Genomic DNA, 47097 nt, shown 5'->3' with positions numbered 1-47097 from the left:
AAGAACTTCACCCCCGTCGGGACCGCGATCAGGAAGGTCATGAAGGAGAAGAACGGGAGGAGGACACCACCGGTCACGTACATGTGGTGCGCCCACACCGTCACCGAGAGGCCGGCGATCGAGATCGTCGCCGCGATCAGACCCCAGTAGCCGAACATCGGCTTGCGGGAGAAGACCGGGATGACCTCGGAGACGATGCCGAAGAACGGCAGCGCCAGCACGTACACCTCGGGGTGGCCGAAGAACCAGAAGAGGTGCTGCCACAGCAGGGCCCCGCCGTTGGCCGCGTCGAAGATGTGCGAGCCGAACTTGCGGTCCATCTCCAGCGCGAACAGCGCGGCCGCCAGCACCGGGAACACCAGCAGGATGAGCAGGGCGGTCAGCAGGACGTTCCAGGTGAAGATCGGCATCCGGAACATCGTCATGCCGGGCGCGCGCATGCAGATGATGGTGGTGATGAAGTTGACGGCACCCAGGATGCTGCCGAAGCCGGACAGCGCCACGCCCATGATCCACAGGTCCGCGCCGACGCCGGGGGAGTGCTGCGAGTCGGACAGCGGCGTGTAGGCGAACCAGCCGAAGTCGGCGGCGCCCTGCGGGGTGAGGAAGCCGGCGGCGGCGATCAGCGAGCCGAAGAGGAACAGCCAGAACGACAGCATGTTCAGCCGGGGGAACGCCACGTCCGGAGCGCCGATCTGCAACGGCATGATCCAGTTCGCGAAGCCGGTGAACAGCGGCATCGCGAAGAGCAGCAGCATGATCGAGCCGTGCATCGTGAACGCCTGGTTGAACTGCTCGTTCGACATGATCTGCGAGCCGGGGCGGGCCAGTTCGGCGCGCATCAGCAGCGCCAGCACCCCGCCGATGATGAAGAAGACGAAGGCGGAGACCAGGTAGAGGGTCCCGATCCGCTTGTGGTCGGTGGTCGTCAGCCACTCGACGGGCGAACTCCTCGGCCGGTACCCCGCGGTCGCCTCCGCCGGAGGGTGCTCCGTCAGGGGTTCCGCTCCCAGGGGTTTCTCGCCGCTCCGCATCCCGACGCCGTCCACTGGCACACCTGCTCCGCATCTGCCGAATTCTTCGCGGACCGGAAGGGGTGCGCCGTGAGGGTCACGGGCCCGTCCGGCCTCGTTCATGATCGGCGGCGGCCGGGGGCCGGGGCTGGGGCCGGGCGGGGCCCGGAGGGAGGGCCGAACGGCCCCTTCGCCCCCCGCTCACCAGGGCGCCCAGAACCGCCCCACCACGAGCAGCGCGATCACCCCGTACCAGGCGGCGGGAACCACCCAGTGGAACTCCAGCGCCCCCAGCACCAGCGGACGCGGCGCGGGCAGGAACCGGTGCCGGAGGTTGTGCACGGTCGTGTACCAGAACAGGGCGATCGTCACGGCCCACGCCAGACAGCACCACAGGCACAGCGCCCCGATCGCGTAGAGCGCCTGGGACATCAGCCACATGCAGAACACCGCCCCGGCCAGCGTCCCCAGGTTCAGCCCCAGCCAGCACCAGCGCGGCAGGCGGGCGCCGGTCAGCAGGACGACGCCGAGCGCGACGACGACCGCGTAGGCGACCAGGCCGATCAGGGGGTTGGGGAAGCCGAACACCGACGCCTGGTCGCTCAGCATCACGTTGGTGCACGAGACCACGGCGTTGAGGCTGCACGCGGGCCGGAAGCCCGGATTCTCCGTCAGCCGGATCTTGTCGACGGTGATCTGGAAGGAAGCCAGCAGGCCCAGCGCGCCGGCCACGACCAGCAGCCAGGCCAGGGCCCGGCCCGCCCCGGCGGTCTGCCGAGCGGCCGGTGGACCCGCCGCCGCGGGGCCGGGGCCCCGGACGCTCCCGTCGGCGGACCGGTCGAGCGCGGTGTCGGTCATGGCAGTCCTCCTGCTCCCTGGGCGCGAGGCCCCGCGCCGGGGACCCGCCCTCCCGGCGGGACGACGGGCCGCCGGGCAGGGCGGAGCGGTCCCGCCGCCGCGCCACTCGGCGGCGGGACCGTCGCCTCATTCAACCGCCCCACCCATGTGCGGTACAGGGGCCGGTCGGCCCCACCGCGGGGCACGGCGATACGGTGTGCGGGGGCTTGATCAGGCGGGGCGCGGGGCCCGGGAGAGGCGAGGAGAGGCGTGGAGAACACCGGGGCGGCGGCCGTACGGCTGCCGCAGCTCAGACTGGACGAACTGCTGGACGAGGTCCAGGCCCGGCTCGACGCCGCCCGCGGCACCCGCGACCGCGTGCACAAGCTGCTGGAGGCCGTGCTGTCGGTCGGCCGCGGCCTGGACCTGGAGCAGGTGCTGCGCGGCATCATCGAGGCGGCCGTCGTGCTCGTCGACGCGCGGTACGGCGCCCTCGGCGTCATCGGCCCGGACGGCCGGCGGCTGTCCCAGTTCCTCACCGTCGGGCTCACCGACGAGGAGATCGCGGCCATCGGCCCGTACCCCTGCGGCCACGGCATCCTGGGCGAGCTGATCCGCCGTCCGGAACCGCTGCGGCTGCCGGAGATCTGCGACCACCCCGCCTCGTACGGCTTCCCGTCCGGCCACCCGCCGATGAGCACCTTCCTCGGAGTGCCCATCCGCGTCCGCGACCACGTCTTCGGCAACCTGTACCTGACGGAGAAGCGCGGGGGCGCGAGCTTCGAGGACGAGGACGAGGAGGTGCTGGCCACCCTCGCCGTCGCCGCCGGCATCGCCATCGAGAACGCCCGTCTGTACGAGGAGTCCACCCGGCGCGAACGGTGGCTGCGGGCCGGCGCGGAGGTGACGACGGCCCTGATGACCGACCGGCCGCGCGACGAGGTCACCGCCCGCATCACCGAACTCGCCCGCGAGATCACCGGTTCCGCCCTCGCCGCGTTCTCCCTGCCGGAGGCCGGGGACGGCGCGCTGACCGTCGAGGCGGCCACCGGGGTGGGGGCCGACACGCTCCGGCACCTGGTCCTGCCCCTCGAAGGCACCCTGAGCGGCGCCGCGTTCACCGGCGCCCGCCCCGTCCGTGGCCGCGCCGACGAGGTACCGGCGGGCCCGGCCGGCCCGGGTTCCGCCCTGGCCGTGCCCGTCACCTCCGGCGACGACGCCGTCCACGGCGTCCTGCTGCTCGTCCGGGCCGCGGGCGCCGGGGACTTCCCCGAGTGGGAGGCCGAACCGCTGCTGGCCTTCGCCGGTCAGACCGGCCTGGCCATGGAACTCGCCGAACGCCGCGCCGACACCGCCCAGTTGGCCCTCCTGGAGGACCGCGACCGGATCGCCCGCGACCTCCACGACCTCGCCATCCAGCGGCTGTTCGCCACCGGCATGACCCTGCAGAGCGCCGACCGGTTCATCGACCACCCCGAGGCCGCCGAACGCGTCCGCCGCGCCGTCGGCGACCTGGACGAGACCATAAAGATCATCCGGTCCACCATCTTCGGCCTCCGCTCCCGCGAGACCGCCCCCCAGCACGGCCTGCGCACCCGCGTCGTCCGGGCCGTCGCCGAGGCCGGCACCGCGCTCGGCTTCGCCCCCAGCCTGCGCATGGAGGGCCTGCTCGACACCCAGGTGCCCCGCGAGGCCGCCGACGACGCCGTCGCCGTCCTCGCCGAGGCCCTGGCCAACGTCGCCCGGCACGCGGAGGCCGGCGCGGTCGACGTCGCCGTCGTCAACGAGGGCGGGGCCCTCGTCCTGACGGTCGCCGACGACGGCGTCGGCATGCCCGCCACCGACACCCGCCGCAGCGGCCTCCGCAACCTCGCCGAACGCGCCGAGCGCCACGGCGGCACCCTCACCCTGGCCGCCCCGACGGGCGGCGGGACCCTCCTGGAGTGGCGCATCCCGCTGGCGAACGGCGGGGGAGGCGGCGGCTGCCCGGTGGCCCACGGCGCGGCGGGCGGGGCCCGGGCCGGCGGCCGATAACCACTTCCCTCCCAGTCGACCCACCAGCATCATGCAGCCATGATCACCATTCACCTGAAATACGAGATCGACGCCGACAAACTCGCGGACTTCGAGGAGTACGGCCGCCGCTGGGTCCGGCTGGTCAACCGCTTCGGCGGCACGCACCACGGCTACTTCCTGCCCAGCGAGGGCGACAGCGACATCGCCTACGCCCTCTTCTCCTTCCCCAGCCTCGCCGCGTACGAGCGGTACCGCACGGACAGCACGACCGACCCCGAATGCCAGGAAGCCTTCGAACTGGCCCGCACCACCCGCTGCATCAAGCGCTACGAACGCCGCTTCCTCCGCCCGCTGGACGGCGGGACCGAGGGTGCCGCGGCGGTGGCGTCCGCGTAGCGGTTCGCGCCGGGGCCGGCGGACCACCGGCGCTCTCTCCCGCCGCGTCCGGCCGGAATCCGGAAGACAGCGCTCCGTCGCGCCGGGAACATGACCGACAGGGCACTTGGCAGTCGCTCGGGGGTTCGACTCTGATGGAGGGGCGTCGCATCGCCGCCCGCACGCTTCCGTCGAGGAACGGTGGAGGACCATGACCGCCTGCTGCGCAGTCGTCCGAGGCCCGACGGGTGACCACGGCGCCCCCACACGCCCCGGCGCGGAGCCGGGGAGAGCGCGGTGAGCCGTGCCGGCGGACCCGCCGGGCACCGCCTGCCGTGGCAGGGGAGACGGGAACGCCGGACTCCCAGGGACGGCTGAGGTGGCCGAGGGGCCGCCTCCCGGCCCGGCGACCCCGGTGGGGCGGCTCTTGCGCGAGGCCGCCGCCCGGACCGGTACGGCGCTGCGCCGGGCCGTCGACCGGCTGCCCGCGGACGTCCGGCACCTGGCCGGGCTGCACTTCGGCTGGTGGGACGAGGAAGGCGCGCCACCGGCGGCCGGGCCCCTGCCCATGGGCAAGGCGGTGCGGGCGGCGTTGGTGCTGCTGTCCTGCGAGGCCCTCGGCGGGGAGCGGGCCGCGGCCGTCCCGGCCGCGGTGTCCGTGGAACTGGTCCACAACGCCTCGCTGCTGCACGACGACGTCATCGACGGCGACCGGATCCGCCGCGGCCGCCCGGCGCTGTGGGCGCGCTGCGGCCTCCCGGCGGCCGTCCTCACCGGGGACGCGCTGTTCTTCCTGGCCGTCCAGGTGCTGGTGGAGGCGGCGGCGCCACTGAGTGGGGCGGGGGTGACGCAGCTGACCACCGGGGTACAGGAGCTGATCGACGGCGAGTACGCCGACTCGGGCGCGGGCGGGCGTTCCCCGGCGTCGGCGGCCGAGTGCGTGGCGACGGCGGCGGCCAAGACCGGAGCCCTGTTCGCCGTCGCCTGCGGGCTCGGTGCCCTCGCCGCGGACGCGAGCCCGGCGCGCGTGGAGCGGCTGAGGGCGTTCGGCTCGCACGCCGGCGTGGCGTTCCAGCTGGTGGACGACCTGCTGGGCATCTGGGGCGACCCACGGCGCACCGGCAAGCCGGCCCGGTCCGATCTGGCCGCCCGGCGGCGGACGCTGCCGATCGCGGCGGCCCTGGCCGACGGCGGACCGCCCGCGCGGGAGCTGGCCCGGATCTACGACCGGCGCGATCCCCTGTCCCCGGCGGAACTGGACCGGGCGGCCCGCCTGGTGGGGGAGGCCGGCGGCCGGGCCCGCACCCTCGACGAGATCCGGCGGTCCCTCGACCGCGCCCTGCATCACCTGGCGGCGGCCGGTCCCGCGCCACGACCGGCCGCGGAGCTCACGGCGCTGGCCCACATGATCACCCGGCGCGACCGGTAGACCGGTCCCCCGACCCCGGAAGGAGAGGCAGGCGTGACGTCCACGACGCACGACCCCCGACTGCCCGACGGATTCTGGACCTTCTTCTGCCCCTTCCCCAGCGAGACCAGCCCGGAGGCCGACCGCCTCCTGGCCGGCACGCTGGCGTTCGCCCGCGCGTACGACCTGGGCGGGGGCGACGACGCGGCCGCGACCGTGCTCGCCCACGCCGGCGCGGGCGTCCTGGTCCACCTCTTGCCGCATGCCACCGGCGAACTCGCCCAGGCGCTGGCCGACTACAACTCCTGGGCGTTCCGCGCCGACGACCTCGCCGTCCCCGCCCCGGGTACGGCACGGACCTGCGACGTCGTCACCCGGCTCGCCCGCTGGACGTACCTCATGCGCACGCCCGGCGCCTTCCCCCACGGCACGCCGCTCGACAACGCGGTCAGCGACGCGTTCAGGCGCCTGCGCCGCCTTATGACACCGGTGCAGTTCGACCGGTTCGTCACCGGGCAGATGCTGTGGGTGTGGTCGATGCTGTGGGAGACGGGCCAGCGGGAGCGGGGCGACCGGCTGTCGGTGAACGACTACCTGGCCATGCGCCGCGGATCCGTCGGCATCGACGCGACGCCCGCGTTCCTCGACGCCGTGGAAGGCATCGAGGTCCCCGCGCGCGAAGCCGCGGCACCGGCCGTGAAGGCCGCCGTCGAGGCCGCCATGTTCGTCCCGGCGCTCGACGACGACCGGTGGTCCTACCACCGGGAGCTCCGCCCCGGCATGGAGAAGTGCAACATCTTCCACGCCCTCCGGCACGACGACCCCGGTCTCTCCCTCCACGACGCCATGCGTGAGGCGATCACCCTCCGCAACCGTGTGCTGGATCTCTATCTCCGGCTCCGCGGGCAGATCCTCCCGCAGGCCAGCCCTCAGCTGCGACGGTACTTCGGCGCGATGGAACGCGTCATCAGCGGCGCCATCGTCCTCGGCATCACCAACCCCCGCTACGTCCTCCCCGGCACCACCCGCGACGCCCGCATCACCGACGAGGCCCCCACGGACCTGCCCACCGGCCCGCTGCCGTACCCCGCGGTCGCCTGGTGGTGGGACCACCTCGACCCGGGAAGGTGACGGCGCCGCGCCCCGCGCCGCATGGCCGCGTACGAGCGGTACCGCGCGGACGGCACGGCCTGCCCGGAGTACCGGGCGGCCAGGCGGACCGGCCCGCACCACCCGCCGCGTCAAGCGGTACGAGTGCCGCTTCCCACGCCCGCTCGACGGTGGGGACGGAGGATTCTCCCGCGGGGGGACGCCCGACGGCCCCGCGGTCGCCGCTCGTCCCGCGGCCGCCGGGACCGGGGGGGGCTCCGGGCCGGGGCCGACGGACCACCGGCGCCCCGGAATCACCCCCACACGCGCGCGAGGAAGCCGTCGATCAGCGGGGCGATCTCGGGCACGCACTCCTCCAGCGCGAAGTGGCCGGTGTCGAAGAGGTGGAGCTCGGCGTCGGGCAGGTCGCGCAGGTAGGCGCGGGCGCCGGGGGCCGGGAAGAACGGGTCGCGGCCGCCCCAGACGATCAGGGCCGGCGGCCGGTGCTCGCGCAGCCACGCCTGCCAGCGCGGATAGGCGGCGATGTTGCTCTTGTAGTCGTAGGCGAGGGCCCGCTGCGCCTCCTTGCGGCCCGGCAGGTCGAGGAAGTGCTGGTCGAGCACCCAGCCTTCGGGGGCGACCAGTTCGGGCCGCTCGGTGCCGCCCTCGTACTGGGCGCGCGTGGCCTCCAGGGTGAACAGACCGAGGACGGCCTCGTCGGCGCCGGGGGTGTCCGGGGTGAGGGCGGTGAACTCGCGGGCCGCGTCCGAGAGTCCCTCGGCGTACGCGTTGCCGTTCTGCACGATGAGCCCGGCGATCCGCTCGGGCCGGCGGAGCGCCAGGCGGAAGTCGACGGGCGCGCCGAAGTCGAAGAGGTACATCGCGAACCGGGTGAGCCCGAGGGCTTCGACGAAGCCTTCGAGAGTGTCGGCGAGCCGCTCGAAGGAGTAGCCGTACCCGTCCGGGGTCCGCGTGTGCCCGAAGCCCGGGTAGTCGGGGGCGATGAGCCGGTGGGTCCGGCCGAGGGCGTCCATGAGGCGCCGGAACTGGTGCGACGCGGAGGGGAAGCCGTGCAGGAGCAGCACCACCGGGGCGTCGGGGTGGTCGGGCAGGGACTCCCGGTAGAAGACCTCCACCCCGTCGACCTCGACGAACCGATGGACGGTACGGGCCGGAACGGCGATGCGGGGTGCGGTTGCCGACGTCATGACACATGCCTCCTAGGCGTAAAGACACATTAGTCTGATCAGGGACGCACTAATGCGTCAAGCGCCTGACGTACCATTACCGCTATGCCCGACCAAGCCCTGCTGACCGGTGAGGCCCTGCCGCTGGACCTCGTCAACACCCGCCCGGCGGACGCCGAGGGCCGCGCGGACCTGCTCGCCACCCCGCGGCAACTGGCCGACTGGCTGGCCCTGCAGGCGGACCGCCTGGGCGGGGAAGTCCGGGGTGCCGCACCGACCGGGGCCGACCTCGCCCCCGTCCACGCCGTCCGCGCCCACGCCGAGGCGGCCCTCCGGGCGCTCCTGGAGGGCACCCCGCCCCCGAAACCCGCCCTTCGCGCCCTCACCGAGGCCCAGCGCGCGGCACCCTCCGTACGCGAACTCCACTGGAACGGCACCGAGGTCACGGCCGTCCCCCGCCGCACCGGCCCCCTCGGTGTCCGCCTCGCCGCTCTCCTGGCCGAGGCCACGGCCGAGCTGCTCGCCGCCCCCGGGGCCGGCAGGCTGAAGCAGTGCGAGGACGCCGACTGCGTCCTCCTCTTCCTACCGGCCCACCCCCGCCGCCGTTGGTGCTCCCCGTCCCGCTGCGGCAACCGCAACCGCGTCGCCCGCTACTACCGGCGCCACCACCGGCCCGATGCGACAGAGTCCTGACGACCGGCCGGGCCCGCGCTACGGGGCGTCGGCGCCACCGGACGTCGGTGCTACCGGACGTCGGCCAGATGCCCGGCCTCACGGAGGTACGGGCACCGTCCGCCGAGCAGCACCTCCGTCGCGACGGCCAGGACCCGGGCCTGCCTCGGCGCGACCAACGGCGCCCACTCCTCCGCGGTGAGCATGCGCCAGGCGTCGTGCTCGTCGGACAGCCGCACCTCGACGCTCCCCGCGTCGACGAGCGGCCCCTTGAACAGCGCGAACACCTCGGGAATGCCTTCCGGGTGCACTCCCCAGTCCACGGCCAGCAACTCGGGCACCTCCGGCATCGCCAGCCCCGTCTCCTCGAACGTCTCCCGCACGGCGGTCTGCCACAGATCCTCGCCGTCGTCATGCCCACCCCCGGGCAACTGCCACGCGCCACTCCAGGACGTGCGCAGCATAAGAATCCGCTGCTCACTGTCGTGCACGAGCGCCGCGGCGCAGCCCAGAATCCGGGCCCGCCGAGCCAGCCACTCGGCTCGGGGAAACTGCGGGTGTCCGGTCAAGTCCTCATCCCTACCACGCCGTTGGCTGATCGGTGGCTCGCCAGCGTACTGCCCCCACCCACACCGGCGGCGCTCCTTCAGCCCCTCGAGTGAATGTCCGGGCCGCCGGTCGTGAACACGAGAAGCGAACATCCGGCCGCAGGAGCATGTGAGGCTCGACACGTCAGAGAATGCCGTGAGTTGCATGATGCGGACTGAAATGTCGCAGCGTCTCAGGTGTAGACCAACGCTTCCTGTGCCCCTATCGTCACTTCGCGTCGCTTTACGTGTACAAGCTTTGGGGAGGGCTTGGGGGAATGTTGTGGCATGCACGGGCACGTGCCTCAGGTGCAGCGGTCGCCTGCGGACTCGGCCTGGCCTTGGTTGCCGGGGGTTTGTCCGGTGTCGTGGCCGCGTCCGCGGCAGGCGCGGCTCCGGCGAGGAACTTCGCGCCACAGGACGGGAATTCGGGTGACCCCAAGGTCGCTTCGACGGAAGCCGACGCGCTCGCGGAGGCAAAGCGTTCCGGCAGGAACGTGGAGGTGGCTTCCCAGCGAGGTGAGAGCTGGGACGTGGTCGCCAAACCGGACGGCACACTGGAAACGCGAGAGTACCTGAGGCCGGTCAGGGCCCGTGTGAACGGTGAATGGCGCCCCACGGACGTCGCGTTGGAGAGAAGACCCGAGGGGTCGATCTCGCCGCATGTCGCCACCCTCGGAGTCTCGTTCTCCGGAGGTGGCGACACTTCTTTGGCCAGGCTTGACAAAGCAGGCCGTAAGTTGGCTCTCGAGTGGCCCGACAAGCTTCCAACACCGCGGTTGGAGGGGGATACAGCCACGTACCCCGATGTCCTGCCGGACGTCGATCTCCGGCTCACCGCCCAGGTGGACGGGTTCGCTCAATTGCTGGTGGTGAAGTCGGCGAAGGCTGCCGCCAATCCGGAGCTCGCCCACCTTCGCCTGAGGATCGCAGGGGAAGGCGTTGCGGTTCAGGAGACGGCGCAGGGAGGTCTCAGTGCGGTCGACCAGGGCGCAGGGGGCACGGTCTTCGAGGCGCCCACTCCGATGATGTGGGACTCCAGCCCCGGTTCTCTCGCGTCGAACCGACCCGGAGCGCCATTTCGCAGACCTGACACCCGAAAGGCAGCGCCCGCGGTCGGAGGCCGGCAGCAGGTACCCGGCCCCGGGGAGTCGGGACAACTGGCCAGAGTGGGGGTGGACGTACCCGACGGCGGGCGGGAGCTGGTGCTGACGCCGGACAAGAAAGTGTTGACCGGACCCGACACCGTGTACCCGGTGTACATCGATCCCCAGTGGTATTCACCTCGTTCGTCGGCGTGGACCATGGCCTCCAAGTACTGGGCCAATGAGCCGCAGTGGAAGTTCAACGGCAACAAGGACGCCGGCATGGGCTACTGCGACTGGAACCACTGCAAACCGGGTGACACCAAACGGCTCTTCTACGAGATTCCGACATCCAGGTTCGCGGGCAAGACCATCCTCTCGGCCGAGTTCGTCGTTCCCGAGACCTGGGCGGCCTCGTGCGAGAAGAAGGGAGTCCAACTGTGGCGGACCAAGGGCATCGACTCGTCGACCACGTGGAACTCCCAGGATTCTTCCGACTTCTGGATCAAGAAGCTGGGTGAGTACGACTTCGCGTACGGCTTCGAGGGATGCGCCAGTGCGGACGCGGAGTTCAAGGTGCTCGACACGGTCAAGGAGGCCGCGGGCAAGTCGTGGTCGTCGGTGACGTTCGGCCTGCGGGCGTCGGACGAGAACGACACGTACGCCTGGAAGCGGTTCGCCGACCGGGCATACCTCCGCGTCCAGTACAACCAGACGCCGCCCCAGATCACCATGTCGCAGTTGTCCATGGAATACGGTGGCAAATGCAGGATCCCGGAGAAGGCGGTCCGCGTACGGAGCCTCGGCAAGATCTACGCCAACCACGTCACAGATCCGGACGGCGACGACGTCGCCGTCGAGTTCCAGGCGGAGTGGGACGCGGGTGACGGCAAGGGCAGCATCGCCCGCTGGAAGCCGGGACTGACCTCGTTCAAGAAGTCCGGATCCGACTTCGCGGTCACCCTGCCGTCCAACATCACCGTCAACACCCCGGTGAACTGGTACGTGCGCTCCTACGACCGGCGCGGCTACTCCCCCTGGTCGTACGCCGGGTCACCCAGCGGCTGCTATTTCGTCCGCGACCCCAAGGTCCTGCCCGCGCCCAAGATGGCGTCCGCCGACTACCCCGAGTCGAAGCCGGGCTCGTCCGGCGATGACGACGACCCCTGGTACGACGGCGTGGGCCGCTACGGGTCCTTCACCGTCGGTCCTGCCGGCAAGGACATCACCAAGTACATCTACGGCATCAACGGGGACGCCACTCCGAAGAACACGCTCGGCACCTCCGAGGGAGCCGCGAGGGTCATCAAGGCCCTTCCCGGCGACGCGGGCTTGAACTTCGTCACCGTTCAGGCGCTCGACGCCGTCGGCAACATGAGCGAGCCGTACACCTACCGGTACAAGGTGCGTGCCGGCCAGCCGGAGCGGGCCACGTGGGCGATGGACGAGGGGCCGGACGCCAAGCAGGCCGAGGGCAGCACTCCGGCGCGACCGGCAGAGCTGCACGGGGGATCTGTCACGGGGGCCGATGGCGCCATGGGCAAGTCGCTGTCGCTCAACGGCACGGACGCCTACGCGGAAACAGACGTTCCTATCGTGGACACATCCGGTGGCTTCACGGTATCCGCCTGGGCCAAGCTGTCGAAAATGCCGTCGGAACCCGCGGCCATCGCCACTCAGCCAGGCAACCACTCGCCCGGATTCTCGATGTACTACTCCAAGGACTACGACCGGTGGGCCTTCAGTCAGTTCGCCTCGGACACGGACGGTGCACTGCCCGTCCGGGTCATGCAGCAGAAGCCCGGCGGTGTGAAGCCGGAGGAATGGACGCACCTCGTCGGTGTCTACGACAGTGGTGAGGATGAGCTGCGGCTGTTCGTCAACGGCCGACAAGAGGCCGCCGTTTCGTACAAGACGCCCTGGGACGCCCGCCGTGGTCTGCTGATCGGCGCGTCGTCGGCCAACGGCAAGCCGAACGCGTTCTTCCCCGGACAGATCGACGAGCTGGAGATCTTCAACAAGCCGGCTTCCGCGAACGAAGTCTCCCGGCTCTACGCCAAGGAGCACATCCGCGGTCCGGGGCGTCCGGCTCGTGCGATCTTCCCGCTGGACGAGGCCCCCGGCGCCAAGGAAGTGACGGGACGCGCGGACGTCATGCCGGCGGTCTTCCACGGCAGCCCCCAGCCGGGCTCCGACGGTGTGGACGGCAAGGCACTCTCCCTTGACGGCGTGCGCGACTACGCCACTGTGGACGCACCGCATTTCAACACCATGGGTGCCTTCGCCCTCTCTGCCTGGGTCCGTCTGCCGAAGGAGAAACCGACACACACGGCTGTGGTCGTCACCCAGGCTGGAGTCCATGCGAGCGGTGTCGAGCTGTACTACTCGCCCTCCTATGACAGGTGGGTTCTGAACCAGCACACGCAGGACACCGCCGATGCCCCGTCGAACAAGGTCGTCCAGAGTGCGGGAACCCCTCCGCAAGGCGGAGAGTGGACGCATCTCGCCGGTGTCCGGGACATCGTCGCGGGTACTCTCACTCTGTATGTCAACGGGGTGGAGGCCGGGACGGGCCCACTCGCTGCCCCCTGGTACGCCGACAGGCAACTGCAGATCGGTGCCGGCGCTTATTCGGGCAAGCAGGAGAACTTCTTCCCCGGTGAGATCGACGAAGTCCGGATCTACGACCGACCCGTCTCGATCCACGAAGTACGCCAGCTCGTGAAGCAGCGCCCTCTGGTCAGGGGCCGTTGGAAGTTCGAGACCGCGGCGGGCAATCCGGCCATCTCGCCGGATGCCCTCCCGGACAAGCGGGCGGCACGGCACGACATGACGTTCACCGGTGGCGCCGCCATCGGCGAGGGGCATGTGGACAAGGGCGGTCTGAAACTCAACGGTGTAAACGCGGCGGCCTTCACCGGAGGCGTCCCGGTCGACACCGGCGGCAGCTTCACCATGACCACCTGGGCACAGCGCGTGGCGGACAAACCCGGTCGTGGCATGACCGTGATGAGCGCGGAGGGCAAGTCGCAGAACGCCTTCTCGGTCCGCTACGTCCCGGGTGACGGCGGCGCCGGTGACGGGCACGGGCGCTGGCAGGTGGTCCTCCACGGGAAAGACGCGGAAAAGGACGTCACGCTCTCGACGGTGGACAACAGGGCCTTCCAGGATGCCGGGGAATGGAACCACCTGGCCGTGGTGTACGACGGTTTCTCGGACGAGCTCCGTCTCTACGTCAACGGTGCGTTGGAGGAGTTCTCGTGCCCCGCGGATCCGGACGCCGCGAAGGCCGCCGGGTGCGCCGACCGCTCCTCTCGGGCGGGGAATGCCATTTCCTTTGGCGCCTCCAAGTCCCTGCACATCGGACGGGCGATGGTGAAGGGGTCCGCCGCGGAGTACTGGTCGGGGCAGGTCGACGATGTGTGGGCGTTCCAGGGTGCATTGAGCGACGCCCAGATCAAACAGCTCGCGACCGGCATGCGGGACGCACCCACTCAGGTACCCAACGACTGACCCGCACGTGAGTGGGGAGTTCCGCGACGGCCGGGCTCCCCACTCGGTTCACACCGGGCCGTCCCCGGAACCAACGCCGAAGCACTCGCAGCCCGAACTGCGCGTTCGTGCTGCCTCAGCGAGGGATGACGAGAGATGAAAGGCAAGTCCGGAGTACGTATCGCCCCCTGGCACAGACGCGTGGCACTCGGTGTGTCCGCGGTCTTGGTGGGGTCACTGCTGCAGGGTGTGGCCGCATCCGTCGCCGAAGCGGCGGACCATCTGCCTGGGGCACCATCACCGGGCACACCCGTAGCCGGCAAGGAGTTCCCGAGCAAGCCGCGCAAGACCGATCCAGCACCCAGAGTCCCCCGACAGTCGCCCCGGGCGATGTGGAGCCCGAGCGGGAAGGCTTCGGTCGAACTCACGGGAACAGCGACTCCGGGCGGCAGCCAAGCGAAGACCGGCCGCGCACCGGTGACCCTCTTCGCGCCCTCGCGGGAAGCAGGCAACCCGAGTAAACCGCCGGGCAAGGCCGAGGTCCGGGCGTTGGACCCAGAGGCGAGCCGTCGGGCTCAGGTGGACGGGCCCCTGTTCGTCATCACCCCGGTATCAGGGGGAAACACCGCCACAGCCGCTGAGCCCACGAGCGCAGGCGTGCGCATCGACTACTCCGGCTACGCGCAGACCTTCGGTGGCGGATACGCGTCGCGGTTGGGGCTCGTCGAGCTTCCTTCCTGCGCGATCACTTCTCCCGACAAGGCCGCGTGCCGGACGGCGAAGCCCCTCGTCACGAAGAACGACACCGAAAAGCAGGTGTTGACCGCCGACCGGATCGGTCTCCGGGCCGGCAGCGCGACCGTGCTCGCCGCCGCCCCGGCCGCTTCGGGCGAGAAGGGTGATTACAAGGCCACGCCACTGTCCCCTTCGGCGACGTGGAAGACCGATCTGAACAGTGGTGCCTTCGGCTGGTCCTACGACATTCCGGTGCCGGACGTCCCCGGCAGCCTGAAGCCCAACCTCGGTCTCAACTATTCCTCTTCGACCATCGACGGCCGCACGGGCAACACCAACAACCAGTCGTCCTGGGTGGGCGATGGATTCGACATGTGGCCCGGGTTCATCGAGCGCCGCTACAAACCGTGTTATGACGACGGGGAGAAGCACGACGACGGGAACAAGCCCGGCGATCTCTGCTGGGCCTACGACAACGCTTTCATCTCCTTCAACGGCAAGGCGGGGGAACTCGTCCCGACCGGCGGCAACGAATTCAGGCTGAAGAACGACGACGGCACCAGGGTCGCCCGTCTCTCCGGCAGTGAGCACGATAACGGTGACAACGACAACGAGTACTGGCGGCTGACCACCTCGGGCGGCACCCGCTACTACTTCGGTTACCACAAGCTCAACGGATGGGCCAAGGGCAAGGACACCACCGACTCCACGTGGACCGTACCCGTCTACGGGAACAACTCGGGCGAGCCTTGTCACAAGGGCGGTTTCAAGGACTCGTGGTGCCAGCAGGCCTGGCGATGGAACCTCGACTACGTCGTCGACCGGCACGGCAACGCCGTCGGCTACTACTACGGCAAGGAGAACAACTCCTACGGCCGTGATCTGGAGAAGAAGGACGACACCCCGTATGCGCGCGGGGGCTACCTCAAGCGCATCGAGTACGGACTGAAGTCCGCCGACCTGTACGCCAAGCCGTCGGCCAAGGTCGAGTTCACCAGCGCCGAGCGGTGCCTCCCGCAGGACAAGGACAAGGTGACCTGCGCGGAGAACACCATCGACGACAAGAAGGCCTACTGGTACGACACTCCGTGGGACCTGAACTGCAAGGCGGGCACCGAGTGCGACAAGGGTCGCTTCTCACCCTCCTTCTGGACGCGGAAGCGACTGACCGAGATCACCACCAGCGTGGTGAAGAGTGACGGCACGTACGCCTCCGTCGACTCGTGGAAGCTGGGTCACCGCTGGGGCACGGCGGACATCGACTACCAGCTCCTCCTGGAGTCCATCCAGCACACCGGTCAGTCCGCGAGTCCCGCCATCACCTTGCCGAAGACCACCTTCGCCTACACCCAGCGACCCAACCGCCTGGACAAGACGGGGGACGGGAAGGCGCCGTTCATCAAAGAGCGCCTTTCCACGGTCGCGGACGAGTTCGGCGGACAGACCGATGCCGTCTACTCCCAGCCGGCATGCGACTGGGCGAAGCTCCCCACCCCCGAGTCCAACACCACTCGATGCTTCCCCCAGTTCATCGGCGGCAGCAGCAGCGACGATCCGACCAAGCAGTGGTTCAACAAGTACGTGGTCGAGGCCGTCGCGGCCACCGACCGCACGGGTGGCGCCCCCGACCAGGTCACTCGCTACGACTACCTCGACGGTGGGGCCTGGCACTTCGACGATGACGACGGGCTGACCAAGGAGAAGTTCAAGACCTGGTCCCAGTGGCGAGGGTACGGGCACGTACGCGTCCAGAAGGGCGGCCAGGGCGCGGACGGGATGAAGTCCCAGGAGGACACCTACTTCCTGCGCGGCATGGACGGCGACCGGAAGGATTCGGGCGGCGGCAAGAAGAGCGTCACTGTCCTCCAGAAGGAGGAGGAAGGCGGCCCGATCACGGACCACGAGTCCGCGGCCGGCTTCACGTACCGCACGGAGACCTACTCGGGCCCGGGCGGAAAGATTCTCTCCAAAACCGTCAGCCGTCCTTGGCACCACGAGACGGGCAAACGCGAGCGCTCCTGGGGCACGGTCACTGCGAACTTCACCGGCACGGAATCATCACGCGCCTTCACCTCGCTGGACGGCGGGGCGGGTGAGAAGTGGCGGCAGACCCGCACGGTGACGGAGTTCGACACGAAGACCGGTCGGGCCAAGCAGGTGGACGACTTCGGTGACACCGAGACCGATGCCGACGACCGGTGCACCCGGACCACGTACGCGGATAATCCTGACGCCAACATCTTCAGCCTGCCGTCGCGTGCGGTGACCGTCGCGGCCTCCTGCGCCAAGGCGTCGTCGATCGACCGGAGCAAGGCGGTCGTCTCCGACGTCCGCACGGCGTACGACGGCGGGACCTATGGAGCGGCGCCCACCAAGGGTGATCCGACGAGCGTGGCCATGCTGAAGAAGGACGACGGGCAGCAGGCGGTCTACCTGGAATCCGGGAAGACCTTCGACGGCTACGGGCGGGAGCTGACGGCGACCGACCTGACGGCCGACGTCGTCTTCGACGACTCCGGCGAGCGCCGCTTCGTCACCAAGCGGACGGACGGCCGTACCACCACGACGGCCTACTCACCCGGCACGGGGTTTCCCACCACCGTGACCACGACCGCGCCTCCGGCCAAGGCGGACGCTCCGTCGACCGCCTGGTCGAGCACGGTCACGCTCGACGCGGTGCGCGGAGAACCGCTGAGCAAGGTGGACGCGAACGACCGGCGAACCGACTTCGACTACGACGCGCTCGGCCGCAACACCAAGGTATGGCTGCCCAACAAGCCGAAAGCCGCGGGTGGGGCGCCGAGCCTGGAGTTCGCCTACCACATAGCCGAGGGCAAGCCGGCGGCCGTCGCCACCCGGACGCTCAACGACAGCAGCGGTCAGCTGACCTCGTACGCTCTGTACGACGGACTTCTCCGTCCCCGTCAGACCCAGGCGCCCGGTCCCGACGGCGGGCGGCTGCTGACCGACACCTTCTATGACGAACGCGGACTGACCACGAAGGTCTTCGCTTCGTACTACGCCCTGGGCGCTCCGACGACGGGCCTCTTCGCCCCGGACGACGCCCTGAAGGTGGAGTCCCAGACCTGGACGACTTACGACGGTCTCGGCCGCGCCACGGAAGCGAAGCAGATCGCCGGCAACAGCGACGTCGGCAAGGTACTGTCCACGACGCGCACGATTTACGGCGGTGACCGCACGACGGTGATCCCGCCGGTCGGATCCACAGCCACGACCACGGTGATCGACGCGCGGGGTCAGACCACGGAGCTACGCCAGCACCACGACCGCGGTGCCGACGGGGAAGCAGACGTCACCCGCTACACGTACGGCCCGACGGGCAAGCTGACCAAGTTCACCGACCCGGCGGGCAACGCCTGGACGTACACCTACGACCAACTCGGCCGCCAGATCTCCTCCGAGGACCCGGACAAGGGCCCGGTGACGAGCACGTACGACGACCGCGGTCAGCTGATCAGCGTCACGAACTCGCGCAAGAGCAAGAACACGCTCTACTACGCCTACGACAACCTCGGCCGCAAGACCGAACTCCACGAGGGTTCGGCCAACGGACCGAAGCTGGCCGAGTGGACGTACGACACGGTCAACCGCGGCAAGGGGCAACCCGCCACCTCCACCCGTTTCGAGAACGGCAACGCCTACACCAACCGTGTCGACGAGTACGACTCCCTGTACCGCGTCACACGGTCGCGGGTGGGGATCCCCTCCAATGAGGGTGCCTTGGCGGGGGAGTACTACTTCGGTACCACCTACAACCCTTCCGGCAGCGTCCAGGGCATGATGCTCCCCAAGGCGGGCGCTTTGTCCGGCGAGGGCGTCGTCTACGGCTACGACAAGCTGCTGCGCCCCACGGAGGTCATCGGCTCCGGCGGGCTCAAGGCGACCGTGACCAGCTACAGCCTCACGGGTAAACCGCTCCAGGCGAAGCTGACCGGCGGTGGGAAGTTCACCCAGCTCACCAACGGCTACGAGTGGGGCACGCAGCGACTGGCCACCACGCGCGTCGACCGCGAGAACGTGCCCACCGTGGACAAGGCCGCCACGTACACGTATGACGAGACCGGTAACGTCCGCGCCGTCTCCGACGCCGCATCCGGTGGTCTGGACACCCAGTGCTTCACCTATGACTACCTGCGGCGCATGACGGACGAATGGACCCAGCCCACTCCGTCCTGTTCCAACGCCCCGGACGGCAAGTCGATCGGTGGCCCGGCCCCGTACTGGAACTCCTACACCTACGACAAGACCGGCAACCGTCTCACGGAAACCCGCCACGACACCGGCGGCGACAGTGCCAAGGACACCAAGCGCACCTACTCGTACCCGCCGGCCGGCGGTCCGCAGCCGCACACGCTGACCGCGGTGGACACGACCGCCCCGACAGGAACGGCCAAGGACTCCTACGCCTACGACTCCCTCGGCAACACCACGACCCGGACGATCGCCGGTGACAAGCAGACCCTGGACTGGGACGCCGAGGGACACCTGGCGAAGGCCGTCCAGTTCCGGGACGACAAGGCCGCCGGCAGTGCCTCCTATGTCTACGACGCCGACGGCCAACGGCTGATCGGCCGCACGGACACGGAGACCACGCTCTACCTCGGTGCCACGGAGATCACCCTCGCCAAGGGTGCCAAGACACCCAAGGCCACCCGCTACCTCGACCTGGGCAACGGTGTCCAGGCCGTCCAGAACGACGACGGCAGCGGCTCGTTCGTCGTGGCGGACCACGTCGGTACCGGCCAGCTCGCCATCGACGCGAAGAACGCCTCTGCATCTCACAGACGCAGCACCCCCTTCGGCAGCCCGCGCGGCGAACAGCCGAAAACCTGGCCGGGCACCAAGGGCTTCGTCGGCGGCACAAAGGACACGACGACCGGCCTGACCCACCTGGGCGCCCGCGAATACGACCCCGCCATCGGCCGGTTCATCAGCGTGGACCCCGTGATGGACCTGGGCGATCCCCAGCAAAACCACGGCTACACCTACGCCCACAACAACCCGGCCACCTTGTCCGACCCTTCAGGTCTGCAGCCGGCGGACTGCTGGACCTATCCGGGGATGCAGTGCACCAGGCGCTCGGACGGCGGCTGGGACCAGCGGGTGCCGGGAGAGTCCTCGTCCGGCGACGATGGCGGCGGTGATGAGGGCGGCGGTGGTGGTTACGACGGCGGTGAATCTGGTGGGTACGAACACCCGTCCCGCCGAGGCATGGAGGAGATCTACGCGGGCGTCGAGGTGCCCATCAACTGGAAGGACAAGAAGAAATTCCAGGAGACGCTCTACCAGGAAATCATTCGCTCCTGCATGGGCGAGTCGATCAACTGCTGGAGCGACGCCATCAACCGCGGCGGCCCGGAGGCGGATACGGCGCTGAGGCAGGTCCAGCATCTCGCATATCTTTCCTGTGCTCGCCTTAGCTGCCCTAACGGCCTGGGCTCGTGGAAAAACGGCTTGTCCGCTGCTGCGGCGCTGTGGGGTGTGCCCGGGGTAGTGGGCGGCTCCGCCCGAGGCATGGGAGGAAGGCCCCGGCCCGCCCCAGGAGGCGGACGGGGTGCAGGAGGGTCCTCCTGTCTCCACAGCTTCGCGCGTGGCACCGAAATCCTGCTCGAAGACGGCGGTAGCAAGCCGATCGAAGATGTCAAGACAGGTGACAGAGTCCTAGCAACGGATCCGGAGACGGGCAAGAAGACCCGACGTGAGGTCGTAGCCACGTTCGACACCCGGCATGACAAGAACTTTAGCGACCTGACGGTTGAGACTGAGCGTGGCGCTGCGAGCGTCATCGCCACGGACACCCATCCGTTCTGGGAGGTCACCGAAGAGAAGTGGGTCAATGCCGGCGACCTTCGTCCTGGATCTCGCCTACGGACCGACAAGGGTAAATCTCTACCGGTCAAGGCCGTCCGGCACTTCGTCAAGCGGCAGGCCACATATGACTTGACGGTCAACGGCATGCATACGTACTACGTGCTGGCGAGTGGGACGCCGGTTCTGGTTCACAACGCGAACTGTATTGTAGGAAAAGCACCGCGTACGCCTGACGGAAAATTTTCGAAGCGCAATGGGGAACCAGGAACCGACGGTTCGCTTGATGAGCGAACTGTTCTGGATCAACTTGAGCTTGACGGCGTGCTAGTAATCCGAGGGCAGGTGTCCGCGAGGGTCCCGGGTTTCCCGCTGCGCAAATATGACGGCGCGGTTCAGATCGAGGGGCGCTGGCTCGGGGTGGAGACCAAGGGGGGGAGCTCTCCGTTGACTCCGCCGCAGCGGAGGTTTGACGCCTGGCTGAACCAGCCGGGGAACTCGGTCAAAACCAGCCGTGGGATCACTCTAGATGGGACGTTCAACGCCTGGGTTCCCCACTGATTGGCTGGGGGCAGCCTATATCTGTAGGCTGCCCTCAACGGTGCCCGAGAGTGACTCTAGCAGGAGTGGTTCCATGAGCTTTGATCTGGGCTTTTGGTGGGAGAGGCAGCCGATTTCCCCTGCCGAAGCAGCTCGCAAGTACGGAGCCATGGCGGAGGGGGGTATGGGTATCGCAGGCGAACACGGTATGTTGGGGACGTTCTACGCGCAACTGACGAGTCGTTTTCCTGATCTTACGGAGGACAACTTCGAAGACTCGCCGTGGTCGTCTCCCTTGTATCGGACCAGGGAATGCGTGATCGCTTCCATTTCCCGCCCGCGGCAGTCGGAAATTTTTGAAACCTTGCTGGGGATCGCCGCTGATTGTGGGATTACATGCTACGACCCACAGTTCGGGAAGGTGTACTTCCCGCAAGGCGGAACCTCGGTGACGTTGGAACTTTCCAATGGATTGGTTGTGGAGGGGCCTGATTGGGGCGACGTTTCTCAGGCGCTGCGTGGTCTTTCTCCGGAAGACTGGTACGTCATCCTCGAAACCAGTCCTGGTTGGTTTATGCAAGTAGGGTTTGGTGCTGCTGTGGGGGTGCCCGCAGGTTCTTATGCTGTGGAAGTTAAGGAAGGGGCTGAGGATAAGCACTTCCGGTTCGTTCTGAATGAACTCCCGCAAGTTATTGATGTATTCCAGAGGTTCTTGTCGGGGGATTCGTCCTGGCGATCTGGGGTCCGGTTTTCTCGGGTTTCCTACTGAAATGAACTCCGGCCGGTCAGGTCGATGTGATTGTAGGTAGGTGATTTCCCCTCCGGCGAGCGCCCTCCAACCTCCTGATTTCAGACAGTCGGCGGCAGCGTTAGTGCTCTAGGCCCGTGTGGCCCGTCTGCATTCATCCCATGGCGCTCGGCCCAGCGAGGTGAAATCGTGGGGGCATGCCGGAGCCCAACGATGAGGGACATGCCGCCGACGCCGAGATCGCCGTGCTGGATGCGCACTGGCGGGCCGCCAATTATCTGGCGGCCGGGCAGATCTATCTGATGGGGAACCCGCTGCTGGCGGAGCCGTTGCGGCCACAGCACATCAAGCCGCGGCTGCTCGGGCACTGGGGGACCTCGCCCGGGCTGAACCTCGTGTACACCCACCTCAACCGGGTGATCAAGCAGCGGGGGATCGAGGCGCTCTGTGTGTGGGGGCCCGGGCATGGCGGGCCGGCTGTGGTGGGGAACTCGTGGCTGGAGGGGAGTTACAGCGAGACGTATCCCGACGTCACACGGGACGCGGATGGGATGGAGCGACTGTTCCGGCAGTTCTCGTTTCCCGGTGGGGTGCCGAGTCATGTGGCGCCCGAGACGCCCGGGTCGATTCATGAGGGTGGGGAGCTGGGGTATTCGCTCTCGCACGCCTACGGGGCCGCGTTCGACCGGCCTGACCTGCTCGTCGCCTGCGTCATCGGGGACGGGGAGGCCGAGACCGGTCCGTTGGCCGCCTCATGGCATTCCAACAAGTTCCTCGATCCCGTTCGGGATGGTGCTGTCCTGCCGATTCTGCATCTCAACGGGTACAAGATCGCCAACCCTACGGTTCTCGCCCGGCTGCCCGAGCACGAGCTCGACCGGCTGTTGCACGGGTACGGTCATCATGTTCTGCACGTGACCGGGGACGATCCCGCCGCCGTGCACCGCGCCATGGCCGTCGCCATGGACACCGCGCTCGATCACATCGACGCCATCCGGCGTACCGCCCGCGAGGAGGGCATCACGGACCGGCCCTCCTGGCCCGTCATCGTGCTGCGCACGCCCAAGGGGTGGAGCGGGCCCCGTGAGGTCGACGGGCTGCCCGTCGAGGGCACCTGGCGGTCCCATCAGGTGCCGCTGTCCGGGGTCCGGGACAACCCCGAGCACCTGCGGCAGCTGGAGGCGTGGCTGCGGTCGTACCGGCCGGAGGAACTGTTCGACGAGCGTGGGCGCCCGCGTCCGGACGTGCTGGAGTGCGTGCCCGAGGGGGCGCGGCGGCTCGGCGCCACCCCGTACGCCAACGGCGGGCTGCTCCTCCGCGACCTGCCCGTCCCGCCGCTGGAGCGGCACGCGGTCGCCGTGGACCGGCCGGGGGCCGGGCGGAGCGAGCCGACCGCCGTCCTCGGCGGGCTGCTCGCCGAGGTCATGGAGGCCACTGCCGAGCGCCGCGACTTCCGTCTCGTGGGGCCCGACGAGACCGCTTCCAACCGGCTGCAGGCGGTCTACGACGCCACCGGCAAGGCGTGGCAGGCCGAGACCGTTCCGACCGACGAGCACCTCGACCGGCACGGGCGCGTCATGGAGATCCTGTCCGAGCACACCTGCCAGGGGTGGCTGGAGGGGTACCTCCTCACCGGACGGCACGGGCTGTTCTCTTGTTACGAGGCGTTCGTGCACATCGTCGACTCGATGGTCAACCAGCACATCAAGTGGCTGCGGGTCTCCCGGCGGCTGCCCTGGCGGCGGCCCGTCGCCTCCCTCAACTACCTGCTCACCTCGCACGTCTGGCGGCAGGATCACAACGGGTTCTCGCATCAGGATCCCGGCTTCGTCGATCACGTCCTCAACAAGAGTCCGGAAGTCGTGCGGGTGTATCTGCCGCCTGACGCCAACACCCTGCTCTCCGTCGCCGACCACGCCCTGCGCAGCCGCGACTACGTCAACGTCATCGTCGCCGGCAAGCAGCCCTGCTTCGACTGGCTCACCCTCGACCAGGCCCGCGCCCACTGCGCCCGCGGCGCGGGTGTCTGGGAGTGGGCCGGTACGGAGGACGGGCGGCGGGAGCCCGACGTCGTCCTCGGCTGTGCCGGGGACGTGCCGACACAGGAGACCCTGGCCGCCGCCTCGCTGCTCCGGCGGCACCTGCCCAACCTCGCCGTACGCGTCGTCAACGTCGTCGACATCGCCCGGCTGATGCCGCACGGCGAGCACCCGCACGGCATGCCGGACCACGAGTTCGACGCCCTCTTCACCACCGACCGGCCCGTCGTCTTCGCGTACCACGGCTATCCGTGGCTCATCCACCGCCTCGCCTACCGGCGGGCCGGCCACGCCAACCTGCATGTGCGCGGCTACAAGGAATCCGGCACGACGACCACGCCGTTCGACATGGTCGTCAGCAACGACCTCGACCGTTACCGGCTGGTGATGGACGTCATCGACCGCGTGCCCGGCCTCGGCGTCCGGGCCGCCGCCGTGCGGCAGGCGATGGCCGACGTGCGGACGCGCCACCACGCGTGGATCCGCGAGCACGGCACGGACCTGCCGGAGGTCGCGGAGTGGAGCTGGGACGGGTGAGCCCCGGCGGCTGAGCCTCTGATGGGTGAGCCTCCGATGGGTGAGCCCCGGTGGGCGAGGCCCCGGCGGGGGAGCCCCCGGCGGCTCAGCCGCCCGCCCGGGCCGCCTCCGAGGCGATCACCGCGGCCTGGATGCGGCGCTCCACGCCCAGCTTGGCGAGCAGCCGCGAGATGTGGTTCTTCACGGTCTTCTCGGAGAGGAAGAGCTGCCGGCCGATCTGCCGGTTCGTCATGCCCTCGCCGATGAGCGCCAGGATGTCGCGCTCGCGCGGCGACAGGCCCGCCAGCCGGTCGTCCTCCGGGTGGGCGCCCTCGTCGCCGCGCAGGCTGCTCATCAGCCGGGCGGTGGTGGCCGGGTCGAGCATGGACTGCCCGGAGGCGACCGTGCGGATCGCCGCCACCAGGTCGGAGCCCTTGATCTGCTTGAGCACGTAGCCCGCGGCGCCCGCCATGATGGCGTCGAGCAGGGCGTCGTCGTCGTCGAACGACGTGAGCATCAGACAGGCCAGGCCCGGCATCCGCGACCGCAGCTCGCGGCAGACCGAGATGCCGTCGCCGTCGGGCAGCCGGACGTCCAGCACGGCGACGTCCGGGCGCAGCGCGGGCCCCCGGGCGAGGGCCTGGTCGATCGTGCCGGCCTCGCCGGCCACCGTGATGTCGTCCTCGGCGTCCAGCAGGTCCTGGATGCCCCGCCGGACGACCTCGTGGTCGTCCAGGAGGAACACCCGGATCGGCTTCTCCGGAGAGAAGACCCTTGCCTGTTCCACTGCCCCTCCTGTCACCGTCCGCGCCGGTCGCACCGGTCACGCTTCGTGTCGATCCTGGTCGATCGTACGGGGCGGTGCCATGGGCCGAACGGCCCCACCTCCCGAAGCGCCCGGAGCCCCCGGCCCCGGCGGCCCGCACGGCGCAGGGGCCACCGCCGTCCCGTCCCGCGAGGCCGAACGGGTGGTGTTCGCGTCACGGCCGTTCACGGTGCCCGGCGCCCGGGCGCACGCTGTGCGCACCGGACGCACTTTCGCGCCCGGCGATTCCGGAAAGGCGGTGGAACATGCCCGGTCTCGAAGTGAAGAGCACCGGCCTGCTGTTCCTCGGCAACGGTCAGCAGAGCAATTTCGCCTTCGACTTCCGCAAAGTCCCGTCCGGCAGTTCCTGGATCCGGCCCTGTGTGAACCACACGTCGTTCAGCGACCGGGTCGCCCAGCTGGAGTACGTGTCCGAGTTCTCGTTCTGGGAGTTCGACGACCCGATTCCGCCGTTCTGGGGGCTGACGCTCCGGGCGACCGGGAACTCCGAGTTCATCTTCACCCTCGTCCTTGTGACCCCGTAGTCACCCCTCAGTCTCCGTACTCCGTAGACATCAGCAGTAGACATCCGCGACGGAACGGACGGTCCCATCATGCGCGTACACGCGTCATTCGACGAGAACGGGGACATCATCGCCCTGGCGGAGATCGTGGAGGAGGGCGACGACCGCGTCGGGGTCCGCCCGGTGCCCGGCGAGGACCGCAAGGTGGCGGAGTTCGCGGTGCCGGACGAGTGCGTCGGCAAACCCCTCGCGGAACTGGCCGCCCGCTACCGGGTGGAGGACGCGTCCGGCGGGCCCCGGCTGGCCCGGCGGTAGCGGACGGGACCCGTCCGGCGGATGCGCAAGGGCCGCCGGACGGGTTCCCGGACGGGTTCCCCGCTGGGTTCCCCGACGGGGGCGCGGTGGCGTCCGCGCGGGCTCGGGGCCGCAGGATGTTCCGCAGGTTCAGGGCCGCGGGATGTTCCGCAGGTTCGAACGCGCCATCTGCACCATCCGGCCCACACCCCCGTCCAGCACCATCTTCCCGGCCGAGAGGGCGAAGCCGCTCACCATGTCCGCGCTGATCTTCGGCGGCATGGAGAGCGCGTTGGGGTCGGTCACGATGTCCACCAGCGCCGGCCCCTTGTGCCGGAACGCGTCCCGCAGCGCGCCCCGCACCTGCTTCGGCTTCTCCACCCGCACCCCGTACGCCCCGGCCGCCGTCGCGAGGGCCGCGAAGTCCGGATTGCGGTTGGCCGTGCCGTACGACGGCAGGCCGCCCACCATCATCTCCAGCTCCACCATCCCCAGCGACGAGTTGTTGAACAGCACCACCTTCACCGGCAGCCCGTACTGCACCAGCGTCAGGAAGTCGCCCATCAGCATGGAGAACCCGCCGTCCCCGGACATCGACACCACCTGCCGGTCCGGGTCGAGGAACTGCGCCCCGATCGCCTGCGGCAGCGCGTTGGCCATCGAGCCGTGGGTGAACGAGCCGATGACGCGCCGCCGGCCGTTCGGAGTGAGGTAGCGGGCGGCCCAGACGTTGTTCATCCCGGTGTCGACGGTGAACACCGCGTCGTCCGCCGCCTCCTCGTCCAGTACCGACGCCACGTACTCCGGGTGGATCGGCGTGTGCTTCTCCACCTTCCGCGTGTACGCCTTGACGACCCCCTCCAGGGCGTCCGCGTGCTTCTTCAGCATCTTGTCGAGGAACTTCCGGCCGCTCTTCACCCGCACCTTCGGCGTGAGGCAGCGGAGCGTCTCGCGGACGTCGCCCCACACCGCGAGGTCGAGCGCGGACCGCCGGCCCAGGTGCTCGGGCCGCACGTCCACCTGGGCGATCTTCACGTCGTCCGGCAGGAACGCGTTGTACGGGAAGTCGGTGCCCAGCAGGATCAGCAGGTCGCACTCGTGCGTGGCGTCGTAGGCGGCGCCGTAGCCCAGCAGCCCGCTCATGCCGACGTCGTACGGGTTGTCGTACTGGATCCACTCCTTGCCGCGCAGCGCGTGCCCGACGGGCGCCTTCACCCGCTCCGCGAACCGCATCACCTCGTCGTGCGCCCCCGCCGTGCCGGCGCCGCAGAACAGCGTCACCTTGCCGGCCTCGTCGACCATCCGCGCAAGCGCGTCGATCTCCGCGTCCCCCGGCCGCACCGACGGCCGGGCGGTGACCAGCGCGTGGTCCCCGGTGGGCACGGCGGCCGGCTCCCCGGCGACGTCCCCGGGCAGCACGATGACGCCGACCCCGCCACGCCCGATCGCGTTCTGGATGCCGGTCCGCAGCACGCGCGGCATCTGCTGCGGGGTGGACACCAGCTCGCAGTAGTGGCTGCACTCGCGGAACAGCTGGTCCGGGTGGGTCTCCTGGAAGAAGCCGGTGCCGATCTCGGCGCTCGGGATGTGCGAGGCCAGCGCGAGCACCGGGGCCATCGAACGGTGCGCGTCGTACAGGCCGTTGATCAGGTGCAGGTTGCCGGGGCCGCAGGAGCCCGCGCAGGCCGCCAGCTTCCCGGTCAGCTGCGCCTCCGCGCCCGCGGCGAACGCGGCGGCCTCCTCGTGGCGGACGTGCACCCAGTCGATGGCCGCGTTGCGGCGCACCGCGTCCACGACCGGGTTGAGGCTGTCGCCGACGACCCCGTAGAGCCGCCGCACCCCGGCCCGCGCCAGGATGTCGACGAACTGCTCCGCCACCGTCTGCTTGGCCATGAGAACGCTCCTCCGTTCCGCCGAGTCGTACGCGACCGGCGCGGCGACGCGACCGGTCTCCCGCGCCCCTGCCCCCATCCACCCACGGAACACCTGGTCACGCATCTTCGTGTATCCGGGCGGCGCACGGGGACCCAGTCCGCGGAGGCGGGGAGCTCAGTCCAGGCCGCGTGCCGCCCGGAAGCGGGCCAGGGCCTCGGCGAGGTCGACGAGCGGTTCCGGGTAGCGCAGCCGGGCGCGGTCCGCGGCGGGGAGCTTCCACGGCTCGTGGGCGGCGGGCCCGGGGACGCCGGCCAGCTCGGGGACCCAGCGGCGGACGTACGCGCCGGCGGGGTCGAAGCGGCGGCCCTGGACGACGGGGTTGAGGACGCGGTTGGGGCGGGTGTCGGTGCCCGTGCCGGCCATCCACTGCCAGTTGAGCTGGTTGTTGGCCAGGTCGCCGTCGACGAGCTGGTGGAGGAAGTGCCGGGCGCCCTCCCGCCAGTCGTGGTGGAGCGACTTGGCGAGGAAGGAGGCGGTGATCATACGGGCCCGGTTGTGCACCCAGCCCTCGTGCGCGAGCTGGCGCATCGCCGCGTCGACGACCGGGTAGCCGGTGTGCCCGGTCCGCCAGGCGTCGAACTCGCCCGGATCCCGCCGCCAGCGGTCGTGCCGCGTCCGGTAGTCGCCGGCGGCGGCCCGCGGGCGGGCGGCGAGCACCTGGTGGTGGAAGTCGCGCCAGGCCAGCTGGCGGACGAACGCCTCGGCGCCGGGTGAGTCCCCGCGGGCCCGCGTCACCACTTCCAGCGGGGACAGGCAGCCGAAGTGCAGGTAAGGGGAGAGGCGGGAGGTGGCGTCGGCGGCCAGGTCGTCGTGGAGCTCGGCGTAGCGGTCGACGCCGTTCCGCAGCCAGGCCGTCAGCCGCCGCCGGCCCTCGCGCTCGCCGCCTTTCGGCACGCCGGACGCCGCGCCGCCGCCCCCGAGGTCCGCGGCGGACGGCACCGGCAGCCCGTCCACGTCCGGCACCTCGACGCGCCGGGGCGGGGCCGCGACCGCCCGCGGCGCCTGTGCCGACCAGCGGCGGAAGAACGGCGTGAACACCGCGAAGTGGTCCTTCCCCGCGGGTACCACCGCGCCTGGCGCCACCACCGTCACCACCGCGTCGTGCACGCGCAGCCGCCGCCCGTCCGCCTCCAGCGCGGCGCGCAGCCGCTCCTCGCGGCGGTGCGCGTAGCCGCTCACCCCGGCGGCGACGTGCACCTCCGCCGCGTCCGCCGCCGCGGCCACCCGGCACGTCTCCTCGACCACGTCGCCCCGGCGGACGACCAGCCGGCCGCCGCGCGCCCGCAGCCCCTGGTCCAGGTCGGCCAGGCAGTCGGCGAGGAACGCGGCCCGGTTCGGCGCGGCGAAGCCGGCCGCGGCGACGCCGCTGTCGACGACGAACAGCGGGACGACGCGGTCGCCGGCGCGGAGGGCCGCCCGCAGCACGGGGTTGTCGTGGAGCCGCAGGTCGGAGGTGAACAGGGCGAGGGCGACGGACATGGCGTCAGGCTACGGCGCGTCCTCACCGCCGGCCGGGGACGCGCGGCGCGGGGGCCGTTCGGGTGAGTGGACCGCTCGGGGCAGGGAACCCGGACCGGGACCTGGAACACCTGATCAAGAACCCCGCGCACCTCGGATGCGGCGGGGGAGGAACGACCGTGACGAGAGAGGTCCGTATGCCCGCCGACGAACTGACCCGCTTCCTGGCGGCCCTGAGCCCCGCGAGCCGGGAGAAGGTCCGCAGCCAGGCGCCCGAGCGGCAGGAACAGCTGGCCGCCGCGTGGGAGGCCGAACTCGCCGAGGACACCGACCTGGACACCCTCAGCGAGCTCTCGCCCGCGGCGGCGGCGGACGAGGCGGCCGAACGGGTGGTGCGGGAGTTCTTCGAGGAGTGAGGGGCCAGAGAGGAGTGAGGTGACTGGAGAGGAGCAAGGGGGCTGGAGAGGAGTGAGGGGGGCTGGAGAGGAGTGAGAGGGCTAGAAGCGACGGCGGTCGGTGACGGCCGCTCGCGCCGCGGGAGCGCCCTCGGAGCGGTGCGTCCCGTGGCCCGGGAGTGCCTCGGACCGGGCGCCGGAGCCCGGCCGTCCCGCCGTCACCTTGGTGCTCTCCAGCACCTGGTCGACCTCCTCCTGCACCGGGCCGCCGGCCGGCTGGTCGATGCCGAGGAGGAAGGCGGACCGGGCGTCGTCCACCTGCAGGAGCGTCATCCGCAGCCGGGCGGGACCGTCCTTCTCGGCGTCCACCCGCAGGGCCACGGTGTGGGCCGGGTGGCCGTCCACCGAGGTCGGGCGGGACTCCAGCAGCGCGACGGACCGGTCCGGGTAGAAGAACTCCGCGTTCGAACGGGCGGACCGCTCGGCCCACATTCGCAGTCTGTCCTCGGGGATCGCGCCGGAGCGGCCGGTGAAGACGACGGCCATGTGGCGGTCGTCCTGCTTCTTCCTGCCGATCGCCGTGGTGAAGGCGTCGATGAGCTTCTGCTTCCTGTCCTGCTCCCAGCCCTTGGGGACGGCGTAGTTCAGCCCAGCCGCGCCGTCCGCCACCCGCGGCCGGCCGGCCAGCGGCGACCCGTCCCCGCCGCCCCACATCAACCACCAGGCACCGGCCGTACCGCCACCGGCCAGTACGGCCAGCGCGACGGCCCCGGCCACCAGCCCGCGCCGGCGCCGGCGCGGCGGCGCGGGCGGGAAGGCGGGGAACGGCAGGTGCGAGGGGTGCGGCTGCGGTGCGGTGAGCGGCGTGGTCATGACCCCAGCCTGCCGCCCGACAGGCGGCCGGGCCTGAGCGTTCGTACTCAGTTTCGGTACTCAGGTGACCGCTGCCTCGCGGGTGACGGGAGGCTCAGGCCAGGTCCAGCACCGCCTTGCCGTGCAGGCGGCGGCTCATGAGCAGGTCGATGGCGTCCGCCGCCTTGTCCCATGGGCCTCGCCAGGTGACGTGGGTGTCCAGTTCCCCGGACGCCACGAGGCCGGCCAGCAGGGTCAGGTCCTCGTCGAGGTCCGAGCGGCGCAGGAGGTTGAAGGTGACCAGCGTCCGGTCGTGGGGTCCCGGTGCGCCGCTGAACGCGTCGTGCGGGAAGGTGTGGGGGGCCTCCGTCGCGCGGCCCACGGAGACGAGGGTGCCGTGCTCGGCGAGCCGGGCGTAGCCCTCGACCAGGTGCCGGCCGCCGACCATGTCGACGACGCCGTGCACCGGTTCGGTGAGGGACTCCGGGCCGGTGACGACCTCGTGCGCGCCGAGTGCCCGGAGGTCGTCGCCGTGCGTGCGGGGGGCGCCGGTGGACGCGATCACGTACGCCCCGGCGCGGCGGGCGAGTTGGACGGCGTACCGGCCGACGCCGCCGGTCGCGCCCGTGATCAGGACGCGGCGGCCGAGGAGCGGGCCGATGCGCCGGAGCGCGTGCAGGGCGCTGGCGCCGGCCACGGGGACCGTGCTGATCGCGCCGAGGTCCGCGCCCTCGGGCACGGTGCCGATGAGCCCGGTGTCGACCGCGCGGAGCTCCGCCCAGGCTCCGTCCGGGGCCAGGGTGACCACGGGGGTGCCGGCCGCGGGGCCGGAGCCGTCGGCCGCCGCCCGTTCGACGACGCCCGCCGCGTCCCAGCCGAGTACGGCCCCGGCGGGCGCCGCCGCCAGGACGTGCTTGATCTCGCCGAAGTTCAGCGAGGTCGCGGCGGTGCGGACGAGCGCCTGACGGGGTGCCGGCTCGGGGTCCGGCGCCTCGCCCAGCCGCAGGCGGGCGGGGGCGGTGGGATCGACGAGAAGTGCGCGCATGGCAGGGTCAGCCCTTCCGGAGAACGATTGTGCCACTCAGTGGCATAAACCTACAAGGGGCATTAGCTCCCGCGCTACACTGGCCGCGATGGCCGCCACCGACACCCCCGACCACACCCCCGCCCCCGCCCGCGCCGGCGATCCCTCGGAACGCCTGCCGCTGCGCGAGCGCAAGAAGCTGCGCACCCGCCGGACACTGATCGACACCGCTCTGGAGCTCTTCACGGAACGCGGTTTCGACGGGGCGACGCTGGACGAACTCTGCGACGCCGTCGAGGTGTCCAAGCGCACCTTCTTCCGCTACTTCGCCAGCAAGGAAGACGTGGCGATGGCGCCGACCCAGGACCTCTGGGCGGTGTTCCTCGACGACCTGGAGACCCGCGAGCCGCACGGCGGGACGGTGCTGGAGATGCTCCAGGCGGCGCTGTTCGCCGCGCTGGAGCGGATGACCGACGAGGACTGGGCGCGGCGCGTCCGCCTCAGCCGCCGGCTGGCCGCCGAGACGCCGTCCATGGACGCCCACGGCCTGCACTTCTGCGACCGCACGGTACGCGGGGCGGCCGACATCCTCGGGCGCCGGCTGCGCGTCGACGGGCCGGAGGACGGCCTCCGCCTCCGCCTGGCGATCGACTTCTTCGTCGCCGCCCACCGGCGCGCGCTGGACGCGTGGGTGGACCTCCCCGACGCCCCGGGCCGCGACGCCCTCGCGGCGGAGACGCGCCGCGTGTTCGCCGCGGTACCGGGGGTGCCGGGCCTTCCGGCGGAGCCGAGGGCCGTGTAGGCGGCGGAGCCGTCCTCCGTCGACGGGAGCGCCTGGGCGCCTGGGCGCCTGGGCTCCTTGGGTCCTGGACGGATGTGCTAGGAGCGGCAGTTGGTGACCGTGCCGCCCTTGCTGTTGTCGGTGCGGCAGAGGTTGTCGCCCTTGCCGCCGTCGACCGTCCCGTACGGGCCGAGGACGACCGCCGTGCCGCCCGGGCCCTGGATCACGTCATCGTCGTCGTCCCCGGAGAGCGTGGCGTACCCCTCCTGGCCGGCGGACGGCACCTCGATGAGGTCGCCTCCGGCGCCCCCGCTGACGTAGGTCGCGCGTGCCGCGGAGCCGACGCTGATCCCCTTGACGCGGATGACGTCGTCGCCCTCGTCGCCGTCGACGGTCGCGGGCTTGGGGAGGCGGGACTCGACGGGGAGCGTCCCGTCCACCGTGATCTCGTCCTCGCCGAGGCCGCCGCGGACCGGGCCGGCCAGCGTCCCGACCGAGATGGTGTCGTCGCCGGAGCCGCCGTCGAGACGGTTCGTCTTGTCGTAGCCGGGGACGCGGAACGCGGCGACGTGCAGGGTGTCGTTCCCGTCGCCGCCGTCGATCGTCGCGCTGAACACGCCGCCGGTGGTGATCGCGTCGTCCCCGGCGCCCCCCTCGACGCGCCCGCGGAACGACACCTCCCCGGTGGTGACGGTGTCGTTGCCCGCGCCGCCGCGGACGGTGCCCTGGACGCTCCACGAGTCCCGGTCGGTCACGGTGATCTCGTCGTCGCCGTCGCCCCCGTCGACGGAACCGCGGACGTCCCCTCCGCTGCCCCCCGCGAGGATCCTGTCGACCGTGATGACGTCGTCCCCGCCGAGGCCGTTGACCGCGCCGGAGAGGTGGCCGCTGACGGCGTCGCCGCCTCTGACCTCGATGATGTCAGCCTTGTCGGTGCCGTTGAGGGGCTCGTCGTAGGAACGGAGCCCCTCCGTGCAGACGATGTGCACGCCGCCGCTCGCCAGTTGGGTGCTGGTGCAACCGGCCGGAAGCACCTTCGCGATCGCGGCCGGAGCCGTGGGCGCGGCCGCGAGCACGAAGCCCACGACGAGCGCGCCGACGGCGGTGTGTCTCAAGCGCATGGCTGTCCCCTCCTGAAGTCCTGCATATGCCACCGGTGAGGGCCAACAGCGTTCCGGGCGCGGCCCGGACTTCACAAGCGGGAAACCGGCCTTGAGCCGCTTCCGTGGTGTCACGCGCTCCGGGTCAGGCCGACAGGGTCCGCCGGTGCCGCTCGATGGTGAGGTGCGCCCAGGGGCACATCACCAGGCGCGGGACCGTCGCGAACGGGAACCAGTGCAGCAGGACCCCTTCCGTCAGGGGCAGCGCCTCGGCCGCGCCGTCCCACTGCCCGAGGAAGACCGTGATCAGGTCGGTTTCCGTGTCGGGATGGGCGGGCACGACGGCGAACCTCTTCAGCTCCGGCAGGAAAAGACCGGCTTCCTCGTCGAGTTCACGCGCGATCGCCGCCTCGGGCGTCTCGTCGCGCTCCCGGCCCCCGCCGAGCAGCGACCACGTGCCCGGATCGCAGATACCGGGAATGTTGTCGCGCAGGTGCAGCAGGTACTCTCCTCGCCGGTTGACGATCAGAGCCGCCGTGCCGTCCGGTTCGGGCATGCCAGTCCTCCGGTTTCCGCGGGGCTTCCATGGTTCCACGGGCCGTTGATCGTCAGGGCGGGCGTGCCGGGCGCCGGCGCCGGTGTCCGGCCTCGGGTTATCCACCCTTTCGGGTAACTTTCATGTCGTTTCCGTGGGTTGGATTCGCGGAAGTAAACGAGGAGAGCCCGCTTCCGCGCGGGAGGCTGTCGTGTGAGGGGGATCCGCTCATGTCGTACGCCGCGCACAGAACCGCTCTCCGCCGTATCCGCTGCATCCCGCTTCTCCGTCGCCGCGCCGCGCGGCTCGCGGTGGTGGCGGCGCTGGCGCTGCCCGCCGTCGCTCTGGGGACACCGGCGCACGCGGCGTCGTCCTGCGTGGTCAACGACGTCGCCCAGACGGGGACGATCATCACCGGGACGCCGCAAGCCGACGTGATCGTCTGCTCGTTCGTGGACTCGGCGACCGTCGTCGACTCCCTGGGCGGCGACGACACGTTCATCCTCACCGGCACGGTGGACGGCCGGATCCGCGGCGGTGACGGCAACGACCGCTTCGCGCTGTCCTCGACCGCCGAACTCAGCGAACTCGGCGACATCGACGGGCAGCGGGACCAGGACGGCTTCGACCTCAGCGGCAAGGTGCTCGGCACCGTGCGCGGCGGCCAGGACGCGGACCGCATCCTCGTCTACCAGGGCGCCACCACGGGGCCGAGGACCGACCTCCGCGGCGCCAAGGGCGCCGACGAGATCGCCGTCGAGGCCCCCGTGGTCCTCCACGGCCTGATCGAGGGCGTCGAGGAGGACGACCGCATCACCGTCGCCGGCACGGTCGCGAGCGACGGCACCGTGCTGGGCGGCGCGGGCCAGGACGACATCCAGGTGGGGACCAACCTGGGCGTGGTGGACGGAGGTCCGGACGCCGACCACTGCACCGTCGCCGCGGGCAACCCGCCGGTCGGCTGCGATCCCTGATCCCGGACCGCGCAGAGCGGGCGGCCGTCGCCGGGAAGCGGTCACGGCCGCGCCGTGTGTCCCCGCTCCGCGGCGCCCTCGTCCACCACCGGCGGCCGACGCCGCAGCAGCGCCCGGACGTTCTCCGCGGCCCCGGTGCTCCGGGCCTCGGGAGAGTGGCCGCCGTTGCGCCGCCGGAACGCCGTGTCCAGCTCCAGGACCGCGGCGGTCAGGGTCTCCGGACGCCGCAGGTAGGACATGAGCTGATCATGGACGCGGTCGCCCCGGCCGGTCGCCCCGGCCGGCCGCCACGACCAGGACCCGCCACCGCACGGCCTTCAGCTTCCGCTCCGGCTCCGACCCGTCGAGGAAGTCGCCGTCCTCGACGGCGCGGGAGCGGGAGATCGCCTTGGCCCCCTGCACCACCCGGATCGCCAGGTCGCCCTCGGGGCTGTCCAGGCCCCGGCGGGCCACGTACCGGTGGTGCATGCGGCGCGGCACCTCGCTCTTCGACGACATCCCGCGCACGACCGCCTTTGAGCGGCAAATCGATCACGCCCGGATCTTGACCGGTCGCCCGTTGATCACAGTCGAAAGAGTCCGCGGCATGACATGACCCGGATTTTCGACAACCTCCCGAAGTGGGGGGTCGTCGGAGGTCCTTGCCCCCTTCGCGCTCGGGAAAGGGGCGCCTGGGCATGCGTGGGTACGGCCGTCGTCCGGTATGGCGGAAAGCGAAGAGTGCAAATAAGAACGATAAGCAGATATAGCACTCTTTGGGGTTGAAGTAATCGATAGATGCTGGTCAGTCTTGGCAACGCGAGCTGTCATATGACTGCCCTCCACGGAGGGGGTCGGATGATCCGGCCATCTGCTCGTCGCACCCCACGACGGGAAGGCAGGAAAATGAGCAGACTCAAGCGGGCGACCACCGCATCGGCCCTGGCACTGGCCGTGTCGGGAATCCTCGGAGCCGCCACGACGGCGCACGCGGACGCCGCGTACGACGACATCACCATGCTGAAGCAGGAGAAGACCCAGTGGTGCTGGGTGGCCTCCGGGCTGACGATCGCCAAGTTCCAGGGCTACGGCTCGACGCAGAGCGACTTCTGTACCCGGGCCAACCCGTACTACGGCTGCAACAACCAGCCGGCCACGCTCGACGACATGGCCAGGGGCTGGGGCAGCCTCGGCATGTCCCACACCGGTACGGGCCTGAGCAGGGCGGCCACCTTCAGCGAGATCCAGACCGAGGTCCGGGGCCCCCGGCCCGTCGGAGCGCGCATCGGCTGGACGTCCGGCGGCGGGCACATGAACGTCGTCTACGGCTACGACACGTCGAACAACACCATCGGCGTCGGCGACCCCTGGCCGGACACGACCACCTACACGTGGTGGAACTACAACGACTACGTGAGCAACAGCTCGTTCAAGTGGACCCACTCCCGCACCGGCATCTCCCGCTAGGAGCGTGACATGCGCGATCAGAGAACGTCCGCGACACGGCGGGCCGTCCGCCCCTCCCGTCTCCCTCTGGCCCTGGCGCTCGGCGCGTCGGTCCTGCTGTCGGTGGGAGCCGGCCCGGCCGGCGCCGCCGCCAAGGGCCCGGCCGACCTCCCCAACCTCCAGGCGGCCCTGGACACGCTGAAGTCGACCGCCACCCGCGAGGCCGTCTGCCGCTTCCTCAGCGCACCGGTGCCCGGCGGCGGGTCGCCCGGAGCGGTGGTCACGCTCCCCGCCAAGGCCGACCCCTGCGAGGGCGTGCCGTCCTTCACCATCAAGGACCCGCTGGCCCTGAACGAGATCGCACCGGCCTTCGTGGCGGGAACCGCACAGCCCACCCTCGCCGACGCGGTCAAGCTCGCCTACGCCGTCGCCGGGGTGAGCACCTCCGGCGGCCGCACCGCCACCGTCCTGCTCGCCCCCACCGGCACCACCGGCTGGCACCTGGCCGCCGTCCGGGAAGGCGACACGGACGCCACCTACGCCGGCAAGGCCGACCTCGCGACGACGGTGTTCAGCGAGCCGCAGATCCACGGCTTCTACCAGCTGAAGCTCACCACCGTCGAGCCGCTCAACGACGCCGCCCGGCAGGGGCTGAACGGCCAGCCGTCGGTGTCCCTCGCCGACTACCAGAAGCTGGTCAAGAGCCGCTACGCCGACAAGCAGCCCGGCTCGGAGTTCGACACCAAGGGCTTCTCCAGCGGTCTCGGCGCCGGCCGTCCGCACCCCTCGTCGCCGTCCTCGGCCCCGCTGGTCGTCGGCGGATCGGGCGCCGCCGCGCTCGTCCTCGCCGCCGGCGCCGTCGGCCTCCGCCGCCGCAAGCGCGCACAGCTCCGCTGACGCACCCGAACGACCCGTACTTCCCCTCCAGGCTTCGCCCCGGTCTCCGGCCCACCCCCCCCGGAACCGGGGCGAAGCCCTGCCCGGACGGCGCGTCAGGGCATCACGCCGGCGCCGTGCCCAGGTGGTCCGTGAACCACTCGCAGGCCAGCTCCGCCACCGTGTCCAGGGCGCCCGGTTCCTCGAAGAGGTGGGTGGCGCCGTCGACGACGACGAGGCGGTTCTCGCAGCGCAGGCGAGCCGCCGCCTGGCGGTTGAGGTCGAGGACGGCCTCGTCCAGGCCGCCCACCAGGAACAGCGTCGGGGCCCGGACGGCCTCCAGCCGGTCCAGCGCCAAGTCCGGCCGGCCGCCCCGGGACACGATGGCCGCCGGGCCCTCGCGGCCCTCCTCCGCCGCCGCCCACAGGGCCGCCGCGGCGCCGGTGCTCGCGCCGAAGTAGCAGAGCGGGACGGACTCGCGGCGCATCCACTCCGTCACCTGGCCCAGCCGGCCGGCCAGCAGGCCGATGTCGAAGACCTTCGCCCGGTCCTCCGCCTCCTCCGGCGTCAGCAGGTCGAACAACAGCGTCCCCAGGCCCTCCCGGTTGAGCACCCCGGCCACGGAACGGTTGCGCGGACTGTGCCGGCTGCTGCCGCTGCCGTGGGCGAACAGGACGACGGCCGGCGCGCCGGGCGGCATCGTCAGGTCGCCGTCCAGGGTGACCGTACGGTCGTCCACCGGCAGCTTCACCGGGGCCGGACCGTGGATGTGCGCCCCGGTGTGCGGCGGCGCGGCCGTGTCGTGCCGGAGCAGGGAGACGACCTCCTCGTCCTCCGTCTGGGAGAAGTCCCGGTACCACTCGCCGACCGCGGAGAACCCGGCCGGCGCCGACAGGTACACCAGCTCGTCGGCCTCGCCGCGCAGCGACTCCACCGCGTCCGGCGAGGTCACGGGCACGGCCAGGACCACCCGGCGGGCACCCAGGGCCCGGGCCACCCGGCAGGCCGCGACGGCCGTGGAACCGGTGGCGATCCCGTCGTCCACCACCACCGCCGTCCGGTCCTCCAGCGGCACCCGCGGGCGTCCGCCGCGGAACCGCTCGGCCTGCTCCCGCAGGTGCCGCTCCTCGGCCTGCTGGACCTCCACCAGGTCGTCCTCGTCCACCCGGCCCATCCGCATGATGTCGTCGCGCACCACCCGCACGCCGCCCTCGCCGAGCGCCCCGAAACCCAGCTCCCGGTGCGAGGGAACGCCCAGCTTGCGGACCAGGATCACGTCCAGCGGGGCACGCAGCGCCCGGGCCACCTCGTAGGCCACCGGTACGCCGCCGCGCGGGAGGCCGAGCACGACGGGATCCTCTTCGCGCAGGTGCCCCAGCCGCTCGGCCAGCCGCCGGCCCGCGTCCACTCGGTCGTCGAATCGCATGGTTCACCTCCGGCAGCCGGGCGCACCCGGCCGGCGGGAAAGGTCTCCCTTCCACTATGCGACCCCCGCCGGTGCGCTCCAACCCGGGCCCGGGCGCTCACCCGCCGCCGTCGGCCAGGGCCGTCCGGACGCGTGCCGCGGCCTCCTCGGCCGCCGCCTCCGACGCGTACCGCGTCCGCGGCCAGAAGAAGCCCCGCAGCCCGTCCTTGCGCTCGCGCGGGACGACGTGCACATGGAAGTGCGGGACGGACTGGCTCACCTTGTTGTTCGCCGCGACGAACGAACCGGCCGCGCCCATGCCGCGCTCCACCGCCCCGGCGACCCGCCGCACCCGCGCGAAGAACGGCCCAACGTCCGCCTCCGGCAGGTCGGTGAGGGTCACCACGTGCCGCCGGGGCACCACCAGCACATGCCCCGGGAACAGCGGCCGGGCGTCCAGGAACGCCACCGCCGCGTCGTCCTCCAGCACCCGGTGGGCGGGCGCCCCGCCCGTCACGATCGCGCAGAAGGCGCAGTCCGGCGCCGAGGGGTTCCGTGGTTCCCGCATGGGTCCGAGTGTCCACGAGCCGCCGGCCGGTCGCCCGGTGATCCGCCCGATCCGCCGATCCCCTACGGTCCGGGCCGCCCGGAACCCCTCCGGTCTCTCACGCCCCCGGAGCCCCGATCTCGGAGGACGAGGCGTCGCCGCCTCCCGGGGCGGGCATCAACCCGCCGTGGGCCTTCCCGACGGGGGAAACAGGGGGAGACCGGAATGGCCGGACGTCCGCGCTTGTCCTTCGAGGCCGTGGTGGCGCTGCTGATCGTCGTGATCGCCGTGGGGCTGCTCGTGCTCGACCGTGCGGGGGTGAGATTCCCGTCCCTGCCGAAGAGCACGTCCCATGAGCGCAGCACCATCAACGACTGGCATGACCCTTTCTGGATGCAGCGCCACGACCCCTTCTGGAACCAGCCGCCCCCGATGCCCGCACCGATGGGGCCCTATCGCTGAGCGGGGGCCAAGGGCCGGGAGGGGCCATGAAACCGCCGGGAAGGGGCAAGCGCACCCCCATCGGGTGATCTTGAACCGACCTGGGGGGAGCCGCCGAGATGTCGATGTCCGAGCCCTCCGTCCCGCGGCGGGGCCGCACCGGACGCCGGACGGCCCTCGGCCTCCGCCGGGCCGCCTTCGCCCTCGCGCTGATCGCCATCGTGGTCTGCGGCGCCGGGCTGACGTTGCGGACCGCCGCCGCCCACGCCGGCGAGCGTCCGGCCGGTGTCCTGGCCGCCCTGCTCGCGCTGGGCGGCGCCGGGGCGGCGTGCTTCCTCGGACGCCGCCGGCCGCGCGGGGCCTGGGACCGGGACGTGCCGGTCGTCGTCGCGCCCGTGGACTGCGCGCCCGTGGACTACGCGGCCATGGACGCGGCCGAGTTCGAGGAGGCGGTCGCCCGGCTGTGCGCGCGGGACGGCTGTACGGACGTGCGGGTGGTCGGGGGTGCGGGGGACCTCGGGGCCGACGTCCTCGCCACGGCGCCGGACGGGCGGCGTGTCGTCGTGCAGTGCAAGCGGTACGGGGACGAGCACAAGGTCGGCTCGCAGGACCTGCAGCGGTTCGGTGGCACTTGTTTCACCATTCACGGTGCTCACGTCGCTGTCCTGGTCACCACCAGTGACTTCACCGGTCCCGCTCTTGAGTACGCCGCGCGCAGCGGCATTCTCTGCCTTGACGCCCGGGCGCTTGCCGCGTGGAGTGATGGCGGTTCGGCGCCGCCTTGGCGGCAGGCGGGTGCGGCCGTGTGAGGCGTCGGGTGCGGTCGTGGTGCCCCAGCCCCGCCCCTTCACCGTTTCCTGGGGCTCCGCCCCAGACCCCGAAAGCGGCTTCGCCGCTTGTCCTCGAACTCTCACGGAGGGGGCACTCCCACGGGCTGAATTGCCGCCTCCATCGGGTAGGGATCCCCCATGCCCCTCCTCGTCGGAACCTCCGGATGGCAGTACGCCGACTGGCGCGGCGGCCTCTACCCGGACGGGCTGCCCCAGCGGCTGTGGCTGGAGGAGTACGTCCGCCACTTCGTCACCGTCGAGAACAACAACGCGTTCTACCGGCTGCCCTCCCCGGAGACCTTCGCCGACTGGCGCGACCGTACGCCCGAAGGGTTCGTGATGGCCGTCAAGGCCAGCCGGTTCCTCACCCACATCAAGCGGCTCCGCGACCCGGCCGAGCCCGTCGCGCGGCTGATGCGCCACGCGGCGGGGCTCGGGGACCGGCTCGGGCCCGTGCTGCTCCAGCTGCCGCCCACCCTGCGGGGCGACGCGGCGGCGCTGGACGCCGTCCTCGCCGAGTTCCCGGCCGGCGTCAGGGTGGCCGTCGAACCCCGCCACCCCAGCTGGTGGACGGACGAGGTGCGGGCCGTCCTCGAACACCGCGGCGCGGCCCTGTGCTGGGCCGACGCGGGGTCCCGGCCCGCCGGACCGCTGTGGCGCACCGCCGGCTGGGGCTATCTGCGCTTCCACGGCGGCCGGGCCCGGCCCTGGCCGCGGTACGGCCGCCAGGCGCTCGCGACCTGGGCCGGGCGGGTGGCGGACGCCTGGCCCAGGCAGACCGACGTGTACGCCTACTTCAACAACGACCCCGGCGGGGCCGCGGTCCTCGACGCGGCGGTCTTCGCCCGGGCGGCCGCCCGCGCCGGGCTGGACGTGGCCACCGGAGGCGCCGTCAGATCGTGACGCAGATGCCGTCCTCGATGGTCCGGCCGTCGCGCTCCAGCCCGCCGCAGACGAGCTTGGCGCCCTGCTGCTCCCGGTTGACCTCCCAGCGGTGCGAGGCCGCGGTCACCTTCGGCGAGTGGTAGTCGCCCCAGTAGGCGCGGATCGTGCCGGGCAGGCCGTCCTTGGTCCGGACGGTGATGTCCTGGACGAACCGGTTGTGGTGGGCCGTCATCACACACAGGTACTTGCCGCAGTGCCCGCTGACGCCCGCCTGCGCGGGCGCGGCCGCCACCAGGCCGAGGGCGAGGGCGGCGAGCACGGTGCCGGTCTTCTTCTTCAGTCCCAATGGTCTTCCCCGTGTCCGAGTGCCGCGCCCGGGTGGCACGGCCGTCGGCGGCCAGTAGACCGGCCGCCGGGCGGGGACGGGGGCCTTTTGCGGGAGCGTCATCTGATCAGGGGAATTCGGTGGTTCGACCGGACGCCCGGCGCGGGCCGCTCCCGGCACCCGTGCGGTACCCCGTGTTCCGCGGGGCCGCCGGGGCAGGGCAAGGTGGTGCCGTACACGGTACGGATCACATGAGGGAGTGGACGCCGCGATGGTGTTCAAGAAGCTGCTCGGTTCGCTAGGTGTGGGCGGCCCCACGGTCGACACGGTGCTTGACGGCCCGGTACTGCCCGGCTCCATGCTGACCGGTCACGTCCGGCTGCGCGGCGGCAAGGCGGACTTCGACGTCGAGCACGTCACGCTGGACTTCGAGGCCCGCGTCGAGGCCGAGCGCGGTGACGAGGAGCACCACGGCACCGTCGTCTTCGACCGGCACACGGTCGCCGGCGGCTTCCGCCTCGCGGCCGGCGAGGAGCGCGACGTCCCGTTCGCGGTGCCGGTGCCCTGGGAGACGCCGGTGACCGAGCTGTACGGGCGGCCGGTGGGCACCGTCCTCGGCGTCCGCACGGAACTGGCCATCGCGGGGGCGCGGGACAAGGGCGACCTCGACCCGCTGGCCGTCCGGCCGCTGCCCGTGCAGGAGGCGGTCCTGGACGCGTTCGGCCGGCTTGGCTTCGGGCTGCGCTCCGCCGACCTGGAACTCGGCCACATCCGCGGCAGCGGCCAGCGGCTGCCCTTCTACCAGGAGATCGAGTTCGCCCCGGCCCCGCAGTACGCCCACGCCGTCAACGAGGTCGAGGTGACCTTCCTGGCCGCGCCGGACGGCATGGAGGTCGTGCTGGAGGCCGACAAGCGCGGCGGCCTCTTCTCTGCCGGGCACGACGTCGTCACCCGCTTCCACGTCGCCCACCACGACGTGGCGGAGCGCGACTGGACGGCGGAGGTGGACTCCTGGATGCGGCAGCTGGTCGAGCACCACGGCGCTCGTCAGGCGCATCACGGGGTCCGTCATGAGGGCCACGGGATCCACCACGAGGGCCACCTCCCCGGCGGCGGTCACCGGTCCGGCCCCGGCATGGGCACCGTCGTCGCCGCCGGAGCGGCGGGCGTCGCGGCCGGTGTGGTCGGCGGGCTGGTGGCGGCCGAGGTCGTCGACGAGATCGGCGACTTCTTCGAGGGCGACGAGGACTGATCGCGGCGCGCGGGCGGGGGCCTGTCAGCGCAGCAGGCCCGCCGCCCTGAGGTCGTCGAACAGCAGCCGGTCGACCGGCGGGACGAGCGGCCGGTCCGCGTACGAGAACCAGGCCACCTCGGCGATCTCCGCGCTGGCCGTCAGCGTCCCGCCGTACTCGCCCGTGTAGCAGCTCATCCGGACCACGGTGCCGTCCGGGAGCTCCGGCACCGCCGCCTCGTAGGTGCCCACGTGGGCGACCGTCTCCGGGTCGAGGAGGACCGTCAACTCCTCCTCGACCTCGCGCAGCAGGGTCTCCAGGTCGGTCTCCGCGCCCTCCCGCTTCCCGCCGGGCACGTAGAACACGTCCTTCCCGCGCGGCCGTGCGCAGAGCACCCGTCCGTCCTCGACCCGCACCCAGGCCACCGTGTCGATCAGCACGGGCTCCGCTCCCTCTCCGGTCCTGTCCGGCGGCCGGCGGGCCGCGCGCGGGGTCATGCAACCACAGGGCCGGGCTCGGGGGCGTACTGGGCCTCGCCGTGGCCCAGCGACCAGTCGGCCGGCGCGTTCTCGGCGAGGGTGACGAAGACGTTCCGCGGTTCGGTGCCGGCGTAGGAGTGCGCGAGTTCGGCGATGCGCCGGTACAGCGCGCGCTTGCGCTCGGGAGTGCGGCCGGCGCGCAAGGTGATGGTGATGTACACGATGCCCTCGTCCCGGCGCACCCCCAGATAACCGCCGTAGCGGAGGGTGCCGGTGGTGCCGTCGTGGCCGGTGAGGATCTGGAAGAGGTCGTCGGCCGGGATGCCGAGGGTCTCCTGGAGGGCTTCGTGGACGGCGCGGCCGAGCGCGTCCAGCCGGTCGGGGTCGGTTCCCAGGGCGTCGATGCGGACCAGGGGCATGGCGGGGCTCCTCGTGCGGGGGGTGTTTCCCGTAAGGGTCTTCCTGCGCGTCGAGTGTACATACCAGTAGGTACAGCAGGTTGACGGGGTGTCGGGCGCGGGGTCAGCAGGGTGGGCGGGGGCAGGCGGCGCCGGTGCCGTGCGGGCAGGGCAGCCGGTCGAGGGCCAGGTCGGCGACCTGCCGCGCGGGGTGGTCGACGGGGACGCGGACGCCGTGCTCGTCCGGCTCCAGCGGTTCGAGGTCGGCGAGCTGCGAGCCCAGCATGCAGGCGGGCATGAAGTGGCCGGTGCGGTGGGCGAGCCGGTCGGCGATGACCTCCGCCGGACCGTCCAGGTGCACGAACAGGGCGCGCCGCGCCGCCCCCGCCAGGGTGGCGCGGTAGCGCCGTTTGAGCGCGGAGCAGGTGACGACCCCACCCCCGGCGGCATGGGCCGCCAGCCAGTCGCCGATGGCGGCGAGCCAGGGGGCGCGCTCGGCGTCGCCGAGCGGGATGCCGGACGACATCAGGGCCTTGTTGGACGCCGGGTGGAAGGCGTCCGCGTCGGCGAAGGGCGCGCCGAGCCGGTCCGCGACCAGCCGGCCGACCGTCGTCTTGCCCGCCCCGGAGACGCCCATGACCACGACGAGCGGCAGGGGGCGGGTAGGGGAGAGATGGGGAGGGCGGGGAAGGGAGGAGGGGGGCGGCGTCATGGCGGGACGTTAGGTCGGCGGGGCGCTTCCACTTCAGTGGTGTTCGCTTTTGTCTGTCTCTTTTCGATTCAAGATGCTTTCCCTTCATGTGTGTTCAGGGCGCGGGCGGGGGTGCGCGTCCCTCGGCCCGCCGCCGGAACCGGGCCGCCCGGCCGCCGCGTCCCGCTCGGCATGACACGCGCACCCCGGCCGCCGGTCTGGCCGCACTGCGGCCGCGGGGCCCGGCCGGACGATCCGGTCGGCTGCCGCGGACGCACGGTGCCGCGGCCTGACGGCGGCACGCACCGCGCTTGCCTCGCCCACCTGGACGGGCCCGGCCGGGCGGCCTACCTCGCCGGGCTGCGCCCCGGCGCCCGCGTCGACCACCGCGGCACCGCCTTCACCGACGGCCTGCTCGACGCGCTCCTCGGCGCCCTGGACGACGCGCGGGCCGGCCGCGCCGTCGTCGGCCACGCGGCGTTCGAGGAGGCCCTGTTCCTCGGCCGGGCGCGCTTCACCAGGGCGGCCTTTCCCGACGGCGCCTGCTTCGACGGCGCGACGTTCCTCGGCCGCGCCGACTTCAACGACACCGTCCTCGGCGGCGAGACATCGTTCCGGAAGGCGTCGTTCCTGGACCACGCGTGGTTCCACGACGCGGAGTTCACGGCGCACGCCGGGTTCGGCGACGCGCGCTTCGGCGGCGACGCGGGGTTCAGCCGGGCGGCGTTCGCCGCGGGCGCCGGCTTCACCGGGGCCGTGTTCGCCGGCAGCGCCCACTTCAGCGCGGCCGACCTCGCCGGGGAAGTCTGCTTCCGCGAGGCGGACTTCCATGGCGACTGCTACTTCGGCGCGACCGTCTTCCACGACGGCGCCACCTTCCGCCGCGCCGTCTTCCGGGCCGCCCCCGCCGTCGGGCCGCTGGCCTGCCGGGGCACCCTCGACCTCTCCTGGGCGCGGTTCCTCGGCACCACCACCCTGGAGGCCGCCGCCACGTCCGTCGACTGCCGGAAGTCCTCCTGGGCCTCCGGCGCGGCGCTGCGGCTGCGGTACGCCGCCGTGGACCTCGTCGACGTGATCGCCGAGCGGTCCCTGAGCGTCACCGCGCACCCCCGGCCCTTCCTGCCCGAGGCGGACGGCGAGCGGCCGTTCGAGTCCGTCCTCGCCGCCCGCGACCCCGGCGTCCGGGTCCGCTCGCTGAGCGGCTCCGACGCCGGGAACCTCGCCCTCAACGACCTCGACCTGTCGTCCTGCCTCTTCGGCGGCGCCCTCCACCTCGACCGGCTCGGCCTGGAGGGCTGCTGCGTCTTCGCCCGCACCCCCGCCCGCAGGATGCCGTTCCTGCCCCTGCGGCGCTGGACCCCGCGCCGCGTCCTGGCCGAGGAGCACCACTGGCGCGCCGCCCGGGGCGCCCGGGGCTGGACGCCCGCGCCCGAGGGCGTCGAGGTCCGCTCGCCCGCGGCGCTCGCCTCCACCTACCGGCAGCTGCGCACCTCACTGGAGAACGGCAAGAACCACCCGGGCGCGGGCGACTTCCATTACGGCGAGATGGAGATGCGCCGCCACGACGGCGAACGGGCGGACGGGCAGCGGGCCCTGCTCCTCCTCTACTGGGCCGTCTCCGGCTACGCGCTGCGCGTCGGCCGCACGCTGCTGTGGCTGCTGGCCACGACCGCGGCAGCCGTCGCGGCGGTGGCCCTGTGGGGCCTGCCGCCGGAGCCGCACCGGCCCGTGTCCGCCGCGGGATCCCCCACCGGGACCGCCGCCGGAACCGCGCCGGACCGGGAGGCCGGCGGCGGCCGGCTGGACACCTCCGTACGGACGGTCCTGAACGTCGTCGGTCTCCGCTCCGGCCCGCGGGAGCTCACCCTCGCCGGCGCCTGCGCCGACGGGACGTTCCGGCTGGTCGCGCCCGTCCTGCTGGGCCTCACCGCGGTCGCCGTCCGCAACCGCGTACGGCGGTGAGCCGGCCCGGGGCGGCACGCGCCGCCGCGGCGGGGTGTTGACAGCGAACGTGTCGTGCCCGGGGCGGCGTCGTTGAGGGCGATGAAGTCATTCCGGGCTCATCGCCCCCTAACGGGAAAAGGATCCCAGATGCGTCTCTTCCGCCCGATCGTCGTCGCCCTCGCCGGACTCGCGCTCGCCATGGCCGGACCCGTGGACGCGGCGGTGGCCGCGAAGGGCCCGTTCACCTTCCTCGGGCCCGGGGACAGGCCGTTCTTCGTCGAGAACCCGCCGGACAACCGCTGCTACACCATGAGCCAGCAGGCGCACGGCGCGCACAACGGGACGGGCACCCCGGCCACGATCTTCAGCGGCAAGAAGTGCACCGGCACCGCCGTGCGCCTCGCCCCGGGGCAGCGGGCGCAGCGCGGCGCGACGTTCTCCAGCGTCCGCTTCGGATGACGCCGGGCGGACGCTCCGTCACATCGACGGGGAGTTCCGTCACATCGGCAGCGAATGCAGCCGCACCGGCCCGGAAGGCCACGTGGCGTCCGCCCGCAGCCCGGTCCACATGGTCCGCAGGGGCATCACGCGCGGGCCCCCGGGCTGCTCCACCTCCACCTCGTCCGTCAACAGGTGCCAGCCCAGACGCTCGTAGAGGCCGACGCGGTCCGGCAGGCAGAAGAGCAGGCCGAGGGCGAACCCCCGGTCCCGGGCGTGATCCAGGGCGGCGGTGACGGCCAGCCGCGCGAGGCCGCGGCCCCGCGTCCCGAGCGC

At 71.5% G+C, this 47097-nt stretch carries 42 protein-coding genes (1 of these 42 cut by a window edge); 22 read left to right on the top strand and 20 right to left on the bottom strand.

Features of this window, described 5'->3' with window-relative positions; all coding sequences use genetic code 11:
- Together JNW98_RS03235 and JNW98_RS03230 are read right to left on the bottom strand one after the other, a co-directional pair.
- Positions 1–1034: cytochrome c oxidase subunit I (locus tag JNW98_RS03235; RefSeq protein WP_263420357.1), on the bottom strand; the 1034-nt coding region annotated here is incomplete at its 3' end.
- Between the two features lie 180 nt (positions 1035–1214).
- The gene (locus JNW98_RS03230) at positions 1215–1871 is read right to left on the bottom strand and encodes a vitamin K epoxide reductase family protein (protein WP_223766513.1); all 657 of its coding nucleotides are present in this window, start codon (positions 1869–1871) and stop codon (positions 1215–1217) included.
- 249 nt (positions 1872–2120) lie between these two features.
- Between JNW98_RS03230 and JNW98_RS03225 the strand changes: the two genes are divergently transcribed.
- From JNW98_RS03225 to JNW98_RS03210, 4 genes are all read left to right on the top strand, one after another.
- Positions 2121–3884 (top strand): sensor histidine kinase, encoded by a 1764-nt coding sequence (locus JNW98_RS03225; protein WP_223766512.1) that lies wholly within the window; start codon positions 2121–2123, stop codon positions 3882–3884.
- 39 nt (positions 3885–3923) lie between these two features.
- Positions 3924–4262: an NIPSNAP family protein gene (locus JNW98_RS03220; RefSeq protein WP_223766511.1), complete on the top strand. Its 339-nt coding sequence runs from the start codon at positions 3924–3926 to the stop codon at positions 4260–4262.
- 358 nt (positions 4263–4620) lie between these two features.
- The gene (locus JNW98_RS03215; RefSeq protein ID WP_223766510.1) at positions 4621–5670 is read left to right on the top strand and encodes a polyprenyl synthetase family protein; all 1050 of its coding nucleotides are present in this window, start codon (positions 4621–4623) and stop codon (positions 5668–5670) included.
- Positions 5671–5703: 33 nt separating this feature from the next.
- Positions 5704–6780, top strand: coding sequence for a terpene synthase family protein (locus tag JNW98_RS03210; RefSeq protein WP_223766509.1), 1077 nt, complete (start codon positions 5704–5706; stop codon positions 6778–6780).
- 272 nt (positions 6781–7052) lie between these two features.
- Here JNW98_RS03210 and JNW98_RS03205 read toward each other — a convergent pair whose 3' ends face one another.
- Positions 7053–7946, bottom strand: a complete 894-nt coding sequence (locus JNW98_RS03205) for an alpha/beta fold hydrolase (RefSeq protein WP_223766508.1) — start codon at positions 7944–7946, stop codon at positions 7053–7055.
- Between the two features lie 84 nt (positions 7947–8030).
- Here JNW98_RS03205 and JNW98_RS03200 point away from each other — a divergent pair, with 84 nt between their 5' ends.
- A complete protein-coding gene (locus tag JNW98_RS03200) occupies positions 8031–8618 on the top strand; it encodes a CGNR zinc finger domain-containing protein (RefSeq protein WP_223766507.1) in 588 nt (195 codons plus the stop codon).
- Positions 8619–8668: 50 nt separating this feature from the next.
- Here JNW98_RS03200 and JNW98_RS03195 read toward each other — a convergent pair whose 3' ends face one another.
- A complete protein-coding gene (locus JNW98_RS03195) occupies positions 8669–9166 on the bottom strand; it encodes an NUDIX domain-containing protein (RefSeq protein ID WP_223766506.1) in 498 nt (165 codons plus the stop codon).
- A 551-nt stretch (positions 9167–9717) separates the two neighbouring features.
- Here JNW98_RS03195 and JNW98_RS03190 point away from each other — a divergent pair.
- The 4 genes from JNW98_RS03190 (at position 9718) to JNW98_RS03175 (ending at position 24189) form a co-directional block, all read left to right on the top strand.
- Positions 9718–13782, top strand: a complete 4065-nt coding sequence (locus JNW98_RS03190) for a LamG-like jellyroll fold domain-containing protein (RefSeq protein WP_308015458.1) — start codon at positions 9718–9720, stop codon at positions 13780–13782.
- Positions 13783–14340: 558 nt separating this feature from the next.
- On the top strand, positions 14341–20886 hold the full coding sequence (locus JNW98_RS03185; RefSeq protein ID WP_372459153.1) for a polymorphic toxin-type HINT domain-containing protein: 6546 nt from the start codon (positions 14341–14343) through the stop codon (positions 20884–20886).
- Between the two features lie 73 nt (positions 20887–20959).
- Entirely contained in the window at positions 20960–21634 is a 675-nt protein-coding gene (locus JNW98_RS03180) for a hypothetical protein (protein ID WP_223766503.1), read from the top strand.
- Positions 21635–21810: 176 nt separating this feature from the next.
- Positions 21811–24189: a phosphoketolase family protein gene (locus JNW98_RS03175; RefSeq protein ID WP_223766502.1), complete on the top strand. Its 2379-nt coding sequence runs from the start codon at positions 21811–21813 to the stop codon at positions 24187–24189.
- Positions 24190–24274: 85 nt separating this feature from the next.
- Here the strand turns inward: JNW98_RS03175 and JNW98_RS03170 are convergent, their stop codons facing one another.
- Positions 24275–24955 carry a response regulator gene (locus JNW98_RS03170; protein ID WP_223766501.1) on the bottom strand — a complete coding sequence of 227 codons (681 nt, stop codon included), beginning with the start codon at positions 24953–24955 and terminating at the stop codon, positions 24275–24277.
- Positions 24956–25239: 284 nt separating this feature from the next.
- Between JNW98_RS03170 and JNW98_RS03165 the strand changes: the two genes are divergently transcribed.
- Positions 25240–25518, top strand: coding sequence for a hypothetical protein (locus JNW98_RS03165; RefSeq protein ID WP_223766500.1), 279 nt, complete (start codon positions 25240–25242; stop codon positions 25516–25518).
- 69 nt (positions 25519–25587) lie between these two features.
- Complete coding sequence (locus JNW98_RS03160) at positions 25588–25812, top strand: hypothetical protein (protein ID WP_223766499.1); 225 nt, start codon at positions 25588–25590, stop codon at positions 25810–25812.
- Between the two features lie 129 nt (positions 25813–25941).
- Here JNW98_RS03160 and JNW98_RS03155 read toward each other — a convergent pair whose 3' ends face one another.
- Together JNW98_RS03155 and JNW98_RS03150 are read right to left on the bottom strand one after the other, a co-directional pair.
- Complete coding sequence (locus JNW98_RS03155) at positions 25942–27684, bottom strand: pyruvate dehydrogenase (protein ID WP_223766498.1); 1743 nt, start codon at positions 27682–27684, stop codon at positions 25942–25944.
- Positions 27685–27840: 156 nt separating this feature from the next.
- Positions 27841–29205 (bottom strand): cryptochrome/photolyase family protein, encoded by a 1365-nt coding sequence (locus JNW98_RS03150; protein ID WP_223766497.1) that lies wholly within the window; start codon positions 29203–29205, stop codon positions 27841–27843.
- A gap of 158 nt (positions 29206–29363) precedes the next feature.
- Between JNW98_RS03150 and JNW98_RS03145 the strand changes: the two genes are divergently transcribed.
- On the top strand, positions 29364–29600 hold the full coding sequence (locus tag JNW98_RS03145) for a hypothetical protein (protein WP_372459152.1): 237 nt from the start codon (positions 29364–29366) through the stop codon (positions 29598–29600).
- Positions 29601–29681: 81 nt separating this feature from the next.
- On the opposite strand, the gene JNW98_RS03140 is transcribed toward JNW98_RS03145, so the two are convergent.
- Entirely contained in the window at positions 29682–30452 is a 771-nt protein-coding gene (locus JNW98_RS03140; protein ID WP_223766496.1) for a hypothetical protein, read from the bottom strand.
- A gap of 94 nt (positions 30453–30546) precedes the next feature.
- Positions 30547–31476, bottom strand: coding sequence for a zinc-binding dehydrogenase (locus JNW98_RS03135; RefSeq protein WP_223766495.1), 930 nt, complete (start codon positions 31474–31476; stop codon positions 30547–30549).
- A gap of 88 nt (positions 31477–31564) precedes the next feature.
- On the opposite strand from JNW98_RS03135, the gene JNW98_RS03130 reads away from it, so the two are divergent.
- Entirely contained in the window at positions 31565–32257 is a 693-nt protein-coding gene (locus JNW98_RS03130; RefSeq protein WP_223766494.1) for a TetR/AcrR family transcriptional regulator, read from the top strand.
- A 77-nt stretch (positions 32258–32334) separates the two neighbouring features.
- On the opposite strand, the gene JNW98_RS03125 is transcribed toward JNW98_RS03130, so the two are convergent.
- Positions 32335–33357 (bottom strand): hypothetical protein, encoded by a 1023-nt coding sequence (locus tag JNW98_RS03125; RefSeq protein WP_223766493.1) that lies wholly within the window; start codon positions 33355–33357, stop codon positions 32335–32337.
- A 124-nt stretch (positions 33358–33481) separates the two neighbouring features.
- Positions 33482–33892, bottom strand: coding sequence for an NUDIX domain-containing protein (locus JNW98_RS03120; protein WP_223766492.1), 411 nt, complete (start codon positions 33890–33892; stop codon positions 33482–33484).
- A 209-nt stretch (positions 33893–34101) separates the two neighbouring features.
- Between JNW98_RS03120 and JNW98_RS03115 the strand changes: the two genes are divergently transcribed.
- The gene (locus JNW98_RS03115) at positions 34102–34845 is read left to right on the top strand and encodes a hypothetical protein (protein ID WP_223766491.1); all 744 of its coding nucleotides are present in this window, start codon (positions 34102–34104) and stop codon (positions 34843–34845) included.
- A 41-nt stretch (positions 34846–34886) separates the two neighbouring features.
- Here JNW98_RS03115 and JNW98_RS03110 read toward each other — a convergent pair whose 3' ends face one another.
- Together JNW98_RS03110 and JNW98_RS03105 are read right to left on the bottom strand one after the other, a co-directional pair.
- A complete protein-coding gene (locus JNW98_RS03110; RefSeq protein ID WP_223766490.1) occupies positions 34887–35084 on the bottom strand; it encodes a hypothetical protein in 198 nt (65 codons plus the stop codon).
- Between the two features lie 7 nt (positions 35085–35091).
- Positions 35092–35343 carry a hypothetical protein gene (locus JNW98_RS03105; protein ID WP_223766489.1) on the bottom strand — a complete coding sequence of 84 codons (252 nt, stop codon included), beginning with the start codon at positions 35341–35343 and terminating at the stop codon, positions 35092–35094.
- A 387-nt stretch (positions 35344–35730) separates the two neighbouring features.
- On the opposite strand from JNW98_RS03105, the gene JNW98_RS03100 reads away from it, so the two are divergent.
- Together JNW98_RS03100 and JNW98_RS03095 are read left to right on the top strand one after the other, a co-directional pair.
- On the top strand, positions 35731–36291 hold the full coding sequence (locus JNW98_RS03100; RefSeq protein ID WP_223766488.1) for a C39 family peptidase: 561 nt from the start codon (positions 35731–35733) through the stop codon (positions 36289–36291).
- 9 nt (positions 36292–36300) lie between these two features.
- Positions 36301–37167 (top strand): hypothetical protein, encoded by an 867-nt coding sequence (locus JNW98_RS03095; protein ID WP_223766487.1) that lies wholly within the window; start codon positions 36301–36303, stop codon positions 37165–37167.
- Between the two features lie 103 nt (positions 37168–37270).
- Here JNW98_RS03095 and JNW98_RS03090 read toward each other — a convergent pair whose 3' ends face one another.
- Both JNW98_RS03090 and JNW98_RS03085 read right to left on the bottom strand, forming a co-directional pair.
- The gene (locus tag JNW98_RS03090; protein WP_223766486.1) at positions 37271–38572 is read right to left on the bottom strand and encodes a phosphoribosyltransferase; all 1302 of its coding nucleotides are present in this window, start codon (positions 38570–38572) and stop codon (positions 37271–37273) included.
- Between the two features lie 97 nt (positions 38573–38669).
- Positions 38670–39119: an HIT family protein gene (locus JNW98_RS03085; RefSeq protein ID WP_223766485.1), complete on the bottom strand. Its 450-nt coding sequence runs from the start codon at positions 39117–39119 to the stop codon at positions 38670–38672.
- A 204-nt stretch (positions 39120–39323) separates the two neighbouring features.
- On the opposite strand from JNW98_RS03085, the gene JNW98_RS03080 reads away from it, so the two are divergent.
- From JNW98_RS03080 to JNW98_RS03070, 3 genes are all read left to right on the top strand, one after another.
- Complete coding sequence (locus tag JNW98_RS03080) at positions 39324–39560, top strand: hypothetical protein (protein WP_223766484.1); 237 nt, start codon at positions 39324–39326, stop codon at positions 39558–39560.
- Between the two features lie 98 nt (positions 39561–39658).
- On the top strand, positions 39659–40348 hold the full coding sequence (locus JNW98_RS03075) for a restriction endonuclease (RefSeq protein ID WP_223766483.1): 690 nt from the start codon (positions 39659–39661) through the stop codon (positions 40346–40348).
- Between the two features lie 159 nt (positions 40349–40507).
- The gene (locus JNW98_RS03070) at positions 40508–41272 is read left to right on the top strand and encodes a DUF72 domain-containing protein (protein WP_223766482.1); all 765 of its coding nucleotides are present in this window, start codon (positions 40508–40510) and stop codon (positions 41270–41272) included.
- Here JNW98_RS03070 and JNW98_RS03065 read toward each other — a convergent pair.
- Positions 41262–41600, bottom strand: coding sequence for a hypothetical protein (locus JNW98_RS03065; RefSeq protein ID WP_223766481.1), 339 nt, complete (start codon positions 41598–41600; stop codon positions 41262–41264). The genes JNW98_RS03070 and JNW98_RS03065 overlap by 11 nt on opposite strands.
- Positions 41601–41850: 250 nt before the next feature.
- Between JNW98_RS03065 and JNW98_RS03060 the strand changes: the two genes are divergently transcribed.
- On the top strand, positions 41851–42831 hold the full coding sequence (locus JNW98_RS03060) for a sporulation protein (RefSeq protein ID WP_223766515.1): 981 nt from the start codon (positions 41851–41853) through the stop codon (positions 42829–42831).
- Positions 42832–42855: 24 nt separating this feature from the next.
- On the opposite strand, the gene JNW98_RS03055 is transcribed toward JNW98_RS03060, so the two are convergent.
- The 3 genes from JNW98_RS03055 to JNW98_RS03045 form a co-directional block, all read right to left on the bottom strand.
- Positions 42856–43251, bottom strand: a complete 396-nt coding sequence (locus tag JNW98_RS03055) for an NUDIX hydrolase (protein WP_372459151.1) — start codon at positions 43249–43251, stop codon at positions 42856–42858.
- Positions 43252–43304: 53 nt separating this feature from the next.
- The gene (locus JNW98_RS03050; RefSeq protein WP_223766479.1) at positions 43305–43709 is read right to left on the bottom strand and encodes a tautomerase family protein; all 405 of its coding nucleotides are present in this window, start codon (positions 43707–43709) and stop codon (positions 43305–43307) included.
- A 103-nt stretch (positions 43710–43812) separates the two neighbouring features.
- Positions 43813–44400 (bottom strand): gluconokinase, encoded by a 588-nt coding sequence (locus JNW98_RS03045; RefSeq protein WP_223766478.1) that lies wholly within the window; start codon positions 44398–44400, stop codon positions 43813–43815.
- A 258-nt stretch (positions 44401–44658) separates the two neighbouring features.
- On the opposite strand from JNW98_RS03045, the gene JNW98_RS03040 reads away from it, so the two are divergent.
- Both JNW98_RS03040 and JNW98_RS03035 read left to right on the top strand, forming a co-directional pair.
- Positions 44659–46341, top strand: a complete 1683-nt coding sequence (locus tag JNW98_RS03040) for a pentapeptide repeat-containing protein (RefSeq protein WP_223766477.1) — start codon at positions 44659–44661, stop codon at positions 46339–46341.
- A gap of 129 nt (positions 46342–46470) precedes the next feature.
- The gene (locus tag JNW98_RS03035; RefSeq protein WP_223766476.1) at positions 46471–46782 is read left to right on the top strand and encodes a hypothetical protein; all 312 of its coding nucleotides are present in this window, start codon (positions 46471–46473) and stop codon (positions 46780–46782) included.
- A 39-nt stretch (positions 46783–46821) separates the two neighbouring features.
- Here the strand turns inward: JNW98_RS03035 and JNW98_RS03030 are convergent, their stop codons facing one another.
- Positions 46822–47097, bottom strand: partial view of a GNAT family N-acetyltransferase gene (locus JNW98_RS03030; RefSeq protein WP_223766475.1) — the 3' portion only. The gene runs 249 nt beyond the window's last position; the window shows 276 of its 525 coding nt (coding positions 250–525); its start codon lies off the right edge, out of view; the stop codon is at positions 46822–46824.

This window comes from Streptomyces huiliensis, assembly GCF_020037025.1.
In the GTDB taxonomy this organism is placed as follows: domain Bacteria; phylum Actinomycetota; class Actinomycetes; order Streptomycetales; family Streptomycetaceae; genus Streptomyces; species Streptomyces huiliensis.
Note: the sequence above shows the minus strand (reverse complement) of the source record. Positions and strands in the feature narration are given on the sequence as shown.

Coding starts and splice junctions, on each gene's coding strand:
- JNW98_RS03230 (WP_223766513.1), bottom strand. CDS start 1,871: ATGACCGACACCGCGCTCGACCGGTCCGCCGACGGGAGCGTCCGGGGC.
- JNW98_RS03220 (WP_223766511.1), top strand. CDS start 3,924: ATGATCACCATTCACCTGAAATACGAGATCGACGCCGACAAACTCGCG.
- JNW98_RS03205 (WP_223766508.1), bottom strand. CDS start 7,946: ATGACGTCGGCAACCGCACCCCGCATCGCCGTTCCGGCCCGTACCGTC.
- JNW98_RS03200 (WP_223766507.1), top strand. CDS start 8,031: ATGCCCGACCAAGCCCTGCTGACCGGTGAGGCCCTGCCGCTGGACCTC.
- JNW98_RS03180 (WP_223766503.1), top strand. CDS start 20,960: ATGAGCTTTGATCTGGGCTTTTGGTGGGAGAGGCAGCCGATTTCCCCT.
- JNW98_RS03175 (WP_223766502.1), top strand. CDS start 21,811: ATGCCGGAGCCCAACGATGAGGGACATGCCGCCGACGCCGAGATCGCC.
- JNW98_RS03165 (WP_223766500.1), top strand. CDS start 25,240: ATGCCCGGTCTCGAAGTGAAGAGCACCGGCCTGCTGTTCCTCGGCAAC.
- JNW98_RS03160 (WP_223766499.1), top strand. CDS start 25,588: ATGCGCGTACACGCGTCATTCGACGAGAACGGGGACATCATCGCCCTG.
- JNW98_RS03155 (WP_223766498.1), bottom strand. CDS start 27,684: ATGGCCAAGCAGACGGTGGCGGAGCAGTTCGTCGACATCCTGGCGCGG.
- JNW98_RS03150 (WP_223766497.1), bottom strand. CDS start 29,205: ATGTCCGTCGCCCTCGCCCTGTTCACCTCCGACCTGCGGCTCCACGAC.
- JNW98_RS03140 (WP_223766496.1), bottom strand. CDS start 30,452: ATGACCACGCCGCTCACCGCACCGCAGCCGCACCCCTCGCACCTGCCG.
- JNW98_RS03135 (WP_223766495.1), bottom strand. CDS start 31,476: ATGCGCGCACTTCTCGTCGATCCCACCGCCCCCGCCCGCCTGCGGCTG.
- JNW98_RS03130 (WP_223766494.1), top strand. CDS start 31,565: ATGGCCGCCACCGACACCCCCGACCACACCCCCGCCCCCGCCCGCGCC.
- JNW98_RS03125 (WP_223766493.1), bottom strand. CDS start 33,357: ATGCGCTTGAGACACACCGCCGTCGGCGCGCTCGTCGTGGGCTTCGTG.
- JNW98_RS03120 (WP_223766492.1), bottom strand. CDS start 33,892: ATGCCCGAACCGGACGGCACGGCGGCTCTGATCGTCAACCGGCGAGGA.
- JNW98_RS03115 (WP_223766491.1), top strand. CDS start 34,102: ATGTCGTACGCCGCGCACAGAACCGCTCTCCGCCGTATCCGCTGCATC.
- JNW98_RS03110 (WP_223766490.1), bottom strand. CDS start 35,084: ATGTCCTACCTGCGGCGTCCGGAGACCCTGACCGCCGCGGTCCTGGAG.
- JNW98_RS03105 (WP_223766489.1), bottom strand. CDS start 35,343: ATGTCGTCGAAGAGCGAGGTGCCGCGCCGCATGCACCACCGGTACGTG.
- JNW98_RS03100 (WP_223766488.1), top strand. CDS start 35,731: ATGAGCAGACTCAAGCGGGCGACCACCGCATCGGCCCTGGCACTGGCC.
- JNW98_RS03095 (WP_223766487.1), top strand. CDS start 36,301: ATGCGCGATCAGAGAACGTCCGCGACACGGCGGGCCGTCCGCCCCTCC.
- JNW98_RS03090 (WP_223766486.1), bottom strand. CDS start 38,572: ATGCGATTCGACGACCGAGTGGACGCGGGCCGGCGGCTGGCCGAGCGG.
- JNW98_RS03085 (WP_223766485.1), bottom strand. CDS start 39,119: ATGCGGGAACCACGGAACCCCTCGGCGCCGGACTGCGCCTTCTGCGCG.
- JNW98_RS03080 (WP_223766484.1), top strand. CDS start 39,324: ATGGCCGGACGTCCGCGCTTGTCCTTCGAGGCCGTGGTGGCGCTGCTG.
- JNW98_RS03075 (WP_223766483.1), top strand. CDS start 39,659: ATGTCGATGTCCGAGCCCTCCGTCCCGCGGCGGGGCCGCACCGGACGC.
- JNW98_RS03070 (WP_223766482.1), top strand. CDS start 40,508: ATGCCCCTCCTCGTCGGAACCTCCGGATGGCAGTACGCCGACTGGCGC.
- JNW98_RS03060 (WP_223766515.1), top strand. CDS start 41,851: ATGGTGTTCAAGAAGCTGCTCGGTTCGCTAGGTGTGGGCGGCCCCACG.
- JNW98_RS03050 (WP_223766479.1), bottom strand. CDS start 43,709: ATGCCCCTGGTCCGCATCGACGCCCTGGGAACCGACCCCGACCGGCTG.
- JNW98_RS03045 (WP_223766478.1), bottom strand. CDS start 44,400: ATGACGCCGCCCCCCTCCTCCCTTCCCCGCCCTCCCCATCTCTCCCCT.
- JNW98_RS03035 (WP_223766476.1), top strand. CDS start 46,471: ATGCGTCTCTTCCGCCCGATCGTCGTCGCCCTCGCCGGACTCGCGCTC.